At 73.1% G+C, this 55859-nt stretch carries 52 protein-coding genes, 5 tRNA genes and 1 other RNA gene (2 of these 58 running past the window's edge); 24 read left to right on the top strand and 34 right to left on the bottom strand.

Annotated elements, in window-relative coordinates; all coding sequences use genetic code 11:
* The 3 genes from AC54T2_RS05750 to AC54T2_RS05740 all read left to right on the top strand — a co-directional run.
* A protein-coding gene (locus AC54T2_RS05750; RefSeq protein WP_489975520.1) for a metallophosphoesterase crosses the window boundary here: on the top strand, positions 1 to 797 show its 3' portion. Its footprint begins 139 nt before the window's first position; only the last 797 of its 936 coding nucleotides appear in the window; its start codon lies off the left edge, out of view; the stop codon is at positions 795 to 797.
* A gap of 26 nt (positions 798 to 823) precedes the next feature.
* A complete protein-coding gene (locus AC54T2_RS05745) occupies positions 824 to 1456 on the top strand; it encodes a dihydrofolate reductase family protein (protein ID WP_496665733.1) in 633 nt (210 codons plus the stop codon).
* A gap of 92 nt (positions 1457 to 1548) precedes the next feature.
* A tRNA-Pro gene (locus AC54T2_RS05740) sits at positions 1549 to 1622 on the top strand.
* A gap of 61 nt (positions 1623 to 1683) precedes the next feature.
* Here the strand turns inward: AC54T2_RS05740 and AC54T2_RS05735 are convergent.
* The 7 genes from AC54T2_RS05735 to ffs all read right to left on the bottom strand — a co-directional run bounded on the left by AC54T2_RS05735 (position 1684) and on the right by ffs (position 8084).
* Positions 1684 to 2733 carry an aspartate-semialdehyde dehydrogenase gene (locus AC54T2_RS05735; RefSeq protein ID WP_496665732.1) on the bottom strand — a complete coding sequence of 350 codons (1050 nt, stop codon included), beginning with the start codon at positions 2731 to 2733 and terminating at the stop codon, positions 1684 to 1686.
* Positions 2730 to 4028: an aspartate kinase gene (locus AC54T2_RS05730; protein ID WP_496665731.1), complete on the bottom strand. Its 1299-nt coding sequence runs from the start codon at positions 4026 to 4028 to the stop codon at positions 2730 to 2732. Before AC54T2_RS05730 ends, AC54T2_RS05735 begins: the two co-directional genes overlap by 4 nt.
* Before the next feature lie 91 nt (positions 4029 to 4119).
* Positions 4120 to 4701 (bottom strand): DUF5063 domain-containing protein, encoded by a 582-nt coding sequence (locus AC54T2_RS05725; RefSeq protein ID WP_489975516.1) that lies wholly within the window; start codon positions 4699 to 4701, stop codon positions 4120 to 4122.
* Entirely contained in the window at positions 4698 to 5294 is a 597-nt protein-coding gene (gene recR / locus AC54T2_RS05720; protein ID WP_186339912.1) for a recombination mediator RecR, read from the bottom strand. Before recR ends, AC54T2_RS05725 begins: the two co-directional genes overlap by 4 nt.
* 10 nt (positions 5295 to 5304) lie before the next feature.
* A complete protein-coding gene (locus AC54T2_RS05715; protein WP_186339911.1) occupies positions 5305 to 5682 on the bottom strand; it encodes a YbaB/EbfC family nucleoid-associated protein in 378 nt (125 codons plus the stop codon).
* A gap of 46 nt (positions 5683 to 5728) precedes the next feature.
* Positions 5729 to 7879: a DNA polymerase III subunit gamma and tau gene (locus tag AC54T2_RS05710; protein WP_496665730.1), complete on the bottom strand. Its 2151-nt coding sequence runs from the start codon at positions 7877 to 7879 to the stop codon at positions 5729 to 5731.
* Between the two features lie 114 nt (positions 7880 to 7993).
* Positions 7994 to 8084, bottom strand: an RNA gene (gene ffs, locus AC54T2_RS05705) — signal recognition particle sRNA small type.
* 94 nt (positions 8085 to 8178) lie between these two features.
* Between ffs and AC54T2_RS05700 the strand changes: the two genes are divergently transcribed.
* A tRNA-Ser gene (locus AC54T2_RS05700) sits at positions 8179 to 8264 on the top strand.
* Positions 8265 to 8331: 67 nt separating this feature from the next.
* Here AC54T2_RS05700 and AC54T2_RS05695 read toward each other — a convergent pair.
* The 8 genes from AC54T2_RS05695 to AC54T2_RS05660 all read right to left on the bottom strand — a co-directional run bounded on the left by AC54T2_RS05695 (position 8332) and on the right by AC54T2_RS05660 (position 17104).
* The gene (locus AC54T2_RS05695; RefSeq protein WP_496665729.1) at positions 8332 to 9633 is read right to left on the bottom strand and encodes a UDP-N-acetyl glucosamine 2-epimerase; all 1302 of its coding nucleotides are present in this window, start codon (positions 9631 to 9633) and stop codon (positions 8332 to 8334) included.
* 38 nt (positions 9634 to 9671) lie between these two features.
* Entirely contained in the window at positions 9672 to 10739 is a 1068-nt protein-coding gene (locus tag AC54T2_RS05690) for a sugar phosphate nucleotidyltransferase (RefSeq protein WP_186339908.1), read from the bottom strand.
* A 34-nt stretch (positions 10740 to 10773) separates the two neighbouring features.
* Positions 10774 to 12018, bottom strand: coding sequence for a S8 family serine peptidase (locus AC54T2_RS05685; protein WP_496665728.1), 1245 nt, complete (start codon positions 12016 to 12018; stop codon positions 10774 to 10776).
* A complete protein-coding gene (locus tag AC54T2_RS05680; RefSeq protein ID WP_186339906.1) occupies positions 12018 to 13436 on the bottom strand; it encodes a type VII secretion protein EccB in 1419 nt (472 codons plus the stop codon). The genes AC54T2_RS05685 and AC54T2_RS05680 overlap by 1 nt, the downstream gene beginning before the upstream one ends.
* Positions 13437 to 13439: 3 nt before the next feature.
* On the bottom strand, positions 13440 to 14822 hold the full coding sequence (eccD, locus tag AC54T2_RS05675) for a type VII secretion integral membrane protein EccD (RefSeq protein WP_186339905.1): 1383 nt from the start codon (positions 14820 to 14822) through the stop codon (positions 13440 to 13442).
* 150 nt (positions 14823 to 14972) lie between these two features.
* Positions 14973 to 15263: a WXG100 family type VII secretion target gene (locus tag AC54T2_RS05670; protein ID WP_186339904.1), complete on the bottom strand. Its 291-nt coding sequence runs from the start codon at positions 15261 to 15263 to the stop codon at positions 14973 to 14975.
* 36 nt (positions 15264 to 15299) lie between these two features.
* Positions 15300 to 15611 carry a WXG100 family type VII secretion target gene (locus AC54T2_RS05665; protein ID WP_186339903.1) on the bottom strand — a complete coding sequence of 104 codons (312 nt, stop codon included), beginning with the start codon at positions 15609 to 15611 and terminating at the stop codon, positions 15300 to 15302.
* Between the two features lie 170 nt (positions 15612 to 15781).
* Positions 15782 to 17104, bottom strand: a complete 1323-nt coding sequence (locus AC54T2_RS05660; RefSeq protein ID WP_496665727.1) for a hypothetical protein — start codon at positions 17102 to 17104, stop codon at positions 15782 to 15784.
* A 163-nt stretch (positions 17105 to 17267) separates the two neighbouring features.
* Between AC54T2_RS05660 and eccCa the strand changes: the two genes are divergently transcribed.
* A complete protein-coding gene (gene eccCa, locus AC54T2_RS05655; protein ID WP_496665726.1) occupies positions 17268 to 21266 on the top strand; it encodes a type VII secretion protein EccCa in 3999 nt (1332 codons plus the stop codon).
* A 401-nt stretch (positions 21267 to 21667) separates the two neighbouring features.
* Here the strand turns inward: eccCa and AC54T2_RS05650 are convergent, their stop codons facing one another.
* Positions 21668 to 23275 (bottom strand): helicase HerA-like domain-containing protein, encoded by a 1608-nt coding sequence (locus tag AC54T2_RS05650; protein WP_496665725.1) that lies wholly within the window; start codon positions 23273 to 23275, stop codon positions 21668 to 21670.
* A 68-nt stretch (positions 23276 to 23343) separates the two neighbouring features.
* Here AC54T2_RS05650 and AC54T2_RS05645 point away from each other — a divergent pair, with 68 nt between their 5' ends.
* Both AC54T2_RS05645 and AC54T2_RS05640 read left to right on the top strand, forming a co-directional pair.
* Entirely contained in the window at positions 23344 to 23643 is a 300-nt protein-coding gene (locus AC54T2_RS05645) for a type II toxin-antitoxin system VapB family antitoxin (protein WP_489975509.1), read from the top strand.
* Positions 23640 to 24143 (top strand): LytR C-terminal domain-containing protein, encoded by a 504-nt coding sequence (locus AC54T2_RS05640; RefSeq protein ID WP_186339899.1) that lies wholly within the window; start codon positions 23640 to 23642, stop codon positions 24141 to 24143. The genes AC54T2_RS05645 and AC54T2_RS05640 overlap by 4 nt, the downstream gene beginning before the upstream one ends.
* Positions 24144 to 24158: 15 nt before the next feature.
* On the opposite strand, the gene AC54T2_RS05635 is transcribed toward AC54T2_RS05640, so the two are convergent.
* On the bottom strand, positions 24159 to 25676 hold the full coding sequence (locus AC54T2_RS05635; protein WP_496665724.1) for a potassium/proton antiporter: 1518 nt from the start codon (positions 25674 to 25676) through the stop codon (positions 24159 to 24161).
* A gap of 190 nt (positions 25677 to 25866) precedes the next feature.
* Here AC54T2_RS05635 and AC54T2_RS05630 point away from each other — a divergent pair, with 190 nt between their 5' ends.
* The 3 genes from AC54T2_RS05630 to AC54T2_RS05620 are packed head-to-tail and all read left to right on the top strand — an operon-like array spanning position 25867 to position 28563.
* Complete coding sequence (locus AC54T2_RS05630; protein WP_186339897.1) at positions 25867 to 26292, top strand: hypothetical protein; 426 nt, start codon at positions 25867 to 25869, stop codon at positions 26290 to 26292.
* Position 26293: 1 nt separating this feature from the next.
* Positions 26294 to 27241 (top strand): hypothetical protein, encoded by a 948-nt coding sequence (locus tag AC54T2_RS05625; RefSeq protein WP_186339896.1) that lies wholly within the window; start codon positions 26294 to 26296, stop codon positions 27239 to 27241.
* On the top strand, positions 27238 to 28563 hold the full coding sequence (locus AC54T2_RS05620; RefSeq protein WP_496665723.1) for a hypothetical protein: 1326 nt from the start codon (positions 27238 to 27240) through the stop codon (positions 28561 to 28563). The genes AC54T2_RS05625 and AC54T2_RS05620 overlap by 4 nt, the downstream gene beginning before the upstream one ends.
* Positions 28564 to 28566: 3 nt before the next feature.
* Here AC54T2_RS05620 and AC54T2_RS05615 read toward each other — a convergent pair whose 3' ends face one another.
* The 3 genes from AC54T2_RS05615 to AC54T2_RS05605 form a co-directional block, all read right to left on the bottom strand.
* Positions 28567 to 29979 (bottom strand): VWA domain-containing protein, encoded by a 1413-nt coding sequence (locus AC54T2_RS05615; protein WP_489975508.1) that lies wholly within the window; start codon positions 29977 to 29979, stop codon positions 28567 to 28569.
* A complete protein-coding gene (locus AC54T2_RS05610; RefSeq protein ID WP_186339893.1) occupies positions 29976 to 30845 on the bottom strand; it encodes an AAA family ATPase in 870 nt (289 codons plus the stop codon). The genes AC54T2_RS05615 and AC54T2_RS05610 overlap by 4 nt, the downstream gene beginning before the upstream one ends.
* 141 nt (positions 30846 to 30986) lie before the next feature.
* Positions 30987 to 31074, bottom strand: a tRNA-Ser gene (locus AC54T2_RS05605).
* Between the two features lie 125 nt (positions 31075 to 31199).
* Between AC54T2_RS05605 and AC54T2_RS05600 the strand changes: the two genes are divergently transcribed.
* From AC54T2_RS05600 to AC54T2_RS05590, 3 genes are all read left to right on the top strand, one after another.
* Positions 31200 to 31661, top strand: coding sequence for a hypothetical protein (locus tag AC54T2_RS05600; RefSeq protein WP_496665722.1), 462 nt, complete (start codon positions 31200 to 31202; stop codon positions 31659 to 31661).
* A gap of 64 nt (positions 31662 to 31725) precedes the next feature.
* A tRNA-Ser gene (locus AC54T2_RS05595) sits at positions 31726 to 31816 on the top strand.
* Between the two features lie 170 nt (positions 31817 to 31986).
* Positions 31987 to 32115, top strand: coding sequence for a hypothetical protein (locus AC54T2_RS05590; protein ID WP_260988510.1), 129 nt, complete (start codon positions 31987 to 31989; stop codon positions 32113 to 32115).
* A gap of 171 nt (positions 32116 to 32286) precedes the next feature.
* Here AC54T2_RS05590 and AC54T2_RS05585 read toward each other — a convergent pair whose 3' ends face one another.
* The 6 genes from AC54T2_RS05585 to AC54T2_RS05560 all read right to left on the bottom strand — a co-directional run bounded on the left by AC54T2_RS05585 (position 32287) and on the right by AC54T2_RS05560 (position 41301).
* Positions 32287 to 33297, bottom strand: a complete 1011-nt coding sequence (locus AC54T2_RS05585; protein ID WP_186339891.1) for a TrmB family transcriptional regulator — start codon at positions 33295 to 33297, stop codon at positions 32287 to 32289.
* 142 nt (positions 33298 to 33439) lie between these two features.
* Positions 33440 to 35299: a phosphoenolpyruvate carboxykinase (GTP) gene (locus AC54T2_RS05580; RefSeq protein ID WP_186339890.1), complete on the bottom strand. Its 1860-nt coding sequence runs from the start codon at positions 35297 to 35299 to the stop codon at positions 33440 to 33442.
* A gap of 180 nt (positions 35300 to 35479) precedes the next feature.
* A complete protein-coding gene (locus AC54T2_RS05575; protein ID WP_186339889.1) occupies positions 35480 to 35686 on the bottom strand; it encodes a hypothetical protein in 207 nt (68 codons plus the stop codon).
* The gene (locus tag AC54T2_RS05570; RefSeq protein ID WP_496665721.1) at positions 35683 to 37116 is read right to left on the bottom strand and encodes a glycosyltransferase family 2 protein; all 1434 of its coding nucleotides are present in this window, start codon (positions 37114 to 37116) and stop codon (positions 35683 to 35685) included. The genes AC54T2_RS05575 and AC54T2_RS05570 overlap by 4 nt, the downstream gene beginning before the upstream one ends.
* Before the next feature lie 20 nt (positions 37117 to 37136).
* On the bottom strand, positions 37137 to 39389 hold the full coding sequence (locus AC54T2_RS05565) for a putative bifunctional diguanylate cyclase/phosphodiesterase (RefSeq protein WP_496665720.1): 2253 nt from the start codon (positions 39387 to 39389) through the stop codon (positions 37137 to 37139).
* A 73-nt stretch (positions 39390 to 39462) separates the two neighbouring features.
* Positions 39463 to 41301 carry a phosphoenolpyruvate carboxykinase (GTP) gene (locus AC54T2_RS05560; RefSeq protein ID WP_186339887.1) on the bottom strand — a complete coding sequence of 613 codons (1839 nt, stop codon included), beginning with the start codon at positions 41299 to 41301 and terminating at the stop codon, positions 39463 to 39465.
* 171 nt (positions 41302 to 41472) lie between these two features.
* Between AC54T2_RS05560 and AC54T2_RS05555 the strand changes: the two genes are divergently transcribed.
* Positions 41473 to 41545, top strand: a tRNA-Arg gene (locus AC54T2_RS05555).
* Positions 41546 to 41647: 102 nt separating this feature from the next.
* On the opposite strand, the gene AC54T2_RS05550 is transcribed toward AC54T2_RS05555, so the two are convergent.
* Entirely contained in the window at positions 41648 to 42100 is a 453-nt protein-coding gene (locus AC54T2_RS05550) for an SRPBCC family protein (RefSeq protein WP_489975503.1), read from the bottom strand.
* A gap of 79 nt (positions 42101 to 42179) precedes the next feature.
* Here AC54T2_RS05550 and AC54T2_RS05545 point away from each other — a divergent pair, with 79 nt between their 5' ends.
* The gene (locus tag AC54T2_RS05545; RefSeq protein WP_496665719.1) at positions 42180 to 42530 is read left to right on the top strand and encodes a DoxX family protein; all 351 of its coding nucleotides are present in this window, start codon (positions 42180 to 42182) and stop codon (positions 42528 to 42530) included.
* Here AC54T2_RS05545 and AC54T2_RS05540 read toward each other — a convergent pair.
* The gene (locus AC54T2_RS05540; RefSeq protein WP_206054470.1) at positions 42512 to 43126 is read right to left on the bottom strand and encodes a TetR/AcrR family transcriptional regulator; all 615 of its coding nucleotides are present in this window, start codon (positions 43124 to 43126) and stop codon (positions 42512 to 42514) included. The genes AC54T2_RS05545 and AC54T2_RS05540 overlap by 19 nt on opposite strands.
* Before the next feature lie 44 nt (positions 43127 to 43170).
* Entirely contained in the window at positions 43171 to 43761 is a 591-nt protein-coding gene (locus tag AC54T2_RS05535; RefSeq protein ID WP_186339885.1) for a DUF2867 domain-containing protein, read from the bottom strand.
* A 132-nt stretch (positions 43762 to 43893) separates the two neighbouring features.
* On the opposite strand from AC54T2_RS05535, the gene AC54T2_RS05530 reads away from it, so the two are divergent.
* Both AC54T2_RS05530 and AC54T2_RS05525 read left to right on the top strand, forming a co-directional pair.
* Positions 43894 to 44718: an amidohydrolase family protein gene (locus AC54T2_RS05530; protein WP_222129347.1), complete on the top strand. Its 825-nt coding sequence runs from the start codon at positions 43894 to 43896 to the stop codon at positions 44716 to 44718.
* A gap of 20 nt (positions 44719 to 44738) precedes the next feature.
* A complete protein-coding gene (locus AC54T2_RS05525; RefSeq protein ID WP_496665718.1) occupies positions 44739 to 45305 on the top strand; it encodes a hemerythrin domain-containing protein in 567 nt (188 codons plus the stop codon).
* Positions 45306 to 45322: 17 nt separating this feature from the next.
* Here AC54T2_RS05525 and AC54T2_RS05520 read toward each other — a convergent pair whose 3' ends face one another.
* Positions 45323 to 45682, bottom strand: coding sequence for a winged helix-turn-helix transcriptional regulator (locus AC54T2_RS05520; RefSeq protein ID WP_206054468.1), 360 nt, complete (start codon positions 45680 to 45682; stop codon positions 45323 to 45325).
* A gap of 63 nt (positions 45683 to 45745) precedes the next feature.
* Between AC54T2_RS05520 and AC54T2_RS05515 the strand changes: the two genes are divergently transcribed.
* The 3 genes from AC54T2_RS05515 to AC54T2_RS05505 are packed head-to-tail and all read left to right on the top strand — an operon-like array spanning position 45746 to position 49703.
* Positions 45746 to 48007 carry an LLM class flavin-dependent oxidoreductase gene (locus AC54T2_RS05515; protein ID WP_496665717.1) on the top strand — a complete coding sequence of 754 codons (2262 nt, stop codon included), beginning with the start codon at positions 45746 to 45748 and terminating at the stop codon, positions 48005 to 48007.
* The gene (locus AC54T2_RS05510; protein ID WP_496665716.1) at positions 48004 to 48831 is read left to right on the top strand and encodes a nucleoside hydrolase; all 828 of its coding nucleotides are present in this window, start codon (positions 48004 to 48006) and stop codon (positions 48829 to 48831) included. Before AC54T2_RS05515 ends, AC54T2_RS05510 begins: the two co-directional genes overlap by 4 nt.
* Positions 48832 to 48881: 50 nt before the next feature.
* Positions 48882 to 49703 carry an alpha/beta hydrolase family protein gene (locus AC54T2_RS05505; protein ID WP_496665715.1) on the top strand — a complete coding sequence of 274 codons (822 nt, stop codon included), beginning with the start codon at positions 48882 to 48884 and terminating at the stop codon, positions 49701 to 49703.
* Between the two features lie 4 nt (positions 49704 to 49707).
* Here AC54T2_RS05505 and AC54T2_RS05500 read toward each other — a convergent pair whose 3' ends face one another.
* From AC54T2_RS05500 to AC54T2_RS05485, 4 genes are all read right to left on the bottom strand, one after another.
* The gene (locus AC54T2_RS05500; RefSeq protein WP_186339880.1) at positions 49708 to 50190 is read right to left on the bottom strand and encodes a MarR family winged helix-turn-helix transcriptional regulator; all 483 of its coding nucleotides are present in this window, start codon (positions 50188 to 50190) and stop codon (positions 49708 to 49710) included.
* A gap of 22 nt (positions 50191 to 50212) precedes the next feature.
* The gene (locus AC54T2_RS05495) at positions 50213 to 51337 is read right to left on the bottom strand and encodes an SGNH/GDSL hydrolase family protein (protein ID WP_489975496.1); all 1125 of its coding nucleotides are present in this window, start codon (positions 51335 to 51337) and stop codon (positions 50213 to 50215) included.
* Entirely contained in the window at positions 51334 to 51912 is a 579-nt protein-coding gene (locus AC54T2_RS05490; RefSeq protein ID WP_186339878.1) for a TetR/AcrR family transcriptional regulator, read from the bottom strand. The genes AC54T2_RS05495 and AC54T2_RS05490 overlap by 4 nt, the downstream gene beginning before the upstream one ends.
* A gap of 64 nt (positions 51913 to 51976) precedes the next feature.
* Positions 51977 to 52576, bottom strand: a complete 600-nt coding sequence (locus AC54T2_RS05485; protein ID WP_186339877.1) for a Dps family protein — start codon at positions 52574 to 52576, stop codon at positions 51977 to 51979.
* Positions 52577 to 52690: 114 nt separating this feature from the next.
* On the opposite strand from AC54T2_RS05485, the gene AC54T2_RS05480 reads away from it, so the two are divergent.
* The 4 genes from AC54T2_RS05480 to recC form a co-directional block, all read left to right on the top strand.
* On the top strand, positions 52691 to 52975 hold the full coding sequence (locus AC54T2_RS05480) for a DUF7218 family protein (protein WP_186339876.1): 285 nt from the start codon (positions 52691 to 52693) through the stop codon (positions 52973 to 52975).
* 452 nt (positions 52976 to 53427) lie between these two features.
* The gene (locus tag AC54T2_RS05475; RefSeq protein ID WP_186339875.1) at positions 53428 to 53601 is read left to right on the top strand and encodes a CsbD family protein; all 174 of its coding nucleotides are present in this window, start codon (positions 53428 to 53430) and stop codon (positions 53599 to 53601) included.
* Between the two features lie 88 nt (positions 53602 to 53689).
* A complete protein-coding gene (locus AC54T2_RS05470; protein WP_260988509.1) occupies positions 53690 to 53818 on the top strand; it encodes a hypothetical protein in 129 nt (42 codons plus the stop codon).
* A gap of 61 nt (positions 53819 to 53879) precedes the next feature.
* Positions 53880 to 55859: the 5' portion of an exodeoxyribonuclease V subunit gamma gene (gene recC, locus AC54T2_RS05465; RefSeq protein ID WP_496665714.1), read on the top strand. The gene runs 1410 nt beyond the window's last position; 1980 of the gene's 3390 nt are visible here — the first part of the coding sequence; it begins with the start codon at positions 53880 to 53882; its stop codon lies beyond the right edge, outside the window.

Here is a 55859-nt window from a genome sequence, read left to right as displayed (position 1 = left end):
CCCCGCTGAGGGTGCTGCACCTCAGCGACATCCACATGGCGCCCGACCAGCGGGCCAAGCAGGAATGGCTGCGCGGGCTGGCCGCGCTCGAGCCCGACCTGGTGATCGACACCGGCGACAACCTCGCCCACATGCGCGCCGTGCCGGTGGTCGCCGACGCCCTGGCCGGGCTGCTGGAGGTGCCGGGCGCCTACGTGCTCGGCTCCAACGACTACTACGCGCCCGGCTTCCGCAACCCCTTCGGCTACCTGCTGCCCGACACCGGCAAGCGCAACACCTCGGTGCCCCAGCTGCCGTGGCCCGAGCTCAAGGAGCACTTCGACAAGGCCGGCTGGCTCGACCTCACCAACGGCTTCGGCACGCTCACGGTGCGCGGCACCACGATCGCGTTCGCCGGCGTCGACGACCCGCACCTGGCCTACGACGACCTCGAGCGGGTCGCCGGGCAGGCCGACCCGACGGCCGACCTGCGCCTGGCCGTCGCCCACGCGCCCTACCTGCGGGTGCTCGACCAGTTCGCCGCCGACGGCTACGACGCGATCATCGCCGGGCACACCCATGGCGGCCAGGTGTGCCTGCCCACCATCGCCGGCCGCGGCCGGGCCCTCACGACCAACTGCGACCTCGAGCCCGCGCGCGCCCGCGGGCTGCACCGCCACCCCGCCGACTCCGCTCCCGGTGACTCGGGATCCGCCTGGCTGCACGTCTCGGCCGGTCTCGGCACCAACCCCTACGTGCGCCTCCGGGTGGCCTGCCGCCCGGAGGCCACGCTGCTGACGCTGGTGCCGGCAGCCTGACCATCGCCTCTCGTGAAGGAGTCACCATGCCGCTCGTCCGGGTCCACAACTTCTCCATCTCCCTCGACGGCTTCGGCTCCGGCGAGCCGCAGTCCCTGGAGTCCCCCTTCGGCCACGCCGGGGAGCGGCTCCACCAGTGGATGTTCGCCACCAGCTTCTGGGACCGGGAGGGCGGCGGGCGCGGCGTCGACGCCGTCTTCGCCGCCCGCCACGAGGAGGGCATCGGCGCGGAGATCATGGGCGCCAACAAGTTCGGCCCACCCGGGTGGCAGGACGACCCCGACTGGCGCGGGTGGTGGGGGGACGACCCGCCGTTCCACACCCCGACCTACGTCCTCACGCACCGGACGAGGCCGCCGCTGGAGATGGAGGGCGGCACCACCTTCCACTTCCTCGACGCCTCCCCCGCCGACGCGCTCGCCGTCGCGCGCGAGGCGGCCGGCGGCCTCGACGTACGCCTCGGCGGCGGTGCGACGGTGGTGCGAGAGTTCGTGGCCGCCGATCTCGTCGACCACCTGCACCTCGTCGTCGTGCCGATCGTCCTCGGTCGCGGCAGCTGGCTGTGGGGCGGGCTGGCCGGCCTCGAGGACCGCTTCGACACCGAGGCCGTGTCCTCGCCCAGCGGCGTCGTCCACCTGACGCTGACCCGCCGCCGCTGACGGTGCCCGCGGGCCGGGGCGATTTCAGACGGCCCCTCCTGCTCCGGTATGCTCGCCCGCGTTGCCCGGACAGACTTTCGTGGTCCGGGCGGCGGGCTGTGGCGCAGCTTGGTAGCGCGCCTCGTTCGGGACGAGGAGGCCGCAGGTTCAAATCCTGTCAGCCCGACACACCGAGATCCCGGACCCCTCAGGGGTCCGGGATCTCGTCGTTCACCGGCCGGGTGGGCTCAGCGGGCGGCGGCGATGAGCTCGGCGATCTGCACGGTGTTGAGCGCGGCGCCCTTGCGCAGGTTGTCGTTGCTGATGAAGAGCGCGAGGCCGCGGTCGTCGGGGACGCCCGGGTCCTGCCGCAGCCGTCCGACGTACGACGGGTCGCGGCCGGCCGCCTTGAGCGGGGTCGGCACCTCCTCGAGCGCCACCCCCTCGGCCGAGGCGAGGATCTCGCGGGCGCGGGCGGGGGTCATCGGCCGCTCGAACTCGGCGTTGACCGCGAGCGAGTGGCCGGTGAAGACCGGGACGCGGACGCAGAGGCCGGAGACCAGGAGGTCGGGCAGGCCGAGGATCTTGCGCGACTCGTTGCGGAGCTTCTGCTCCTCGTCGGTCTCGTTGAGCCCGTCGTCGACGATCGAGCCCGCCATCGGCAGCACGTTGTAGGCGATGGGCTCGACGTAGGTCGTCGGCTCGGGGAACGAGATCGCGGAGCCGTCGTAGGCCAGCTCCCGGGCCTTGTCGCCCGCCGCAGCCACGCCGTCGGCCAGCTCGTCGACGCCGGCCACCCCGGAGCCGGAGACGGCCTGGTAGGTGGAGACGATGAGGCGGGTCAGGCCGGCCTCGTCGTGCAGCGCCTTGAGGATCGGCATCGCTGCCATCGTCGTGCAGTTGGGGTTGGCGATGATGCCGCGCCCGGCCTCGATGACGCCGGCCATCGCGTCGGGGTTGACCTCCGAGACGACCAGCGGGATCTCGGGGTCCTTGCGGAACGCCGAGGAGTTGTCGACGACGATCACTCCCGCGTCCACGAACCTCGGCACCAGCGCCCGCGAGGTGGTGGCGCCGGCGGAGAACAGCGCGATGTCGAGCCCGGTGGGGTCGGCGCTCGCCGCGTCCTCGACGGTGATGTCGCGATCACCGAACGGGAGCACCGTGCCGGCGGAGCGCGAGGAGGCGAAGAAGCGGACCTGGTCGGCCGGGAAGTCGCGCTCGAGCAGGATCTGGCGCATCGCCACGCCCACCTGGCCCGTCGCACCGACGATGCCGATGTTGACCTTGTCGCTCATCGCCCGGTGCCTCCGTAGACCACGGCCTCGACCTCGTCGGCGTCGAGGTCGAACGCCGTGTGCGTCGCGCGGACCGCGTCGTCGACGGCCGACTCGTCCACGATGACCGAGATCCGGATCTCGGAGGTGGAGATCATCTCGATGTTGACCCCCGCCGAGGCGAGCGCGGCGAAGAACTTGGAGGTGATGCCGGGGTGGGAGCGCATTCCGGCACCGATCAGCGAGACCTTGCCGATCTTGTCGTCGTAGAGCAGCTTGTCGTAGCCCACCTCCGCCTGGATCCGCGCGAGCGCGGTCATCGCGACCTGTCCGTCACTACGGGGCAGCGTGAAGGAGATGTCGGTGAGGCTGGTCGCCGCGGCGGAGACGTTCTGCACGATCATGTCGAGGTTGACCTGCGCGTCGGCGAGCGCCTCGAAGATCCGGGCGGCCTCGCCCACCTTGTCGGGGACCCCGACGACGGTGATCTTGGCCTCGCTGCGGTCGTGGGCGACGCCGGCGATGATGGGCTGTTCCATGGTGACTCCCTCGCTGGGTCCGGCTGGTCCGGGGTCGAGCTGCGGGTCGTCGACGACCCAGGTGCCTTCGAGCTGGCTGAACGACGACCGCACGTGGATCGGGATGCCGTAGCGGCGGCCGTACTCCACGCACCGCAGGTGCAGGATCTTCGCCCCGCAGGCGGCCAGCTCGAGCATCTCCTCGTAGGACACCTTGCTGAGCTTGCGTGCGGTGGGCACGATGCGCGGGTCGGCGGTGAAGACGCCGTCGACGTCGGTGTAGATCTCGCACACGTCGGCGTCGAGCGCCGCTGCCAGCGCCACCGCGGTGGTGTCGGTGCCGCCACGACCGAGCGTGGTGATCTCCTTGGTGTCGGCCGAGACACCCTGGAAGCCGGCGACGATCACGATGTGGCCCTCCCCGATCGCCTGGGTGATCCGGCCGGGCGTGACGTCGATGATCTTGGCCCTGCCGTGCACCGAGTCGGTGATCACGCCCGCCTGCGAGCCGGTGAACGACCGGGCGGTGTAGCCGAGGTCGCTGATCGCCATCGCCACCAGGGCCATGGAGATCCGCTCGCCGGCGGTCAGCAGCATGTCCATCTCGCGCGCCGGCGGCAGCGGCGAGACGCCGTGGGCCAGGTCGAGCAGGTCGTCGGTCGTGTCGCCCATGGCGGAGACGGCGACGACGACGTCGTGCCCGGCCTTCTTGATGTCCACGATGCGTCGGGCGACGCGCTTGATGGCGTCGGCGTCGGCGAGCGAGGAGCCGCCGTACTTCTGCACGACAATGCCCACGGTTGGTCCTCGGGATCGGTGTGCGGCCGTCGACGGCCGCGGTGCTCTGGCGTGCCTGCCGGCGCCGTTGCCGCCAGGCCATCCCCAGATTCTACGGCTGGGCGGTCGGCGCGCTCCCGAGCATCTCATCCGCGACGGCGACGACCTCGGCCTCGGCCTCGAAGTCGGTGTCGAAGCGGTCGTGGGCGACGACGGTCAGCAGCGCGCTGAGGGCGGCGCCGGCGAGGGTGCCCCAGCTGTTGACGTAGGAGAACTGCCACCACCACAGCGCCTCGTCGACGTCGCCGGCACGGAAGTGGCGCAGGCCGTTCTCGAGGTCGATCGCGATCGAGGCGAGGTCGTCGGAGAGGCGGCTCTGCACCACCTCGGGGACGTAGGGGTCGAAGACGAACGCGTAGTCGTCGACGCCCTCCAGCATCTCCGCGAGCCGCAGCCGCAGGTCGTCGATGTCGGCCTCGGGGCCGACGTCGGGCTGGTACTGCTCGCGGGGCGTGAAGTCGGTCTGGGCGCCCATCCGCGCGCCGGCCAGGAGCACCTGGCTGATCTCGAGGAGCAGCAGCGACACGGCCTCGGCCCCGTTGCCCTCCCGCGCGATGGCGCGGAGCGAGAGCAGGAAGCTCTCCACGGAGTCGGCGATCTGCTCGCCGAAGCGGATCTCGTCGGTCTCGGTCATTCGGCTGATCTCCTTCCGGCGAACGCTCGCCCGAGCGTCACCTCGTCGGCGTACTCCAGGTCGCCGCCCACTGGCAGTCCACTCGCCAGACGCGTGACGCGCAACCCCATCGGCAGGAGGAGGCGCGTGAGGTAGGTGGCGGTGGCCTCGCCCTCGAGGTTGGGGTCGGTGGCGAGGATGACCTCGGTGACCGCGCCGTCGGCCAGGCGCGGCATCAGCTCCTTGACGTGGAGCTGGTCGGGGCCGATGCCGTCGATCGGCGAGATCGCCCCGCCGAGCACGTGGTAGCGGCCGCGGAACTCGCGGGTGCGCTCGATCGCCACGACGTCCTTGTACTCCTCCACGACGCACAGCACGCTCGGGTCGCGCCGCTCGTCGCGGCAGATCCGACACCGCTCGTCCTCGCTGACGTTGAAGCAGGTCGAGCAGAACTTCACCCGCGCCTTGACCTCGATCAGCACGTCGGCGAGGCGGCGCACGTCGGTGGGCTCGGCCTGGAGCAGGTGGAACGCGATGCGCTGCGCGCTCTTGGGGCCGACGCCCGGCAGCCGGCCGAGCTCGTCGATCAGGTCCTGGACGACACCTTCGTACAAGAGGGACGCCTCAGCCCAGGCCGGGGATGCCGGGCATGCCGCCGCCCCCGCCGAGGCCCTCGGTCAGCGGGCCCAGGGAGTCGCTGGCGAGCGCCTCGGACTTGGCCCGCGCGTCGCGGTAGGCGGCGACGATGAGGTCGGAGAGGTCGGACAGGTCGTCGGGGTCACTGCCGTCGAACTCACCGGAGCGGATCGTCACGCCGACCAGCTCGCCAACGCCGTTGGCGGTGACCGTGACGGCGCCGCCGGCGACGGTGCCCTCGACGGTCTGCCGGGCGAGGTCGGCCTGCGCCTCCTCGAGCTGCTGCTGCATCTGCTGCGCCTGCTGGAGCAGGGCGTTCATGTCGAAGCCGCCGCCGCCGAGGGCGTCGAAGGGGTTCTGGGTCATCTGGTCTCCCGCACAGGGTTGGGTGGAGCTGGGATCGGGTGGTCGGTCAGTCGTTCTTGATCTCTTCGATCAGCCGGGCGCCGAGCGTCTGGCTGAGCAGCGACTCGGTGTCGATGGCCGCGGAGTCGGCGTCGGGGTCGTCGGGGTCGACGTCGTCGTCGGCGGAGCGGACCGGCGCCGCGGGCTCCGCGGGGCTGCCGGAGCGGGCGGCCTCGAGCGCCTCGCGGGCGGGCGCGGCGGACACCGGGGGCAGGGCGGCGGGCGCCGCAGGGCTGGCGGGTGTCGCGGAGCCGCTCACCCAGTCGGGCGGCCCGCTGGGGGCCTCCTGGGCCGGGGCGGACGACGGGCGGGAGTCGGTGGCCGCCTGGCGGACCACCGGGGCCTCGGCGGCAGCGCCCGAGGGGTCGACGATCGACTCGACGCGCCAGTCCATGCCGACGACGTCGATCGCGGCCTGCCGCAGGATCTCGTCGCAGCCGCCGTTGACGAACGAGTCGCGGGCCCCGGCGTTGGCGAAGCCGACGGTGAGTCGGACACCGTCGACGTCGACGACATGGGCGTGCTGCGAGAGCACCATCCACGCGAGACGGCGACGGTTCTTGGTCTGCTCGAGGATGTCGGGCCACAGCCGGCGTACGTCGACGAGGCTGAGGCCGCCGCGTGGTCCGGCCGGCTGCTCGGCGACCGGGGCGTCGGGCCCGGCGCCTGCCGCGGGCACCGGCGCGGGCTCGGCGACGACGGGCGGTGCCTGCGCGGCCGGGGTCGCGTCCACCGACCCAGGAGCGGAGCTCGGCATCGAGGTCGGGATCGGCGGGGGCGGCGGCGGGCCCTCGTCGCGGACCGGCACCGGGGAGGATGCCGGGGCCGGCGCCTGGGCGGGCGGCTGGGCGGGCGCCTGGGCGGGCGGCTGGGCAGGCGGCTGGGCAGGCGGCTGGGCGGGCGCGGCCGGCTGGTCGGGGCGGGGCGGGGCAGCCGAGGGAGCCGCGACCGCCGGGGCGGCGGACGGGCCGGACGGCGCCGGGGCGCCGGCGACGTCCATGCGCCGCTCCAGGCGCTCCAGGCGCGCCATCACGCCGTCGGAGGTGTGGTCGGCGCCGGGCAGCAGCACGCGGGCGCAGAGCAGCTCGAGGAGCAGGCGGGGCGCGGTCGCGCCGCGCATCTCGGTGAGGCCGGCGGCGACGATGTCGGCGGCCCGGCTGAGCTCGATGGCGCCGAAGCGCGCGGCCTGCGCGACGAGGCGCTCGCCCGCGTCCTCGGGGACGTCGATGAGCCCGGTGGCCGGGGCGTCGGGCACGGCGGTGACGATGACCAGGTCGCGCAGCCGGCGGAGCAGGTCCTCGGTGAAGCGGCGCGGGTCCTGCCCGGTCTCGACCACCTTGTCGACCACGGAGAACACGGCGGCGCCGTCGCGGGTGGCGAACGCCTCGACCACCTCGTCCAGCAGCGTGTCCGGGGTGAAGCCGAGCAGGTCGGTCGCGAGCTTGTGGGTCACCCCGCCCGGACCGGCCCCGCCCAGCAGCTGGTCGAGCACCGACAGCGTGTCGCGGGCCGACCCGGCGCCGGCGCGCACGACGAGCGGCAGCGCGGCGGGCTCGATCGACACCCCCTCCTCGGCGGCGAGCTGGGACAGGTAGTCGCTCAGCAGGCGCGGCGGGATCAGCCGGAAGGGGTAGTGGTGGGTGCGCGAGCGGATCGTCGGCAGCACCTTGTCGGGCTCGGTCGTGGCGAAGATGAACCGCAGGTGGGGCGGCGGCTCCTCGACGAGCTTGAGCAGGGCGTTGAAGCCCTGCGTGGTGACCATGTGGGCCTCGTCGATGATGTAGACCTTGTAGCGGTCGCGCACCGGCGCGAAGAACGCCTTCTCGCGCAGGTCGCGGGCGTCGTCGACGCCGCCGTGGGAGGCCGCGTCGATCTCGATCACGTCGATGGAGCCCGGACCCCCGCGGGCGAGGTCGCGGCAGCTGTCGCACTCGCCGCACGGGTCGGCGATCGGCGCCTGAGCGCAGTTGAGCGCGCGGGCCAGGATGCGAGCGGAGGTGGTCTTGCCGCAGCCGCGGGGCCCGGAGAAGAGGTAGGCGTGGTTGACGCGGTTGGCCGCCAGCGCGGCCCGCAACGGCTCGGTCACGTGGTCCTGCCCGATGACCTCCTGGAAGGTCTCGGGCCGGTAGCGGCGATAGAGCGCGAGCGGTGACTCCACGTCGTGAACCCTAACCGTGCCCACCCACAGTGCGCACAGGCCGGGACCACCGCGGGAGATGCGCGGGAGCGGCGAGGGACAGGTGCCGCGTCACGGGCGGGGCGCCGGACATGGAAAGGCCCCCCACGCACCCGCTAGAGCTCACTTACCCTTGCTGCCTTCCGGCCCTGGGGGAATTGGGCGAGATGGCGCCGCGTGGGGGGTTGCCGGAAGTCTAGGGGAGCCCGTGACGGGCACCCAAACCCAGGGTGCGGCAGGCGATTTCACCGGCCACCGGACCGACCGGTACTCTCCTCGGCGGAGGTATCGCCTAGTGGCCTATGGCGCTCGCTTGGAAAGCGGGTTGGGTTAATAGCCCTCGGGGGTTCGAATCCCCCTACCTCCGCCGACACGCAGGGCCCCGCACCGGATGGTGCGGGGCCCTGCGTCGTGTGCGGGGGCGTACGCCCGGCTCAGCGCACCTGGGCTTTGAGGCCGTAGCGCCACTCCTCGGAGATCAGCAGGCTCCCCTCGTCGAGGCGCCGCTCGACCGCGTCGACGAGCATCGCGGACGCCTTCTCCGGGTAGACCCGGTCCCACGACAGCTCGTCGCGGTGCTCGAAGACGTTGTGGATGACCGCGGTCATCAGGTCCTTGTCGACGGGCGGGGCGAGGAAGTTGCTGCCGGCGAGGAACGTCTCGGACCGGTCGGAGCCGAACCGCAGGGTCACGCAGGGCACCTCGAGGACGTTGGCCTCCTCCACGATGCTGCCGGAGTCGGTGACGATGACGGCGCACATCGACATCGCGGCGACGACGTCGAGGTAGCTGTCCCACACCGGGGTGGAGATCAGCGCGTCGCCGTACCTCGCCTCGAGGTCCTCGAGCCACTGGCGGCGGCCGAAGTTGTCGATCGCGGCCTCGGTGCCGAGCAGCCGGATGAAGAGGACGTGGTGGCCCTGCTCGAGGAGCGCCTCCATGGCGTCCATCAGCAGGGTGAAGCGGTCGCGGTTGGTGGTGTTCTCGCGGCGGTGGACGCAGAAGCGCAGGAACGACCCGTCGCCCATCTGCGGGAACCTCTGCAGCACCTGGTTCTTGTCGCTGCCGGCGACGGCCTGCGCGAGCGCGTCGACGACCGAGTTGCCGACCACGTCGATCGCGGCGGGGGCGAAGCCCTCCTCCACCAGGAACTCCCGGTTGAGCTCGACGGGGGCGGCGTGGAGGTCGGAGCCGGCGTCCGCGACCCGGGTGTTGAACTGCTCCGGGGACGGCTCGCGGCTGCCCTTGGCCCAGCTGGCGCGGTCGACCGACTGCTCGCGGAACGACGCCCAGTCGAGGTCGGCGCCCTGCTCGAGCCAGCCCTTCAGCACCTCCGGCTTCGGCGAGAGCGTGCGGAGCCCCGCCTCGACGTGCACCAGCGCCTGGCGCTCGCCGAAGGTGGCCAGCGCTCCGGCCATGGCGGTCGTGGTGTCGCCGTGCACGTAGGTGATGGGGAAGCCGCCGCGCTCGGAGAAGCCGCGGAGGTACTGGGCGAGCTTGGCGGTGATGCCGGAGACGAGGTCGTTGACGCCGCCGCGCACCTCGAGGTTGATGTCCTCGCGCACGCCGAACTCGTCGAGCATCGACTGGGACAGGTTGTGGTCGTAGTGCTGGCCGGTGTGGCAGAGCACGACGTCGTGGCCGCGCTCGCGCAGCTCGTGGTAGATCGGCGCCTGCTTGATGATGTCGGGCTTGGTGCCGACGACGACGATGTGCTGGCTGTTCTCGTGGGACATGGGTTCCTTCGGGTGGTGCGTGAGGTGGGGAGGCGCGCTCAGAGGAGGTCCTCGCGGGTGCTGGCCGCGAGGAGGGAGCGGAGCCGTTCGAGGATGCCGATGTCGAGGGCCTTCTGCCGGTCGAGGACGTAGACGGCGTCCTCGTGGGTCACGACGATCAGGCCGCGGGCGCCGAGCGTGACGACCGGTCGGCCGTCCATGCTGGCGACGAGGGTGTCCTCGGCGTCGAGCTGGAGCGCGGGGCCGATCGAGGTGACCCGCTGGTCGTGCAGCACCCGCTCGAGCCGGGTCCAGGTGCCGACGTCGGTCCACCCGAGCTGGCGGGGGACGACCAGGCACTCCATGCCGGCCCACATCAGCGGGTAGATCTCGTGCCCGCCGATCGCCGCGCCGCGGTAGGCCTTGTCGGCCGTGGCGCCGCGGGCGAACCGCTCGATGGCCTCGAAGATGAGTGGCAGGGCGGTGCGGTAGGCCTCGCACGCGCGCCCCACGCGTACGCCGTAGCAGGCGGTGTTCCAGTAGAGGTTGCCCGTCTCGGTGAGCTCGGCGACGACGTCCTCGTCGGGCTTCTCGTGGAACGAGTCGATCACCTGCACGGCGTCGTCGCCGCCCTTGGTGTGGATGTAGCCGAGTCCGGCGTCGAAGCGGGTGGGCTCGGCGCCCAGCACGACCATCGACCCGGGGGTGGTGACCAGCTGGTCGAGCATGTCGCGGGAGGCGGCGTTGAAGGCCTCCTCCTCGGTGATCAGGTGGTCGGAGGGCGCGATGAGTGCCGGCGCGTTGCCGTACTTGTGCGACAGCGTCGCGATGCTGAGCGCGAACGCCGTCGCGGGCCCGGCCGGGTCCTCCTCGAGGATCAGGTTGTCCGGGGGGACGGGACCGAGCGTCGCCAGGGCGGCCTCGGCGAAGCGGGCGCGGGTCGAGACGTGGATGCGGCTCGGGTCGACGATCTCGCTGAGCCGCTCGATCGTGCCGGTGAGCAGCGGGCGGTCGCGCACGACGGGCTGGAACTGCTTCGGGGCGCGGTCCCGGCTGATCGGCCACAGGCGCGAGCCTTGGCCGCCGGCCAGGATGACGGCGACGGGCTCGTCCGTGGTCTCAGGCATGGCCCGATTCCATCATGGGTCGGGGTGTCGTGGGTCACCGCCGCAGCAGCGGGCGCAGCATCGAGGCGAGGGCGAGCAGCGACCCCGCGACCAGGCCCGACCACAGCAGGATCGCGCGGGGCGTGCCGAAGAGGTCGACGCGCCGGGGCGCCGGCGGCGCCTGGGCGTCGGCGCGGACCTCCTGGACGGTGGTCTCGACCTTGCCCTTGCGCCCCGGCCGGATCTCCCGGGTGAGCGCGTCGTGCGCCTGCACCACGCCCGCGCCCGTCCATGGGCTCGAGGCGTCGTCCCGTGCCGCGCCGGCGCCCTCGGCGGTGGCCTGGAGCCGGGCGACGAGCTGCTGCGGCGTGTCGCGGGGGAACCGCTCGGCGAGCAGCGCCAGGACGCCGCTGACCTCGGCCGTCGCCCACGAGGTGGCGACCTCGCCCACGACGCAGGCCTGGCCGGTGGCGTTGGCGGAGAGCGCGCCCACGGTGGGGGCCGCGACGTCGGTGTCGGCGTTGGGCACGACGTAGGCGCTGGGGTTCTCGTCGCCGGGTGGGGTGGCGCTGACAGCGAGCACGCCGGGGTAGTCGGCGGGGTAGACCTCCGCATCGTTGCCCGGGGTGCCGGCGAACCCGTCGGGGGTGCTCGACGCGGCGTTGCCCGCGGCCGCGACCACCACCACGTCGAGGGCCACCAGGCGCGCGACGGCCGCCTCCAGCGCCGGGTCGGACTGGCGGACGGCGAGGGAGATGTTGACGATGTCGAACCGCTGCTGCGGTTGGGCCGAGATGACGGCCTCGATGCCGGCGACGATGCCGGCCGAGGTCAGCGGCCGCTCGCCCTGCGTGGTGTCGGCGTCCTCGGCGTCGTAGACCTTGACGTCGTAGACCTGCGCGTCGGGAGCGACCCCCTGCGGCCCGGCGATCAGCCCGCCGACGATCGTGCCGTGGCCCGACAGCAGCGCATTGGGAGAGACCCCCGGGACGGCCACGCCGCCGACGACGTCGAGTCCCTCGACGCCCATCACGCCGCTGTCGATCACGGCGACCTTGACGCCCCGGCCGGTGGCGAGCTCCTGCGCCTGCTCGACGTGCATCCGGTCGAACGCCGCGTTGGCCTTGGCGTGGGTGTCGGCGAGCCGCTCGGACTGGGGCAGCTCGGCGACGCTGCAGGGGGCGTCGTGGTCGGCAGCGGCCGGCGTCGCGCCGAGCGGCACGACCGCCGCGGCGAGCAGGCCCGCGGCGAGCACCGTGCGCGGCGACGGGCGGCGACGACCCGGCGACGGGGCAGCCATCAGCCGGCGTCCGCGGACGCGTCGTCGGCCGGCGGGGCGTCCTCGGGGACCCGGCGTGCGCTGTTGGTCGACAGCGGGACACCGGACTCGAAGAACTCCAGCCACGCGCTCGGCACCAGTGGCGGGTCGACGTCGCCGTAGCCGAGGAAGTCGGGCACCTCGGGGCCGACGAGGGCGTACTTCGCGCCCTTCGGGTCGATGACGTAGGGGGTGCCGGACTCGGCGGCCTCGCCGGAGCCGGAGAGGACGTAGGCGCCCGCGCTCGGCTCGACGTCGACCGCGTGGCGTCGCGGCCGGACGCCCGAGGGGTCCGCGGCGCCGGTCGGGTTGGTGGCGAGGCTGAAGGTGGCGCCGGCACGCGCGTCGGGGTGCAGCACGGCGCACAGCGCGCCGTTGGTGATCGGCTGCGGGACCTCGCTGGGCCACTCCGCCGGGGTCTTCGGGTCGCCGAACGACGCGGACAGGTCGTCGGCGAGCTCCTGCGTGCCGGTGCCGACGACGTCGTAGACGAGCGCGTCGAAGTCGCTGAGCCGCTCGGGCTTCTCGTCGCCGAGGAGGTAGTAGGCGCCGCTGCTCGAGCGCAGCAGGTCACCGATGCGGTAGCGGGAGAGGTCGGTGCCGGTGCTGCCGTAGGGCACCCGCTCGCCGGCGCGGGTGACTCCGAACGACTTCTGCTCGAGCGGGTCGCCCAGGCGGAAGAGGTTGAGCCAGTCGGCGTCGACCTCGGTGGCGGAGGCGCCGAACCCGAGCCGTACGCCCAGCGTCGAGGACTCGGTCTCGTCGGCCGGCATGGGCAGGCGGTAGGCGCTGCCCTGCTCGCTGCCGACCGGCGGCGCGGTGGCGATGAGCCAGGTGGTGCCTTCGCTGCGCACCAGGAAGGCCGACCCGGTCAGGTCCTCGACCGTGGGCGTGCGCTGCACCGCGAGCTTGATGCCGACGCCTGCGCCGGTGCACGCGGTCCAGTCGTCGTCGACCAGCTCGTCGGCGGACGGCAGGCTGGCGGGGGCCGCGTCGATGCCGAGGTCCTCGCCGAGCTGCACCGTGCGGATGTACTTGTCGCGCACCGTGAAGGGCGTCAGCTTGGCCTCGCCCAGCAGCAGCTGGGCGGAGACGTAGTTGGGCACCCGCTGGAGCAGGGGGTCGTCACCGCCGCGGAGGACGACGTACTGCTCGCCGGTGTCCTTGGAGATGACGAAGCTTCCCTCGTCGAGCCACTGGGCGGGCGGGCGGCCGAGCAGGAAGCCGGCGATGGCCGCACCGGCCAGCAGGAGCACCGACAGGGCGACGCCGCCGATGAGCACGCGGCCGGGACGCACCGGCTCGACCTCCCGGCCGCCCGGGGCGCCGGAGACGAAGGCGGTGACCAGCCGGCGGCGGCTGAAGGCGTGCGCCTCGACGAGATCCTTCTTGGTCGCCATCGATCAGCCCGCCACCGCGGACACGAAGCCGGCTGCCAGGACCATCAGCGGCAGCAGCGCGAGCAGCGTCATCGTCTCGACGATGTCGCCCATCCGGCCGCGGCGCACCGACGGCGAGGCGGGCACGAGCGTCAGCGCGAGCAGCGCCGCGCCGACGCCGGCCAGGGCGAGGGCGGCGCCGGCCCGCCAGCCGTCGTGGATCAGCAGCATCGACACCGCCACCGAGACCAGGCCGAGGATGCCCGAGGCGAGGCCGGCCAGCACCTCGGCCCCGGTGCGGTACTGGCGGGTGCGGAACATGACGGCCAGGCAGCACACCGCCGCCAGGATCGTGCCGTAGGCACCGCTGCCGACGGCGAAGGGCGCCAGCAGCACCAGCAGCGTGCCCACCGTCGCGGACACCGCGAGGAGGATCTCGTGGCCGACGCGGGCGTCGTCGGCGACCTCCTCGGGGTCGATCTCGTCGGGGTCGGCGGTGATGTCGTGCAGCGAGTAGAGCTGGTCGACCTTGGTGCCGGTGACGCCGAGCGCGAGCCACGGGAAGATGCTGCCGGCGAGGACGACGAGGGTGAGCAGGACGATGAAGACGGTGGCGGGCTCCAGCGAGAACACCCGCACGAGCAGGGAGCCGGCGACCAGCACCGCACCCACCACGACGGCCGGGATCACGAGAGCGCGACCGCCCTCGAGGCCCACGACGGCCACCAGGCCGACGGCCAGCACGCCCAGCCCGGCGTAGAGCAGGGGGTCGGTGAAGAACGCGTCGGGAAGGGGCCAGCGCCACGACGGCAGGTCACCGGGCGCGAGCAGCAGGCCGGCGACCGCGGCGTAGAGCGCGGCGAGCAGCGAGACGACGACGCCGGCCTCGGGCTCGCCCTGCGCGCGGGTCAGGACGATGCCGCCCACCACGAGCAGGCCCGCGATGACGCCGGCCGCGACGCCGCCGAGCAGGCTCTCGCCCTGGAGGAGCAGGGCCAGCGCGCCGAGGCCGAGCAGGATGGCGGCCGCGCCGAGGGCCGTGCGGCGCCCGGCCGCGGGCTCCCACGGCCGGAGCTCGTTCTCGACGACGTCGGCCATCGCCTCGACCACGTCGTCGTAGACCCGGGGCGCCTTGTCGTCGACGCCGGCGGTGACGGTGAGCAGGCCGCCGTCCTCGATGCCCTGCATCGTGAGGCCGGCGTTGTCGGCGAGGATCCGGCCCTCCTGCGTCACCAGGCGGTAGCCGCCGTAGACGGTGGACGCGTCGAGGAGGCCGACGGAGCGGGCGAGCTCCGGCACCAGCTCGGCGACCGGGATCGCGCCCGGCAGCACGAGGTCGACGCGTCGAGATCCCGAGGCGATGGTCACGCGGACCAGGCCCGACGCGACCGAGGACCCCTGACTCATTGGTGATTCCCCCCTGAACAGTGCTTCACCTGCGCTCCGCCCGGCCGGGCGGGGCGCTGAACCGGGAGCAGCCTAGGCGAAAGCGGCTCCCGAAATGCCGGAGGCCGGTCATCCCGCAGGGACGACCGGCCTCGGACGAGGTGCGTGCGCTCAGAAGCGGTTGGCGCCCCGGGCGTCGGCGGCCTTGTACTCGGCGTTGGACGCGTCGACACCCTGGCTGGCCTGCTGGAGCAGGAGGGTCATCTCCGTCATGGCCTGGTCCCACTTGGCCTTGGCCTGGTCGTAGGCCATCTTGGCGTTACCGTTCCAGTCCGACTTGAGGGGGTTGAGCTCGGTCTCGAGCTGGTCGAGGCGGGCCTCGATGTCCTTGGCCGCCTTCATCACGTCGGCCGCACCGGCGTCGAGGCTGCCGTGCTGGACCTTGATTCCGTCGAAAGTCATGTCGATCTCCTAGATCTGCGCAGTCAGGTGTCGGCGTCAGCCGAGACGGCCCTGGAGGTTGGTGTGGGTGGCGGACTGGGCCTCGTCGGTGGAGACGTTGTCGCGCTCGGTCTCCTTCATGGAGGCCGCGAGCTGGTCGAGGGCCTTGAGGATGGTCTCCTGCTTCTGGTCCCAGGCGATCATGAGGTTGTTGAACGCGGAGGCACCCTGGCCGCCCCATCCACCCATCATCGTCTGGATGTTTCCGGACAGGACGCCACACTTGTTCTTGACGTCGGCGCGGGCCTGGTCGACGAAGTCAGCACCCTTGGAGAGCGCCTTCTCTGTCTGGCCGTACATCTCGCTCATTGAAGATCCTTCTCCCTCGGCGGTCCGACCGACCGAGTGTCTTGTTGGTGATCCACTGGACTGGTGATCCGGTGCTCGGGGAGACGTCCCGGCCCCCCGCGCTGATCCTGCATCTACCCGGGCGGATTCGGCCTAAACCTGAATCCACCGAACGTCGTCGGAGCGCCCCCTCAGGAGGTCAGCTCCCAGAGCCGCCGGAACACGCCGGCCGCGACCACGGCGGCGGCGAACGCGAAGCTGCCGCACAGCGACTCGGCGACCTCGGCGCGACGCGACCACCAGACCGAGCGCCAGCCGCGCCCGGTCGCCACTGCGGCGGCGAGGGCGACAACGCCGAGCGCGACGGTGACGTAGAAGAACGTGTCGACGTGCCCGGCGCCCGGGCCCGTGGCGAGGTGGACCCCCAGGGCGACGAGGGCGGCGAGCCCGGCGAGGCGCAGGAGCGCACGCGCAGCGGCGTGCCGGTAGGACCGGGCCGCGAGGAGCAGCGAGCAGCCGGCGAAGAGGACCAGGCAGCGCGCGCCGATGAGGTCGAGGTCGATGGTGGCGCGCTGCAGCAGCAGGGGGCTCGCCACGAGCATCGTCACCAGGATCGCGGCGGACGCGCCGGTGACGATGCGTGAGGCGCGGTGCACCAGCCGCTCCATGGCGCCGGCCGCGACGACCGCGCGGCCGCGCCGCCCCGCGCGCTGGCTGTCGCGGGCCGACCAAGCCGTCACGGCGAGGCGGTCGAGGTCGAGCAGCGCCTCGTCGGGCACGTCGACCGCGAGCGAGGGCGCGAAGCGCGCGGCCATCATCGACCCGAACACCAGCAGCGTCCAGGCGACCCGCGCGTCCCACCCGAGCATCGCCGGCACGGCGCAGCAGGCGAAGACGGCGAGCCCGGCGACGATCCAGACCGTGCTGACCTCGTCCGCGTCGTGGGACAGCGCGCGGCCGATCCCGGCCACGACGGCCGCCGCCATGGCGGAGGTGCCGAGGATCGCGGGGAGCAGGTGCAGACCGGGCTCGTGGAGCGCGGCGAAGGCCGCCGCGGCGGCGAAGGCGGGGGCGGCGGCGGCCCGCTGGCGCGCGTGGCGACCGACCGGCAGCACGCCGGCGAGCGAGCACGCCAGCAGCACGCCGACGACGACGGTGCGCGCGACGTCGTCGCCCGAGCGGGCGGCGTACCAGGCGGCCAGGACCGCGACCAGGGCGGCGAGCCAGGCGACCATCGAGGCGAGCTCCGGGCTCTCCGGCGCGTTCTTGGCGGCCTGGAGAAGCGTCACCCGGCGGGGCCGGTGGACGCCGGCGGTCGCCACCAGCACGTCGCCGGGCTCGATCCCGGCCTCGCTCAGGGGGGCCGCCGCGTTGAGGCGCTCGCCGAGCGCGGTCTGCAGCAGCGGGATGCCGGGCACCTCGGCCTGCTTGGCGTACTCACGGGCCACGTCGACCGAGGTGGCGCCCGCGGGCACGACCAGGTCGAGCACGCCGGCAGGGCCGTGGATGCTCACGGCAATGGTCGCTCCAGCAGTGCTGGACATCGCGACGTCCGACACGGATTCCCCCTTCGCATGCCTCGGGCGGGCGCTCGTCGGGTGAAGGGTAGTCGCGGGCCGCTCCGCAGCACACCTATCATCGTCGCGACTTCAACGGGTGAGGCACGGGGGGACGCGAGTGAGCACGACATTGCGAGGTGGCCAGCGGCTCGACGAGCCCGAGATGCCGGGCGGCCAGATCGTCCTGCAGCCACCGCCGGAGCTGCAGGACGGCGAGGGCGCGGGCGGCGTGCTGATGAACGCCATCCCGATGCTGGGCAGCCTGGGCTCGATCGTGCTCGTCGCCACGATGGGCGGCGCCAACAAGAGCCGCAGCTTCCTCGCGGCCGGCATGTTCCTCTTCGCCACCCTCGGCTTCATCATCGTGCAGATCGACCGGCAGCGGAAGCAGCGCGCCCAGCAGGTCACCGGATCGCGCACGGAGTACCTGCGCTACCTCAGCAACATCCGCAAGGTCGCGCGCGAGGCGGCCGACCAGCAGCGCCGCGCGCTCAACTGGCACCACCCCGAGCCGTCGGCGCTGCCCGCGCTGGCCGAGGACCGCACCCGGCTGTGGGAGCACACCGCCTCCGACGACAACTTCCTGCACGTGCGCTACGGGCTGTGCTCGCAGCCGCTGTCGCTGGAGCTGGTGCCGCCGGAGAGCGCGCCGGTCGACCAGGTCGACCCGGCCGCCGCGTCCGCGCTGCACCGCCTGCTGGTGGTCCACCGACTCCAGCCCAACCTGCCCGCCTCGATCGACCTGCGCGCCTTCGACCGGATCGAGCTGTGCGGCGGCGCCGAGGAGGTGCGCTCGACGGCGCGGGCGATGATCTGCTCGGCGACCGCGTTCCAGAACCCCGACCAGCTGATCGTGGCGGTGCTCAGCTCGGAGCAGAACCTCACCCACTGGGACTGGGTGAAGTGGCTGCCCCACGCCCAGAGCACCCGCGAGGTCGACGCGGTCGGGCCGATGCGCCTGGTCTCCACCTCGCTCGACGACCTGGGCAACCTGCTCCCGCCCGACCTGAGCGACCGGCCCCGCTTCGGCGCCGACGAGCGTCCCGCCACGCCGCACATCCTGCTGGTCATCGACGGCGGCCACCTGCCCCCCGGCAACCACATCGTGCCGCCCGACGGGCTGCACGGCGTCACCCTGCTCGACCTGCCGAGCCGGTGGGACGAGCTCGAGGACTCCACCCGGCTGCGGCTGGAGTTCGTCGACGCCCCCGACGAGCTCGGCAAGCGCCCGGTGCGGGCGCTGCGGCTGCGCGGCGAGCCCGTCCGGGCCCTGGCCGACCAGTGCGACATCGCGACCGCGGAGGCGTTCGCCCGGCGGATCGCGCCCCTCAAGACCGCCAGCGCCGAGTCGTCGTCGTCCGGCGGCGCCGTCGACATCACCTCGACGACCCCCGACCACATGGACCTGCTGGGCCTCGGCGACATCTTCACCTACGACCCGGCCACCGCCTGGCGGCCGCGGCCGGCCCGCGACCGGCTGCGCGTGCCGATCGGCATCGGCGACTCCGGCGGCCTGATCCACCTCGACATCAAGGAGTCCGCCCAGCAGGGCATGGGCCCCCACGGCCTGGTGATCGGCGCCACCGGCTCCGGCAAGTCGGAGTTCCTGCGCACCCTCGTGCTCGGGCTGGTGATGACCCACTCGTCCGAGCAGCTCAACCTCGTGCTCGTCGACTTCAAGGGCGGTGCGACGTTCGCCGGCATGGCCGACATGCCGCACGTCTCGGCCGTCATCACCAACCTCGCCAACGAGCTGACCCTCGTCGACCGCATGCAGGACGCCCTGTCCGGCGAGATGACCCGTCGCCAGGAGCTGCTGCGCGACGCCGGCAACTACGCCTCCGTGCGCGACTACGAGAAGGCGCGCGCCAACGGCGAGCCCCTCGAGCCGATGCCGTCGCTGTTCATCGTGGTCGACGAGTTCTCCGAGATGCTCTCGGCCAAGCCGGAGTTCATCGACCTGTTCGTCGCGATCGGCCGCCTCGGCCGCTCGCTGGGCCTGCACCTGCTGCTCGCCTCGCAGCGGCTCGAGGAGGGCCGCCTGCGCGGGCTGGAGTCGCACCTGTCCTACCGCGTCGGCCTGCGCACGTTCTCCGCCGGCGAGTCGCGGGCGGTCCTCGGCGTGCCCGACGCCTACGAGCTCCCCGCCGTCCCCGGTCTGGGCTACCTCAAGCCCGACCAGTCGACGCTGCTGCGGTTCAAGGCGGCGTACGTCTCGGGTCCGCCGTCGAGCCGCACCCGCGTGACCCGCGACGAGGGCGGCGCGATCCGCGGCATCCTGCCGTTCACGATCTCGGAGGTGCAGGCGCTCGAGCCGACCACCGACGAGGTGGCCGAGGTGGCACCGCAGCCGCAGCAGCAGGGCGAGCAGCCCTCGCTTCTCGACGTCGCGGTGCAGCGGATGATCGGCAAGGGGCCGGCCGCGCACCAGGTGTGGCTGCCGCCGCTCGACGTGCCCGACACCCTCGACGAGCTCATGCCCGACCTCGTCGAGAGCCCCGACCTGGGCCTCACGTCGCCGCAGTGGCGCAACGTGCCCGGCCTGGTGATCCCGCTCGGCACCGTCGACCGCCCGCGCGAGCAGCGGCGCGACACGATGACGCTCAACCTCACCGGCGCGGCCGGCCACGTCGCCGTCGTCGGCGGGCCGCGGTCGGGCAAGAGCACGATGCTGCGCAGCATCGTCACGAGCATGGCGCTGGTGACCACGCCGCTGGAGTCGCAGTTCTTCGTGCTCGACTTCGGTGGCGGCACGTTCGCGCCGCTGGCCCGGCTCCCCCACGTCAGCGGCGTCGCCACCCGCTCCGAGCCCGACGTCGTACGCCGCGTGATGGCCGAGGTCGAGGGCATCGTCGACCGTCGCGAGGGCTACTTCCGCGAGAACGGCATCGACTCGATCGAGACCTACCGCTCGCGGCGCACGCAGGGCCGCGCCGACGACGGGTGGGGCGACGTCTTCCTCGTGATCGACGGCTGGAGCACGCTGCGCGCCGAGTTCGACGACCTCGAGATGGAGATCCAGCAGCTCGCCGCGCGCGGCCTCACGTTCGGCCTCCACATCGTCACCGCCTCCACCCGCTGGGCCGACTACCGCGCGGCGATGCGCGACGTCTTCGGCTCCAAGCTCGAGCTGCGCCTCGGCGACCCGCTCGACTCCGAGATCGACCGCAAGGTGGCCGCCCTGGTCCCGGTCGGACGACCCGGCCGCGGCCTCGTGCCGTCCAAGCTGCACTTCCTCGGCGCGCTCCCGCGCATCGACGGCGACGGCAGCGCCGACACCCTCGGCGACGGCGTGGACGACCTCATCGACCGGGTCGCCGCCGCGTGGAAGGGCCCGCAGGGTCCCAAGCTGCGGCTGCTGCCGGAGCTGGTCACGCTCGAGGCGGTCCGCGAGGACGCCGTACGCCGCCAGCTGCCCGCCAAGCACATCCTGCTCGGCATCAACGAGAAGGAGCTCGCGCCGATCGGGCTCGACGTCGACGCCGAGCCCCACATGCTGGTCTTCGGCGACGGGCAGTCGGGCAAGAGCGCGCTGCTGCGGGCGTACGTCCACGAGGTCATGCGCACGCGCACGCCCAAGGAGGCGCAGATCGTGCTCGTCGACTACCGCCGCTCGATGCTCGGCGAGGTGCCCGACGAGTACCTGCTCAACTACCTGACGTCGGCCACCCAGGCGACGCCGACGCTCAAGGACATCGCGAGCTACCTCGAGGGCCGCATCCCCGGCCCCGACGTGACGCCCGAGCAGCTGCGCAACCGGTCGTGGTGGACCGGCGCGGAGGTCTTCGTGGTGGTCGACGACTACGACCTGGTCGCGACCGCGCAGTCCTCGCCGGTCTCCACCCTGCAGCCGCTGATGGCGCAGGCGCGCGACGTCGGCCTGCACGTCGTCGTGGCCCGGCGCACCGGTGGCGCGTCCCGCGCGCTCTACGAGCCCGTCATCCAGTCGCTGCGCGACCTGGCGATGCCCGGCGTGATGCTCTCCGGACCCCGCGACGAGGGCGTGCTGATCGGCAACCTGCGACCCCAGCCCGCCCCCGAGGGCCGCGCCCGCGTCGTCACCCGCGACGGCGGCACCCAGACCGCCCAGCTCGCCTGGCTCGACCCGACGATGTGACCGGGGGCGGGGGCGGGGGGCGGCGGGGGCGCCCCCGGCTCAAGCGGACTCGTCCCCGCTCAACACGTCGGATCCGGCGTGTCCAGCGGGGACGAGGGTGTCCCAGCTGCCGCCCGGAGCGCACCGGAGGTTCCATGGCGCACCTGAGCCGGGGGCACCCCCGGCTTGAGCGGACTCGTCCCCGCTCAACAGGTCGGATCCGGCGTGTCCAGCGGGGACGAGGGTGTACCAGCTGCCGCCCGGGGTACACCGGAGGTCCCTGGCGCCACGCCCGGGGCACCGGGTGTTGCCGAGGGTCAGCCGAAGGTGCCCTCACAGGGGACCGGGCCGGCCGCCCGCGGACGTCCTGTGGAGGCACGCGTCAGTACGTACGACCTCCCGCAACGCCCAGAAGGCGAGCGTCAGCGGCGGCCGCTCTTGAACATCCCCCGGGCGATCTCCCGGGCGGCGGTGCTCATGAAGTCCTTGAACACCTTGGACCTCACGACGCTCTCGACCATGCCGTCCGGCTCGGGCGCGGGGCGCCGGGACGACGACGGAGACTTCGACGGAGACGGAGGCTTCGCCTTCTCGCGCACCCGGGCGTTCTTCTGCTCGCGCGCCATCTCCTGCACCCGCGCGTCCTCCCCGGCCTTGCGGGCCCCCTCCTCGAGCTTCGCGGCCAGCAGCTCGCGAGCGGACTCGCGGTCGATCGTCTCGCCGTACCTCGCGGTGAGCGGCGACGCAGCGACCGCTGCCTCCATCTCGGTGGCCGGGGCGGGGTCCATCAGCGACTCCGGGGCCCGCAGCCGGGTCCAGGCGACGGGCGTGGGGGCGCCGCGCTCGTTCATCACCGTCACCACGGCCTCGCCGATCCCCAGCGAGGTGATGACCTTGCCGAGGTCGTCGTAGGCGCTGTCGGGGTAGGTGTTGACGGTGGCCCTGAGCGCCTTGGCGTCGTTGGGGGTGTGCGCCCGGAGCTGGTGCTGGATGCGGGAGCCGAGCTGACCGAGCACCTCGTCAGGCACGTCGGTGGGTGACTGCGTCACGAAGAAGACGCCGACGCCCTTCGACCGGATCAGTCGCACGGTCTGCGCGACCTGGTCGAGGAACGCCTCGGAGGCGTCGTCGAAGAGCAGGTGGGCCTCGTCGAAGAAGAAGACGAGCTTGGGCTTGTCGAGGTCACCCTCCTCCGGCAGGTCGTGGAAGAGGTCGGCGAGCAGCCACATCAGGAACGTCGAGAACAGCGCGGGCCGGTCCTGGAGGCGGGGCAGCTCGAGCAGGCTGACGATGCCGCGACCGTCCTCTGCGGTGCGCAGGAGCTCCTTGGTGTCGAGCTCGGGCTCGCCGAAGAAGACGTCGGCGCCCTGGGCCTCGAACGCGACGAGCTCGCGCAGGATGACGCCGGCCGTCTGCGGCGACACGCCGCCGATCGCCTTGAGCTCGGCCCTCCCGCCCGCGTCGCCGGTGAGGTAGTGCAGCACGGCGCGCAGGTCGGCGAGGTCGAGCAGCGGCAGCCCCTGCTTGTCGCAGTAGTAGAAGACCAGGCCGAGCGACGACTCCTGGGTCTCGTTGAGGCCGAGCACCTTGGCGAGCAGGGTCGGCCCGAACGCGCTCATCGTGACCCGGACGGGCACGCCGGTGCCCTGCCCGCCGATCGCGTAGAACTCCGTCGGGAAGGCGGTCGCCGTCCAGTCCTGGCCGACGCTGGCCGTGCGCGCGGTGAGCTTGTCGCTCGGCTCTCCCGGCACGCTGATGCCGGACAGGTCGCCCTTGATGTCGGCGGCGAAGACGGGTACGCCGTGGGCGCTGAGCTGCTCGGCGAGCAGCTGGAGGGTCTTGGTCTTGCCGGTGCCGGTCGCACCGGCGACGAGGCCGTGGCGGTTGAGCATCGCCAGTGGGATGCGGATCCGGACGTCGCTGAGGTCGTCGGCGCCGAGCATCAGGCCGCCCAGCTCGAGCGCGGGCCCCTCGAAGGCGTAGCCCGGCGCCACCGCCTGCGAGATCGGGTCGCCGGCGGTCTGCGTCATGGGCCGAGCCTAGTCAGCGGGGCGGTCGACGACGAGGCCCTCGTGCGGGCCGTCGTTATGATCACGCCGTGATCTTCAAGCGGGTGGGCGACGGCCGGCCCTACCCCGACCACGGTCTCGACTCGCGCGGGTGGGCCGACCTGCCGCCGCGCCAGGTGCGCCTGGACGAGCTCGTGACCACCAAGGACACCCTGCGCCTCGACGCCCTCCTCGACGAGGACTCGACCTTCTACGGCGACCTGTTCGCCCACGTCGTGCAGTGGAAGGGCGACCTCTACCTCGAGGACGGCCTGCACCGCGCCCTGCGCGCCGCGCTGCAGCAGCGCAGCGTGCTGCACGCCCGCGTCCATCTGGCAGGTGAGGAGTGAGCGGCGCGGCGAGGTCGGCGCTCACGCTGACCGGCCTCGCGGTGCTGGTGCTCGCCGCGGCCGCCTGGGGGTGGAGCGCCTTCACCGCGCCGCTGCCCCGCGACGAGCCGGTCGCGATCTGCGAGGACACGACGGTCACCGCCGGGTCCGAGGTGCGGCGCGACCAGGTCGTCGTCAGCGTCTTCAACGGCAGCAAGCGCAGCGGGCTGGCCGGTGCCACGGGCGCCCAGCTCGCCGAGCGCGGATTCGTCGAGGGCACCGTCGGCGACTCGCCGCTCCCCGCGGCGACCACGCAGATCTGGTCCTCCGAACCGACCAACCCGGCCGTGGTGCTGGTGCAGCGGCAGTTCAAGCGGGCGCAGGTCGTCGAGGGCGACGCGCTCGGTCCCGGCGTCGTCGTGGTCGTGGGCGAGAAGTTCCGGTCGTTGAAGAAGAAGCAGGTCGAGTCGGTGGTCGCCGAGACCGACGCGACCTACTGCCGGGCCACCGGCTCGGAGTGAGGCGGGCCGCCGCGCCTACTCACGTTCGGGGCGCGCCGGGTCGCCGACCCACTGGGCCAGGCGCCCGTTGTCGGAGACCTGCCGCAGTCGCGCCTCCGTGGTCTCGCGGAGCTTGCGCGGGGTGACGACCAGCAGGTCGTCGCCGTGGCGCAGGACGGTGCGCCGCTCGGGCACGAGCACCTCGCCCGCGCGGACCACCAGCGAGACGGAGGCCCCCTGCGGCAGCCGCAGCTCACCCACCTCGACGCCGTGCATCCTCGAGGCCGGGGCGATGGTTACCTGCAGCAGGTCGGCCGCGACCCGGTCGAGCGGGGCGGCCTCCACGTCGAGGCCGCGTGGCTCGGAGCGCCGGGCGACCCCGAGCGTGCGCGCCACCCACGGCAGGGTCGGGCCGGTCAGCACGGTGTAGACGACCACCATCACGAAGACGATGTCGAAGAGGTGCTCCGCGCCGTCCACGCCCTCCGACAGTGGGATCGTGGCGAGCACGATCGGCACCGCGCCGCGCAGGCCGGCCCACGACAGGAACGCCAGGTCGCGCGGCGCCATCGGCTGCACCACGCTGCTCACGAGCACCGACAGCGGCCGGGCCACCAGGGTGAGCACGACCCCGGTCACCAGCGCCTGCACGACGGTCTCGAGGTCGATGCGCCCGGGCGAGAGCAGGAGGCCGAGCATGACGAAGAGCCCGATCTGGGCCAGCCAGGCGACGCCCTCGGAGAACGACCGCGTCGCCACGCGGTGGGGCAGCTCGCTGTTGCCGAGGATCAGCGCGGCGACGTAGATCGCGGCGAAGCCCGAGGCGTGCAGCGCCGACGCGGCGCCGTAGGCCGCGAACGCCAGGCACAGGACGGCGAGGGGGTAGAGGCCGGAGGACGGCAGCGCCGCCCGACGCATCACCCAGGCCCCGGCCACGCCCACGGCGACCCCGATCACTCCGCCCGCGACCAGCTCGAAGACGATGAGCCCGCTGGTCTCGAGCAGGCCGGCCTCCCCCACGGCGCCGGTGGAGATGATGCCGACGAGCACGACGGTCGGGGCGTCGTTGAGCCCGGACTCCGCCTCGAGCGCGCCGGTGAGCCGTCTGGGCAGCGGCAGGGCGCGGAGCACGGAGAACACGGCAGCGGCGTCGGTGGGCGAGCAGATGGCCCCGAGCAGGATCGCGAGCTCCCACGGCAGGCCGAGGAGGTAGTGGGTGCCCACGGCGACGACCGCGACCGACACGGCGACGCCGACCGTCGCCAGCGACAGGCCCAGGCCCACGCTCGAGCGCATCTGGCGCCAGTCGGTGGTCAGGCCGCCCTCGGCCAGGATGACGGCCAGCGCGCCGAAGCCGAGGGCGTGGGCCAGCTGAGCGTCCTCGAACACGATGCCGAACGGGCCGCCCTCGCCGAGCAGCACGCCGATGAACAGGTAGATCAGCAGCGACGGCAGCCCGGCGCGCGCAGAGAGCCGTACCGCGAGGATGGCCGCCAGCGTCACCACGGCGCCGACCAGCACGAACTCGTCGAGCTGGTGGACGTCGAAGGTCATGCACACCTCTGGTGGCTCGTGATGCAGGGCGGTCCGGATCCTATCCGCCACGGAGCACCTCGACGCCCCGTTCGAGGCCCGCAACGGCCCGCCACCAGACTCCCTCACTACGGCACAATGCCCGGTGGGGACGCCACGTTTGACGAACGCCGGGCCGGGGTAGGCGTCCCCGGACGAGAGGGAGTGATCGATGTACGGCGACACGGCCGCGGGCCGCAAGCGCGTCGCGCAGCTGCGCGAGCAGGGGGGCGACATCCGCGCGCTGGCCACCCGTCTCGTCTCGCAGTCCGAGGCCGTGCCGTGGCACGGCAAGGCCGCCGAGGCGATGCGTGAGCGGATCAAGGAGCGCGCCGCGCACCTGCGCACCGCAGCCGCCCACCATGAGACGGCCGCCGACTCGCTCGCCCGGCACCTCGCTGAGGTCGACACGCACAAGGAGGCGATCGACGTACGCGCGCACAAGGCCACCAGCCTCGTCGAGGACGCCCGCACGCGTGCCGCCCACGCCGAGGCGCGCGACACGGCCACCGACGAGTCCGACGCCGCCCTGCTCTCGTTCGACCCTCCGCCCGCTGGTCACAAGGACTGGCTGACCGTGACGCTGCCGGGACTCTGACATGGTCACCATCGACCTCACCGCGCCTCCCCCGCCGCCGACCAGCTTCCTCGACGCGACGGCCAGACGGCTCGCCCTCACGCTGCCCGAGCTCCGTCTCGTCGCCGAGCTCGCCGGGGGCGCCCCGCTGCCCTTCGACCTGCCCGACGACGCCGCCGGACCCGACGTCCCGGGCTCGCTGTCCGGGCGGCTCGGCCAGAGCCGTGGCTCGGTCGAGGACGCCGCCTACACCGACGCCGTCCGCACGCTCCACGACCCGGACGACACGCTGCGCCGCCGCGGCCTGCTCGGCGCCGGCGGCGCCGACCCGGGCGTCCTGGGCGCGGTCGGCCTCCTGGCGACCCCGCGCCTGGCCCTCGACATCGACGTCGCCGCCGGCGCCACCCAGGTCAAGGCGTGGCACCGCCAGTCCGGGGGTGCCGTCGCGAGCCTGTCGACGTGCGACGGCATCGTCTTCGAGCTGGCCTGGTTCCCCGTCGACCAGTGGACGGCCGAGCTCGCCCGCGTCACCGCGCCGCCCGAGGAGCTGGCGCTGGGTGTCTCCCACGTGCCCGCGCGCCTCGACGTCCCCTACGCGCTCGCCGACTCCGTCGGGGAGGCGCTCCGCTCCGGTCGCGCCGACCTGGTGCCGGTGCTCGTCGGGCACTCCGACGGGATCGTCCTGGCCGACGGCGAGGAGCTCGGCGACGCCGAGGCCGCTGCCGCGGTGTCGGCCGTGCACACCGAGAGCCGGGGCCGCATGCGGATCCTGGCCGCCGAGGTCTCCGACCGCGCGACCACGTCCGTCGGGGTCGTGTCGTGGGTGCTGCTGCGCGACGGCTGGCACTCGCTGACCCCCCGCCACGACGACGTCGCCCGCGTCGCCGTCGTGCGGGTCGACCCCGACGACCTGGCCACCGAGCTGGCGCCCGTCCTGGCCCAGGTCGTCACCCCGGAGGACGATCGATGAACGACCTCGACATCCCGCGCACCCACGACCACGAGCCCGCCGACTCCTCCGCGTCGGTCGCAGCCGACAAGTACGACCAGATGCTGGCCCTGGCCGACCTGTTCGACAGCTCCGGCAACGAGATGCGCACCCGCGCGCGCCTCGGCGCCGAGATCCTCGGCGACGACGACGTGGTCGACACCGGCGAGCTCTCGCCGGCCACGTGGGCCGAGGCCGAGGAGGACATCCGCGCCGCCACCACCGGCAAGCACGGCCTGCTGACCCGCTCGGTCGAGCTCGACGCCGACGCGCTCGTCGTCCGCGCCACCGTGCTCACCTACCGGTGGATCGACGAGCTGCAGGAGGCGGCCTACAAGACCCTGGGCTCGATCGCCGGACGCGCCATCGGCTACCTCGCGCCCGAGGTCGCGCTCGGAGGCGCGATCGTGAGCGCCGGCCTCATCGAGACCGAGACGATGGACCGCGACGGCGTGACCGCCTACCTCAGCGAGCTCGCCGAGAACAACCCCGACCTGATGGAGCACCTCTCCGGCGGCGGCGGCCTGCTCGACGGGCTGCACATGCGCTCGCTCCTCACCGCGGGGGTGCTCGCCTCCGACCAGGGCGCCCACGCCGCCCGGGGCGGCCTCCGCGCGATCGGCATCGACCCGTTCCCGACCGACGCCGTGTCCGCGTTCCGCGACTCGGCGGGCTCGTTCGTCGAGGCCGAGACACCGCCGGCGGAGGTGGAGACCAGCGCCGGCAGCGCGCCCCGCTCGCTCGAGGAGCTGATGGCCACCCTGCTCGCCGAGGACCGCCGCATCAGCGTGCAGCGCGTCGGCACCGGGCGCTACATCGCCTACCTCCCCGGCTCGCTGGCCCACGACTCCGGCCGGCTGCGGCTCGTCGGGGCCGACCCCACCACGTCCGTCAGCCAGGTCGTGCGGGCCATCGAGGAGGCCCTCACCGACGACGACGCCCGGGTGATGCTCGTCGGGTCGGCGTCCGGCGGCACGATCGCCGCGGAGATCGCCGCAAGCGCCCGCTCGTCGCGCTTCGTCGTCGACCAGGTCGTCACCGCCGGCGCCCCGTCGGCGCAGGTGCCCCGGATCCCCGAGGCGACCCGCGTGCTGTCGCTGGAGGACCGCTCCGACCCGGTCGTGCTGCTCGGCTCGCTGATCAACGCCGCCACGGCCAACCGGCTCACGGTCGTCTTCGACGCCGACGGCGCCGAGGGCACCCAGCTCTACGTCGCCGGCGCGCGCGCGGCCGACAGCGCCGAGCACCCCGAGCTGAGGGCCGAGATCAGCCGGATGCACGAGCTCGGGTTCCTCACCGGCTGAGCGTCAGACGATGCGGTGCACGAACTCGCCGAGCTGGGCGAGGTTGCGGCACTCCACCATCGGCACGATCTCGCCGTAGCGGTCGGCCGCGCTGTCGCCCGTGCCCCAGTGGCGCGGGTGCTCGGGGTTGAGCCACCAGGCGTGCCGCGCGCGGCCGGCGAGGTCGGCGAGCACCGGCACGGCCAGGTCGCTGTAGTTGGACCGGCCGTCGCCGAGGACGAGGAGCGAGGACCGCGGTCCCACGGCGTCGGGGTGGTCCTCGGCGAAGCGGGTCAGCGCGCGGCCGTAGTTGGTGCGTCCCCACAGGGCCGCGTGGGAGATCCGGCCCGACAGCGACTCCATCACCTCCACGACGTCCGCGCCCGGCCGGAAGCTGTCGCTGACCTCGACGACGTCGTCGACGAAGGTGAAGGCGCGCACCCCGCTGAACGCCTCCCGCAGCGCGAACACCAGCATCAGGGTGAACTGCGCGAAGCTGGCGACCGAGCCGCTGACGTCGCAGAGCACGACCAGCTCGGTGCGGTGGGGGCGTCGCGGGCGGTGGTGGGTGGTCAGCGGCACCCCGCCGGTCGCGATCGAGGCCCGCACCGTGCGGCGTACGTCGAGGGGACCGCGCCGCCGGGCGTGCTGCTCCTTGGTGAGCCGGGCCGCCAGCCGACGGGCCAGGGGATAGATCTCGCGGCGCATCTCCTCCAGGTCGCTGCGCCGCGCGGCGGTGAAGTCGAGCCGGTCGATCGTCGGCCGCACGGTCGCGTCGACGACGTGCCCGGGTCCCTTCTCCTCGGCGATGCGCCGGCGGGCGTCACCCTCGACCATCCGCGTGAAGTCGCCGATCCGCCGCCCGGCCGTGCGCTGGGCCTGCTGCTCGTCGAGGCCGCCGTCCAGCAGGCCCTGCACCAGGCGGTCCATCAGCTCGGCGGGCGAGACCCGCTGGAGCGAGGTGTAGGCCGACCAGCTCGACAGCCCGGGTCCGCGCCCGGGCATCGCACCGAAGCGGGCCACCGCCTCGACGGCCAGGCCCTGCAGCGCCTCGCGGACGCCCGCGGCCAGGGCGTCGGCCAGCGCCTCGCGGAAGCGCTCGAGGTCGGGCCCGGTGTCCCGCGGGCCGACGGCCGCCTCGGGGCGCGCCTCCAGCCCTGCCTCCAGGCCCGCCTCGATGCCGGGCTCCGGCTCGTCGGCGGCCACGCCGTCGCCGACCAGCCGCGGGTAGTAGATGTCGAAGACCGCGTCGAAGGTGACCCGCTGCGGCTGCCGCTTCACCAGCGTCGCGGCGTACGCCGCCCTGACGGTCTCGCGGTCGTGCCAGTGCACCTTCTCGAGCGCGCGGATCGCGTCGAGGCCCTCGGCCAGCGACACCGACAGGCCCGCCGAGCGCAGCGCCTCCACGAAGCCGATGTGGGTGTCGAGCAGGCTCATCTCGTGGCGAGCCTCAGCTCCCGGGCCGCGCGCTGCTGGTCCGAGGCGTGCTTGAGCACGACCCCCAGCGTGCGGGCGACGGTGGCCTCGTCGAGATCGCCCACCTGGAGCGCCACCAAGGTCCGCGCCCAGTCGACGGACTCCGCGATGGACGGCGCCTTCTTGAGCTCGAGCTCGCGCAGCCGCACCACGACGTCGACGAGCTGGGCGACGACCCGCTCGTCGAGGTGCGGCACCTGGCTGGTGACGATCGAGCGCTCCCGCTCCGCGTCGGGATAGTCGAGGTGGAGGAAGAGGCAGCGCCGCTTCACCGCCTCGGACAGCTCGCGGCTGGCGTTGGAGGTCAGCACCACGAACGGGCGGCGCGTCGCGGAGACCGTGCCCAGCTCGGGGATGGTGACCTGGAAGTCGCTCAGCACCTCCAGCAGCAGGCCCTCGACCTCGATGTCGGTCTTGTCGACCTCGTCGACCAGCAGCACCGTCGGCTCCTCGCGCCGGATGGCGCCGAGCAGCGGCCGGGTCAGCAGGAACTCCTCGGTGAAGATGTCGTCGTGGGTCTCGCTCCACGCCCGGTCGCCACCGCTCGCCTGGATCCGGAGCAGCTGCTTCTTGTAGTTCCACTCGTAGAGCGCCCGCGCCTCGTCGAGGCCCTCGTAGCACTGCAGCCGCACCAGCTCGGCGCCGCTCGCCCGGGCCACCGCCTTGGCCAGCTCGGTCTTGCCGACACCCGCCGGCCCCTCGACGAGCACCGGCTTCTCCAGCGCGCCCGCGAGGTAGGCCGTCAGCGCCGTCGCCTCGTCGGTCAGGTAGCCGGCCGCACGGAGTCGCGTCGCGGCGTCCTCGGGGGACTCGAACCAGGTCGTCACGGGGCGAGCGTAGCCATGAGCGCAGCGCTCGCCGCGCTCACGGTGCTCCCGTTCGAGATGCCTCTGCCTCGCTCCGCTTCGGCTTGGCAGCCGCCGGACCCGGCCACGCCCCCTCGGCCGGCGCCTCGCTCCGCTTCGGCTTGGCAGAGGGGGCGGGATTCGAACCCGCGGTAGGTCTCCCTACGACCGCTTTCAAGGCGGTTCCGATCGGCCGCTCCGGCACCCCTCCTCGTCCGGCGCCGGGGCGCCGCACACCGCGCGACTCTACCCAACGACCGACGCTCCCCGCCGGTCCCGGGCCAGCCCGGGACCCGAGCGTCCACACCCGTTCGGCGGCGTGATGAAATCGTGGGCGTGACGACCGAGACCGCCACCGTCCACCGCCTCGCCCCCGCCGTCGCTGCGCGGCTCCTCGGGATCGTGCTGTGCGCCGTCGCCGTGCTCATCCTGGGCAGCACGCTGGCGATCGCCGTGCTCGACCTGCACACCATCTTCCTGCTGGTGCCCGTGGTGCTCACGATCGTCGTCCTGGTGGCCGCGTGGTGGTGGTGGCGCACGAAGGGCTGGGTGGTCCGGATGACACCCGAGGGCTACCGCGTGCAGTGGGTGCGCGGGGTCGGCGCCGCGTCCGCACGGTGGAAGGACGTCGAGGACGCCGTCACCACGACTCTTGCCGACGCCCCGGTGGTGGTGCTGCGCCTGCGCGACGGGCGGACGACCACCATCCCCGTCGAGATGCTCGCCGTCGACCGCGAGGCCTTCGTGCGCGAGGTCCAGCAGCACCTCCAGCGTGGGCACGGCCTGCGCAAACTGTGACCTGATTCGGCGCGGACGCGCCCGGCCTTGTAACCTTCAGTGCGCTCGGCCGGTGGTCGGGCATGGAGGCGTCGCCTAGTCCGGTCTATGGCGCCCGCCTGCTAAGCGGGTTTGGGGCTAAAACCCCATCGAGGGTTCAAATCCCTCCGCCTCCGCAGTGCCCGGTCCCCTCCCTCGGGAGGGGGCCGGAGCCGCGCCCTCACCCGGTGCATTGCAGGATCCTGCAATGCACAGACCTGCAGTCTGATCCAGTTACGAGTCACCACCGGCTGGTGGAGAATGAGCATGTCATCCCCTGTGACACGAGCAACGAGGTGAAGAGTTCATGACCCCTGTACGCCGTATTGCCGCCGCAGCCCTCGTGGCCGTGCTCGGACTCGGAATCGCGGGAGTCACCGTGGCGCCGGCCCACGCCCTCGACATCACGTGGGGCAAGGCCAAGCCCCCGCGCTGAGGACTCAGCGTGCCATGATGGGCACGCAGTGAAGAGCTGAGCACGGACCCTCTCAACCCCCCACGAGTCCAGGTCCGACGGCCTCCCCCACAGGCCAGCCTCAGCTGTCGAGGGCAGCAACCTCCGGTTGCTGCCCTCGACTCATCAGGGGGCGTCCGGGGCCTGCAGGTCCTAGGTCGCGGCGCCCGTCTCGTCGGTCTCCCGGCCGGAGATGCCCCGCTTGCCCATCTCGTAGCCGAGCTGGAACCGCGTCTCGACCTCGAACTCGTTCTTCAGGTCCGCGACGTAGCCGGCGTAGGTCCGCGGGCTGACGCCGAGCCGCTTGGCGCCGGCGGGGTCGGCGCGGCCCTCCAGGAGCATCCGGATGGTCATCGCGCGCTGCTCGGTGGCGATGTCGCGCATCAGCGAGGTCTCGCTGCTGGTGAAGGGGCGGGCGCGCTCCCAGTGGCGCTCGAACATGTCGACGAGGTAGCCCACGAGTGAGCGGTCGCTGATCACCATGGCCGCGTCCAGGCCCTCGTGGCTGGGGATGATCGCCGTGCGCCGGTCGACCACGATCAGCCGGTTGAAGAACTCGTCGAGCGTGCGCACCTCGGCGCCCGCGGCCGTCACCGTCGCGACGTACTTGCGGGTGTCGGCGCCACGCCGTGCCGCGTGCTGGTAGAGCGTGCGGATCGTGACGCCGCGCTCGAGCGCGGCGATCTCGTGGGCGACGGACTCGTTGAGCTGCTTGATCCCGCGGCGGTACTGCGGCTGCGCGGTGAGCACCTCGTCCTGGGCTTCACCGACGAGCGAGGTGAGGAAGGTGCCGATCGTGGCGAGGCCGCGGATCTCGGCGAACGGGCCACCGACGGCGCTCGGCGATCGACGCCACGCCTGGGAGAGCGCGCTGAAGGCCTGGGCCCAGTGCGCCGACTCCGCGATGAGCTCGGCACCCTGCTGACCGAGGGGCGCCACGACCTGTGCCTGGACCGCGGCAGGGTCGACCGCGCGCCAGTGCGCGTCGTCCTCCGACCTCGCCACGAGCCCGATCTCGACGAGGATGCCGAAGGCCTCGTGCAGCTCGCCGCCCGGGACGATGCGCTCGTCGGACGCGCTGATGCTGCCGGAGGTGACGATCTCGCCGTAGAGCGGGGCGGCGTGGTGCTCGAACACGCTGCGCTCGTGCTGGCCCAAGGGCATGGCTCACCTCCCGCTTCCCCGACCGGTTGGGAGGATCGTGCCACACCGCCCCCAAGGCTCGTGCTCGAGAGCACGGGACCACACGCGACCGACCCGCCCCCGCGCAGGCAGGGGCGGGTCGGTCGTGGTCGTCCGGCGTGGCTCAGGCGTCGAGGCGCGCCTTGAGGGTGTCGAGCTCGCTCCAGAGGACGGCCGGCAGGTCGTCGCCGAACTTCTCGAACCACTCCTCGATCTGCGGGATCTCGGCCTTCCACTCCTCCGCGTCGACCGCGAGGGCCTGCGCGAGCTGCTCCTCGGTCAGGTCGAGCCCGTCGACGTCGAGCGAGCCCGGTGCGGGCACGTGGCCGATCGGCGTCTCGACCGCCGCGGCCTGGCCGTCGATGCGCTCGATGACCCACTTCAGCACGCGGCTGTTCTCGCCGAAGCCGGGCCACAGGAAGCCGCCCTCGTCGTCGCGACGGAACCAGTTGACGTAGAAGATCCTGGGCAGCTTGGCGGCGTCGTTGTCCTTGCCGATGCCGACCCAGTGACCGAAGTAGTCACCGGCGTTGTAGCCGATGAAGGGCAGCATCGCCATCGGGTCGCGGCGCACCACGCCGACCGCTCCCACGGCCGCGGCGGTGGTCTCGGAGGAGAGCGTCGCGCCCATGAACGTGCCGTGGTTCCAGTCGCGGGCCTCGGTCACCAACGGGATGGTGGTCTTGCGGCGACCGCCGAAGAGGATCGCGTCGATCGGCACGCCGCGCGGGTCGTCGTACTCGTCGGCGAGGATCGAGCACTGCTTGATCGGGGTGCAGTAGCGGCTGTTGGCGTGGCTGGAGAGCTCGCCGGTCTGCTCCGCGAGCTCGGGCGTCCAGTGCTCGCCCTTCCAGCTGGTGGCCTCGGCCGGGGTGTTCTCCAGGCCCTCCCACCACACGTTGCCGTCGGGGGTCAGCGCGACGTTGGTGAACACGGAGTTGCCCTTGCGGATGGTGTCCATCGCGTGGGGGTTGGTGTGCTCGTTGGTGCCGGGGGCCACGCCGAAGAAGCCGAACTCCGGGTTGACCGCCCACAGTCGGCCGTCCTCGCCGATGCGCATCCAGGCGATGTCGTCGCCGATGGCCTCGACCTTCCAGCCGGGGATCGTGGGCTTGAGCATGGCGAGGTTGGTCTTGCCGCACGCGCTCGGGAAGGCGGCGGCGACGTACTTGGTCACGCCCTGCGGCGAGGTCAGCTTGAGGATGAGCATGTGCTCGGCCAGCCAGCCCTCGTCGCGCGCCATCACCGACGCGATGCGCAGCGCGTAGCACTTCTTGCCGAGCAGGGCGTTGCCGCCGTAGCCCGAGCCGAAGCTCCAGATCATCCGCTCCTCGGGGAACTGGACGATGTACTTGGTGTCGTTGCACGGCCACGCGACGTCGGCCTGGCCGGCGTCGAGCGGCATGCCGACGGAGTGGAGGGCGGGCACCCACTGCGGGTCCTGGCCGGCCTCGTCGAGCTCCTCGATGCGCCGCAGCACGTCGGTGCCCATGCGGGCCATCACGCGCATCGACACGGTGACGTAGGCCGAGTCGGTGATCTCCACGCCGAACATCGGGTGCGCCGCCTCGAGGTGACCCATCACGAACGGGATGACGTACATCGTGCGACCGCGCATGCAGCCGGCGTAGAGCCCACGCATGAGCTCCTTCATCTGCTGCGGGTCCATCCAGTTGTTGGTCGGGCCGGCATCGCGCTCGTCGACCGAGCAGATGTAGGTGCGGTCCTCGACACGGGCCACGTCAGTGGGGTCGGAGGCGGCGTGGAACGAGTTGGGCATGACGTCGGGGTTGAGGCGGGTGAACGTGCCCGTCGCCTCGAGGGACGCGGTGAGCTGCTCCCACTCCTCGTCGGAGCCGGTGCACCAGTGGATGGCGTCGGGCCGGGTCAGCTCGGCGACCTCGTTGACCCAGGCGAGGATGCCTGCGTGCGTGGTCGGGGCGGATGGGCTCTCGGGCGTCTCGGTGTCGATCGTGGCGGTCATGACCGTTCCTCACAGCTTGCGTCGCAGGTGGTTCGCGCGGCCTCGTTGTCGGCGACTTGCTGGGGACGCTAACGCCCGTGATCAGGTCCACATATTGGATCGATCACAGACCTGTGACGTGGGTCTCGCTACCCGGGCGCATGGTTGCGGGTCCGGCGGAAACGCTTCGGGGCGCGGCGCTCAGATCGGGGCGTCGGGGTCGATGCTGCGCGTCTCGGCGCGCCGGTTGCGGGTGCCGAACCAGTCGCGGACGTAGACCTTGGGCAGGATCTTGGCCACCGCCAGGGTGAGGTAGACGATGGTGTTGATCGCGACGAACGCGGACAGCACGGCGATGAACTCCTCGCGCAGCGTGCTCTCCGGAAGGATGATCCCCCACACGATCATCGGCCGTCCTCCGTCCGCGCGCCGTGTCCGGGCTGCACCACATGCTTCCAGGTGGCCTGCCTGTCCAGGGACAGGTCCCACACGCCCTTGACGTAGACGACGTTGAGGAACATGGCGTAGACGAGCTCGGGGAACAGGCTCAGGCCGAGCAGCCTGGCCCGCCACCCACCGCGCCACACGGTGACCACCCGCTCGACGGTGAAGACCAGGCCGACGCCGATCCAGAAGGGGAACCAGACCCAGGTGTCGGTGGCGATGAGCATGAGGATGATGAGGGTGAGATAGCTGCCGAGGGCGATGACCCCGTAGCCGATGCCGAGCTGCTGGGCCCAGTAGCGGAACGTCGAGGGACGCAGCCCGTAGGCGCCGAGGTTCTCCAGGGCCCCGCGCTGCCAGCGCAGCCGCTGCGCCCACAGGGCGCGCCACGTCGGCATCACCTCGGTGACCACCGTGCACTCGGCCGGCGAGATCATCAGTGCGCCCAACGACTTCAGCGCGATGGTCAGCTCGTTGTCCTCGGTGAGCGCGACGGTGTCGTAGACGTCGCCCGGGATGCCGGGCAGGTTGCGCCCGCGCTCCTCGGCGACGGCCTTCAGCGCCCGGGCGCGGAAGACGGACGCGGTGCCGGTGAGGACGAACACCCGGCCCCGGCGACGCTTGAGGTCGCGCTGGTAGCGGGTGTACTCGTTGCGCTGGAACTGCCCGATCAGTCCTGCCCCCTCCTCGCCGTAGAACAGCCCGCCGACCGCCATCAGGGCACGGTCGTCGCTGAGGCGTCGTACGGCCCCCGCGAGGAAGCCCGCGTCGAGGGTGGTGTCGGCGTCCATGACCATCACGCAGTCGTTGTCGCCCATCCCGGGCAGCACCCGGGCCAGCGCCTGGTTGAGCCCGCCGGCCTTCTTCTTGGTGTTGGCGACGGTCTCGAGGACCTCGACGCCCGCCTCGCGCGCGAGCGGCACGGTGCGGTCGGTGCAGTTGTCGGCCACGACGATGATGCGCTCGGGCGGGTGCGACTGCGCGCGCAGCGAGGCGAGCGTCTCGGCGATGCACCCCTCCTCGTTGTGGGCGGGGATGAGCACCGTGATCGTCACCGGGCCGGCGTACACGCCGCGGGTCTCGGCCATCACGACCTTGGGGGCCAGCGGCATCCGGCCGGGGTCGTCGCTGCGCCGCGCGTGCGTGGCGATGCGGCGCTCGAACAGCGCGACGCCCGCGGCGAGCAGCAACGCCACGCCGACCGCCGCCAGCAGCACCCGCGGCGGAGGCGCCGCGGTGTCGTAGAAGACCTGCCACACGCCGAGCACCACGCCCTCCTCGGGCGCCTCACCCGCCTCGGGGTCGCCGGCCGCCACCGCGAGCCAGAGCAGCAGGGCGCCGAGGGAGGCGGTGCCGATGATGGCCAGCCCCACGGACCGCTGGACCCATTGCATCTGTCGAAGCCTCCTCTGCCTCAGTCGCCGTCGCCGAGGCCCGCGACGCCTGCGACGCCCGGGGTGAGCGCCGCGGCGGAGGAGAGGTGGGTGGCGACGAAGTCGTCGAACGGCACCGGCCGCCCGATGAGGTAGCCCTGGGCGAAGTCGACCCCCTCCTCGCGGCAGATCTCGAGGATGCGCGGCTCGGAGACGAACTCGGCGACGGTGCGCTTGCCCAGGTCGCGGGCGATGCCGACGATCGAGCGCATGATGGTGCGGTCGACGGGCGACTCGTGCACGTGGGCGACGAACTCGCCGTCGATCTTCACGTAGTCGAAGAGCAGGTGCTTGAGGTAGTAGAACGACCCGAAGCCGGCGCCGAAGTCGTCGAGGGCGAACGCGCACCCGAGGTCGGTCATCCGCGTGGCGAAGTCTCGCGCGAGGGCCACGTCGGCCACCGCGGCGGTCTCGGTGATCTCCAGGATCAGCGCCGACGGGTCGACGCCGTGCGTCGGGAGCCCGTCGACGATGGCCCGCTCGATCTCGGGGTTGCCGATCGAGTGGCCGGACAGGTTGACCTCGAACTGGAAGTCGGGCCGGTGGTCGCGCCGCATCCGGCCCAGCAGCTCGAGACTGTGGTCGACCACCCAGGCGTCGACCTGGGGCATCAGTCCCACGCGCTCGGCGATGTAGACGAACCGCGACGGCGGGACGAGCTCGCCGTCGTCGTCGCGCAGCCGCAGCAGCACCTCGGCGGAGGTGATCCGCCCGGTGGCCATGTCCATGATGGGCTGGAGGTGGAGCTCGAACCGGTTCTCGATGAGCGCCTGCTCGACGCGGCTCACCCAGTGCAGCCGGGCGGCCGTGCGCGGCCCGCGCGCGTCGCCCTCGGACAGCACGACGGCCTGGTTGCGGCCGGCGTCCTTGGCGTCGTACATCGTCATGTCGGCGAGCGCGAGGACGTCTGCCGCATGCTCGGCGGCGGCGCGGAACGTCACCGCGCCGACACTGGCCGTGACGCGGCGGGCCACGCCGTCGAGGGTGGCGGCGTGGTGGGCGATGCGCTCGACGACGAGCTCGGCCACCCGTGCGGCGTCGGCCTGGTCGCCGTCGGTGAGCAGGATCGCGAACTCGTCGCCGCCGACCCGCGCCACGACGTCGGTGCTGCGGATGGAGCGGCGCAGCAGCCCGGCGATCGTGACGAGGAGCTGGTCGCCGGCGTTGTGCCCGAGCGTGTCGTTGACCTGCTTGAAGTTGTCGAGGTCGAGCAGCAGGAGCGCGCCGGTGGGTCCGTGGCGCTGGCAGCGGTCCAGGTGCCGCTCGAGCTCGCTCTCCAAGCGCCGCCGGTTGGCGAGGCCGGTGAGCACGTCGTGGTCGGCGAGGTGGGCCAGGCGGTCGAGGTAGCGACGACGGTCGGAGATGTCGACGACGTTGATCATCACGATCTCGCCCATCTGCGGGTCGCCGACCACGGTGCTGCTGAGGGAGGCGCTGACGTCGTGGCCGCCGGAGTCGCGCAGGTTGCACTCCGACTGCAGGGAATCGCCGCGATAGCTCGACACCCGGTCGAGGTGGTCCTGGACGCGACCCTCACCCGGGGTCTCGAAGTCCGCGAAGCGATGGCCGACCATGTCGGGCGGGTCGAGGCCCACCAGGACGGCCATCGAGATGTTGACCCGGATGATCGTGCCGTCGGGGTCGAGGAGGGCGACGCCGTGCGGGGCGTCGTCGAAGAGCCGCTCGACCCGGTCGTTGGACACCTGGACGCGGCGGCTCTGCCGCTCGAGGTCGCGCACGATGCGTTGCAGGACGGGGGCGATGACCACCGCGACCGTGGCCCACAGCACCGCGCGGCGCCAGTCGCCGAGCGCGTAGCCCGGCGGCCCGATGAGCGCGATCGGCACGACGACGGTGAGCACGGCCAGCAGGCTCGCGACCCACAGCTGGGTGCGGCTTCCGGTGATGGCCAGCCAGAGGATCGGCAGCAGCAGCAGGACCGTCGTGCCGGAGGACGACCCCCCGTCGCTGGCCCCCGCGGCGTCGTTGACGAGGGCGGCGAAGGGGAACAGCAGGTAGGCCGCGACCGGGTCGAGCCACGAGCGCGTGCTGCGGCGCTGGCCCAGCGCGTAGACCACGACGACCAGCACCAGGCACAGCACCGCGAGCCCGACCACCCACCACGGACGCTCGTAGGGCGGCAGGAGCACGGTCACGAGGCCGGCGACAGCCACGATGCCGAACGGCGCGGCGATCGCAGGCCCACCTCTCCTCAGGTCGGTGAGGGATGACACGGGTGCAGCGCCCCGCACGAAGCGACGTCGCACCGCCCCATCGTACTGGGGGCGTGCGACGTCGCGCGCGGGTTCAGTCGGTCTCGTCGAGGTCCGCCGCGACGCGGCGGTGGGCCTCCCAGATCTCCTCGGGCATCCGCTCGAACTGCGCGAGGTGCTCCTCGCGGAAGCCCATCTCCTGCTGCCAGCGCTCCTTGTCGATGCTCAGGATGCGCTCGAGGTCCTCCGCCGGCACGTCCATGCCCGAGAGGTCGAGCTCCTCCTCGGTCGGCAGGATGCCCACGGCCGTGCGGCGTCCCTCCACCTCGCCGTTCTTGAGCTGGAGCAGCCAGAGCAGCGGGCGCAGGTTGTCGCGGTAGCCGGGCCAGAGGAAGTGACCGTCCTGCGGGTCCTTCTGGAACCAGTTGACGTGGGCGAAGATCGGCTGCTCCTTCGCGGCGCCCACGATGTCGAGGTAGTGGCGCGCGTAGTCGCCCTCGCCGTAGGCCATGAAGGGGCGGTTGGACATCGGGTCGTAGCGCAGCTGGCCGTCGACGCCCTCCGCCGCGAACGTCGCCTCGGCGCCCAGGGTGAGGCCGTCGTAGACGCCTTCGGCGAGGTCGGTGATCGCGCGGATCAGCGGCTCGCGGTCGCTCGTGCGGCCGCCGAAGATGATCGCGTCGATCGGCACGCCGGGCGGGGCGTCGTAGTCGGGGGCGATGTTGGGGACGTTGTCGAGCGTGGTGGTGAAGCGGCTGTTGGGGTGCGCCCAGGGCGCGGTGTCGTTGCTCTTGCGGTCGGCCAGCGGGGAGCCGGTCCAGTCGAGCCAGCCGCGCACGTCCGACGGCGGCTTGGGGGTCTTGCCCTCCCACCACACCTCGCCCGTCGACGGGTTGTAGGCGACGTTGGTGAAGATCGCCTTCGAGCCCTCGTCGACGGAGTGCAGGGCGTTGGGGTTGGTGGTCTCGTTGGTGTCCTTGGCGACGCCGAACACGCCGTACTCGGGGTTCATGCCCATCAGGCGGCCGGACTCCTCGTCGACCCACAGCCACGCGATGTCGTCGCCGTAGAACGCCACGTGGTAGCGATCGCCGAGCGCGTCGGGGGCCGCCATCATCGCGAGGTTGGTCTTGCCCGAGGCGCTCGGGAAGCCGCCGCAGACGTGGTAGGTGCGGCCCGTCTGCTTGTCGTGGATGCCGATGAGCATGTACTGCTCGGCGAGGAACTTCCGGCTCGCCCAGCCGTCGTACGCCCCCTGCCGCAGGCCGTGGGCGATCTTGCCCAGCAGCGCGTTGCCGCCGTAGGAAGACCCGAAGTGCAGGATCGTGCGCTCGTCGGCGACGGTGACGAAGTAGCGCTGGTCGTCGGGGGTGCCCTGACCGAGGTGCTCGAGGTCGCCGGTCACGTGGACGGCGCGGACGAACGAGTCGGGGTCGTCGAGGTCGTTGACGAACTGCACGCCGACGCGGGCCATGCGGATCATGTGGAGCGCGACCGTGCGCGTGTCGGTGAGCTCGACGCCCGCCGCCCAGCGCTCGAGCGGGTTGCCGGCGGGGGCCATCAGGTAGGGGATGACGTACATCGTCCTGCCCGTCGACGCCCCGCGCATCCGCTCGCGCAGCAGCGGCTTCATCTCCGAGGCGGGGCGCCAGTTGTTGTAGACGCCGCGGTCCTTCTCGTCGTTGGTCGCGACGATGGTGCGCTCCTCCGAGCGGGCGGTGTCCTTGTAGTAGCTGCGGGAGTAGTAGCGGCCCTCGCCCGCCGGCTGCAGCTCACCGGCCGCGAGGGACTCCTCGATCAGCCGGGCGTCGTCGGAGGCGTTGACCACCTCGACGCGCTCCGCCCCGGTGAGCTCGGCGTACTCCCTCACGAACTCGCGAACCTTCGGGTTGGTCAACCCGGCCTCGTCCATCACTGCCTCGAGATCTGTCATGGCGCTCCCTCTCGTCGTGCGGCGGTGCGTCGCCGCGATGCGGGTTGCTTGGCACCCTAGGGCACCGCCGCCTCGCCCGATCCGTCCTCCCGGGGGTGCTGATTTCGCCGCTTCGGACTGCGTCGGCTATCCTCGACCAGTCGTCGCGAGCCCGCCGGTTCGCGCAGACGGGCGCCTGTAGCTCAACGGATAGAGCATCTGACTACGGATCAGAAGGTTTGGGGTTCGAATCCCTACAGGCGCGCAAGACATGGATCGCCCCTGAGCTGCGGAGACGCGGGACAGGGGCGATCGTGCGTTGGTGCGAGGCGGTCCCGACCCGCACCGGCTCGCCAGGGACGCCAGGTCAGCGGCCGGCGGTCGCCTCACACCGCGCCTTCAGGCCTTCCGCCTCCAGGTCGACGTACCTCGCGGTCCTCCGCAGGGTCAGCGCTCCGATCAGGGACGCCAGCGGACCGGTGTGGCGGATGCCGAGGCGCACAGCAGTCCGCGACCCGTCGTCGATCGGCTCGACCCAGTGGTCGCCGTAGGTGGTGACGCCGGACTTCGTCGCGACCCATCGGAAGTGTCGTCCCGGGGTGAGCTCATCCACGGTCCACACCATCGCGGGCATGCGCGGTTGCTCGATCTCGACCGCGAGGCCGAGCCCCACCCCCGCCCCGGTGGCGGTCCCCTCGACGATCCGCGCGCTCGTCATGGACGCGGTCCACTCCGGCATCCGCTCGACGTCGGCCAGCACCCGCCAGACGTCGTCGCTCGGTGCGTCGATCACGACTCTTCTGCTGCACTCCGTGGCCATTGCACCCACCGTCCCTTCCTGGACTCCGCGATCGCGGTGTGTACCATATGGTACATCGTCCTCGTCGAAGGTGCCTCCCATGTATCCAGATCCCTCCTGGCCCGTCATCGCCCTGGCGGCACTCCAGGTGGTCGACGGCCTGCTGTGCGTCAAGCCGGTCGCGTTCATCGCCGCGTGCTTCGACGACGTCGGGTTCCCGACGCGCTGGCGCTGGGTCTTCCCGGTGGTCAAGCTCGCCGCGGCCGCGGGACTGCTGGTGGGCCTTGTCGTGCCCTACCTGGCAGCGGCGGCCACGGCCGGCCTGGTCGTGTACTTCGTCCTCGCCATCTGCGCCCACCTCAGGGCGCGGGACCTCGGCCGCAACCTCTTCGTCAACGCGACGGGGATGCTCGCCGTGTGCCTCGGGGTGCTCTACGCCTCGTTCGCCTGAGCCTTGTCACGGAGCAGGGCGGCGTAGAAGTCCAGGTAGCGCTCGTGCGCCCTCGCCACCGCCTCCGTGTCTCCGGTGGCGAGCAGGTCCAGCAGCAGTCCGCGGACCACCGCGATGCCGAGACGCGCGTCGACCGGCGCGTGCTCCGCGTCCCCGGTCGCGGCGGCGAACATGCCGGTCAGGGGCTCCATCCACTCCTCGACGGAGCTCTTGGGCAGCTCTGCCGCCGCGCCGGACCCCTGCAGGCCGGCGGCGTAGAGCTGGAAGAACAACCTCTCGTGCGGGGCGACCGAGGGGCTCGACAATGAGCGCCACATCGCGCGTGCGGCGGCGATGGGGTCCGGGTGGATGGAGGCGAGCTCGACCCGCCGCTCACGCTGGAGGCGTTCGACCTCCTCGACGACCGCCACGAGCAGGCCGTCGAACGAACCGAAGTGGTAGATGAGCATCCGGTGGCTGGTGCCGACCTCTTCGGCCAGACGCCTCAGCGTCCAACCCCCGCTCCCCTCGCGGGCCATGAGCTCGATCGTGGCGTCGAGCAGCCGACGCCGCGGGTCGGTGGGCCCCGCAGAGTCCCCACTGCTCCGCTCCGACACACCCGCAACCCTAGACGACGGCGCGGCTCCGGACGTTGAGCCGGTCACGACGCCGGCTCGGTCCGCGACTCGCGCCACCGCCTCTCGATCCCGTTGAGGAGTGCGGGGTAGACGACCCGGTGACGCAACGGCCTGATGAGCGCCATGTAGGCGCGCCCGAGGCGGCCGTTGGGACGCACGAGGACCGCCATCTGGCCGCGATGACCGCCGCGGCCGTCCGCCACCCAGCCGAGGTGCATCACCGTGTGGACGGTGCGGTTGGCCATCTCGGCGGCCCACTCGTCCCCGGTCTCGTAGAGCGTCACGAACGGTACGCCCGGGAGGTCGCTGCGCGGTGCCCGGACGAGGTCGGCGGGCAGGCGGCCGCGCAGCGATGCCACCCGGTCGCCGAGCCCCGACTCCGGCCGGTCCCACCCGAGGAGCTGGCCGATCCGCCAGCGGGCAGCCCAGAGCACCTGGACGATGCGCGGCGCACTGGCGGGGAAGTCGTCCTCGACGAAGGCCGCGACGAGGGAGCCGAACTCGTCGCCGGCCCCGTTGGTCTCGATGGCCCAGACGTCCTCCAGGGTGAAGTCCCGGGTGGCGTCGTGGATGCGCCACGGCTGGTCGACATGGGCCTGTCGCGGCAGTCTCATGAGGTGCTCTCCGTTCGTCGGGTGCCCTGCGGCGGGACACGGATGCGTACCACATGGTACAACCACGTATGTACCATATGGTACGTCCGCGGGTCGAGCGCAGGCCGCGGCGAGTCGTCCGAGGAGGACCCGGTGGGAGCAGTCGACGTATGGGCACAGCAGGTCACACCGCGCATGGCCGAGCAGCCGTGGATGGCGAGCCTGCTCCGCTGGACGCGCCAGGACAGCCGCGACATCGTCGTCCCGGTGGAGCGGACGGTCGCGACCATGGACGAGGCCGACGTCGACATCGCGCTCCTGTCCGCCTGGCACGGCCCGACCGGTGCGCTGATCAGCAACGACGAGGTGCTCGATGCGGTGAGCACGCGGCCGGACCGGTTCCGCGCCCTCATCAGCGTCGACCTGCACCGGCCCTCCGATGCGGTGAGCACCATCCGGGAGCTGGCGAGCGACGACGCGGTCGTGGGGGTGCGGGTGGTCCCGTGGCTCTGGGACCTGCCACCGGACGACCGGCTCTACTACCCCGTCCATGCAGCATGCGTCGAGACGGGCCTGCCCTTCTGCACCCAGATCGGCCACACCGGGCCGCTCAGGTCCTCGGAGACCGGACGCCCCATCCCCCACCTCGAGCGCGTGCTGCTCGACTTCCCCGAGCTCGTGGTCGTCGGTGGTCACGTGGGCTTCCCGTGGCTCGACGAGGTGACGTCGCTGGTCCTCAAGTTCCCCAACTTCTACGTCGACTCGTCCGCGTACGCCGTCCATCGCCTGCCGACCGCCTTCGTCGACCTGGCGGCGGGAGTGGGCCGCGGGCGCGTCATGTTCGGCACCAACCACCCCATGCTGAGCGCTGCTCGCGCGCTGGAGGGACTGCCCCACCTCGGGTGGGGCGACGACGTGGTCGCGGCGTTCCTCAGCACGACGGCCCGCCGGGTGTTCGACCTGCCCGACCCGCGCTGAGCTGCGCCTAGGATCGACGGGTGCCGCCCATCGACGACGAGTCCCGTCCGCGCGTGGCGGGCTCGGTCGAGCTGACGCCCCAGCAGCGCGTGGGCGGTGACCACCTGCGGATGATCCACGACCACTTCCGCGCCCAGCTGGCAGCCCTGAGCCGCGCCGTGGAGGGCGTACGGGACGGGGCGGGCGACGGGGCGGGCCAGATCGAAGCGGAGGACCTCGCGGCGGTGCGCGCAGGGGTCCACGGCCTCGCGCCGGCACTGACCGCCCAGCAGGTCGCCGGGATGTGCGGGCAGGTCTGCCGCTTCCTGACGATGCACCACTCGATCGAGGACCAGAGCCTGTTCCCCGCCGTCGCGACCCTGGAGAGGTACCGCCCCGTCGCCGTGCGGCTGGGCGAGGAGCACCTGGTCGTCCACGCCCACCTCGAACGGGTCGACGACCTGGCCGTGGCCGTCGCGTCCGACCCGGCCCGGGTCGAGGAGATGCTGGCCGCGGTCACCGACCTCCGGACCGACCTCGAGTCGCACTTCGCCTACGAGGAGGCCGAGATGGCCGAGCCGCTGGGACTGCTGGGGCTCCTCGTCTAGCTGCCCCCGGGCGCCGCTCACCCCGTCGTGCGGGACTCCTGGTGCCCCCAGCGGAGCTGGTAGGCCATCAGCGGCTGGAGGGCGGCGAGCAGGTCGCGTCCGCGCGGGGTGAGCCGGTAGCGCACCTGGACGGGGGTCGACGGCACGACCTCGCGCTCGACGAGGTCGTGGGCCTCGAGCTCGCGCAGGCGGGCGGTGAGGAGGCGGGCGGAGAGCCCGTCGACCGCGGCCTCGATCTCGCCGAACCGGGTCGCACCGCGACCGAGGGCGAGCATGATCGCTCCGGTCCAGCGGCGCCCGACGAACTCCAGGATCGGGGTCGCCTCGCGGCAGGTGGCGTCGTCGATCAGGTCGCGGGGGGCGAGGGTCCGGGTCACTTACCCATCGTAACCCGCTTACCCCAGGTTGTCCCGGTGGCGTCGAGGACGGATCTTTGGGGCATGCCCGACTACGGCCACCCCCTTCGCTTCGGCACCTTCCTGACCCCCACGGCCGCGACGCCGCAACGACCCGTCGACCTCACGCTGGTCAGCGAGGACCTCGGCTACGACCTCGCGACCTTCCAGGACCACCCCTACCAGCCGTCGTTCCTCGACACGTGGACGCTGATGTCGTACGCGGCGGCTCGCACCGAGCGGATCCACCTCTCGGGCAACGTGCTCAACCTGCCGCTGCGGCAGCCGGCGGTGCTCGCCAAGTCGGTGGCCAGCCTCGACCTGCTCAGCGGCGGCCGGGTGGCGCTCGGGCTGGGCGCCGGCGGGTTCTGGGACGCGATCGAGGCCTACGGCGGCACCCGGCTCACCCCCGGCGAGGCGGTCGACGCCCTGGCCGAGGCCATCGAGATCATCCGTGGCGTCTGGGACACCGGCGACCGCTCGGTGCTCGCGATCCCCGGCTCCCACCACCGGGTCCACGGCGCGAAGCGCGGCCCGGCGCCGTCGCACCGGGTGCCGATCTGGCTCGGCGCCCTCAAGCCCCGGATGCTGCGGCTGATCGGGCGCTCCGCCGACGGCTGGCTGCCCTCGCTGGCCTACCTGCAGCCCGGCGACCTCCGGCGCGGCATGGCCACCATCGACGAGGCGGCCCGCAAGGCCGGCCGCGACCCGGCCGAGGTGACCCGCCTGCTCAACGTCGGCCCCGACCTGGGCGCCGACGACCTCGTGCGCCTCGCCGTCGAGGACGGGGTCAGCACCTTCATCGTGACGGGCGACGACGAGGGCGGCCTGCGCCGCTTCGCCGGCCTCTTCGACGAGGTCCGCGAGCGGGTCGCCGAGGCGCGCAGCGCCAGCGGCACGACGGTGCGGACGACCGTGCGCGGTCCGGCGGCGCTCGCGCGGCGGCTGCCCGGCATCGCGTACGACGACCTCCCCGACACCCTGGCCGAGCGGGCCGTCGAGCCGGGTGACGCGGCCTACGCCCGCTACCGCTCGGCCTACCTGCGGGGCGGCGCGCCGGGCCTGGTGCTGCGACCGCGCACCGTGGCGGAGGTGCAGGAGGCGGTCGCCGTCGCGAGCGAGCACCGCGACCTGCCCCTCGGCATCCTCAGCGCAGGGCACGGGATCTCGGGCCGCTCGCTCAACCACGGCGGGCTCGTCGTCGACGTGAGCGCGCTCGACTCCATCGAGGTGCTCGACCCGGAGGCCGGCACGGTGCGGATCGGGCCGGGCGCCCGGTGGGCCGGCGTCGCCCGGGCGCTGGCCCCGCACGGCCTGGCGATCAGCAGCGGCGACTACGGCGGCGTGGGGGTCGGCGGGCTGGCGACCGCGGGCGGCATCGGCTGGTTCGCCCGCTCGCACGGCCTCACCATCGACCACCTGAACGCCGTCGAGCTGGTGCTGGCCGACGGCCGGGTGGTCCGGGCGACGGCAGAGGAGGAGCCCGACCTGTTCTGGGCGGTGCGCGGCGCCGGGGCCAACTTCGGCATCGCCACCTCCTTCGACTTCACCGCCGCCCGCGTGGGCACCATCGCCTTCGCCCAGCTCGCCTTCGACGCGAGCGACACCGCGACGTTCCTCGAGCGGTGGGGCCGCGCGATCGAGGAGGCCGACCGCAGCGTCACCGGTCAGGTCGTCCTCGGCCGGCGGCGCGGTGGGCAGCGGATCGCCCAGGCGATGCTCGTCGTCGAGTCCGACGACCCCGAGACCGTCGTCGCACGGCTGCAGCCGGTGGCCGAGGTGGCGCCGCTCGTGCAGCAGGACGTCGCCCTGACGACCTACGACCAGGTGATGGGGCTGTTCGGCAGCGACGAGCCGCAGCAGGGCCAGGGCGAGCCGCACACCCACTCCGGCCTGGCCGACCACCTCACCCCCGAGCTCGCCGCGGAGGTCGCCGCCCTGCTCGACGGCGGGGCGTCCTACTTCTTCTCCCTCCGTGCGGTCGGAGGTGCGGTCAGCGACGTGCCGAGCCACGCCACGGCGTACGCCGGGCGCAGCGCGGGCTTCTCGCTGTCGGCGTTCGGGGCCGACGGCCGCTTCGACGACGCCTGGGAGCGGCTGGTGCCGCACCTGTCCGGCAGCTACCTCAGCTTCGAGACCGGCACCGGACCGGTCTGGCTCGAGCGGGCCTTCCCGCCGGCCCACCTCGCCCGGCTGCGCGAGCTCAAGGCCAGGTTCGACCCCACGGGCCTGTTCCGCGACAACTTCTTCATCCCTCCGACCGTCGCCACGGCCGCCGACCTCGCCTCTGAGGGCCCGGCCGCGTGAGGCGGGTCGTCCTCGACGTCGACACCGGGATCGACGACGCCCTCGCGCTCCTCTACGCCGTCGTCAGCCCGGTCCTGGAGCTCTGCGGGGTCACCACCGTGGTCGGCAACGTCCCGGCCGAGGTGGCCGCCCGCAACTCCGCGGCGGTCCTGGGCCACGCGGGCGCCCGCGAGGTGCCCGTGGCGCTCGGCGCCACGACCACGCTCTCCGGCGCCGGGGCGCGGGAGGGCGCGAGCAACCACGGCCCCGACGGGCTCGGCGGGGTCCGGCTGGCGTCGGCGCGCCAGTCGGCGTACGCCGACCCCGTGGCCGTGCTGCGCACCGCGGCCGACGGCGGCCCGGTCACCCTCGCCGGCCTGGCACCCCAGACCAACCTGGCCTCGCTCGCCCACCTCGCCGACGACCTGGTGCTCGTCGCGGGCGAGCTCGCGGTCGAGGAGCCGCCCGAGCTCAACGCCGCCCACGACCCCGACGCCACCGCCCGCGTCCTGGCGAGCGAGCGACCCACGACGCTCTACGTCGCGGACGTGTTCGAGCAGGTCGCGGTGGCGCCGGGCGACGTCGAGCGCCTCCGGTCCTCCGCCCGCCCGGCCGCGGCCCTGGCGGGCGCGCTGCTGGCCGTGCGCCGCGCCCACCTCGTCGGCGACGCCGGCGCGCTCGTCCTCCTCACCCACCCGCACCTGTTCCGCGTCGAGCCGCGACGGATGGGGCAGGTGGGCGCCCACCTCACCGAGGCCCGTGACGGCCGCGTGCTGCCGGTGGCGGTGGAGGTGGACGCCCCGGCGGTGGCACGGACGTTCGTCGAGGCGCTGCTCGCGCACTGAGGAGGCACGGCGCTCTGGCGCATGTACTTCGAATGCGAAACACTGTGGGCATGTCGAGCCGTCTCGGTCCCCGTCTGCGCAGGTCGGTGCGGCTCGCCCTGGTGGCGGCGCTGCTGGGCGCGGGAGCGTCGGCCTGTGCCGACGATCCGGACCCCGCGGACGCCCCGCAGCCGTCGACCGCGGAGGTCACCTCCCTGGCGGATCGCTGCCTCAGCGCCTACCCGGACGGCGTGCCGGTCGAGCGCGTCGTGCTGGAGGGGGACGGCACGGACATCGTCGGGGCCATCGTGGGCGACTCCCCGGCGACGACGGCGGTCGTGCTGCTCCCGCAGATCGGCCAGGCGGGCCTGTGCGGATGGCTGCCCTATGCCGCCGTCATGGCGCGTGCCGGGATCACGTCGTTGCCCATGGACCCCTGCGGCTACGGCGAGTCCGCGTGTGACGACGTGCCGATCGAGACCCAGGTCGAGCTCGCGATCGACCACCTGCGTGACCTCGGGGCGGACCGCGTCGTGCTGATGGGCGCCTCGATGGGCGGGTCGCAGACGGTGCGAGCGGTGGGTGCGGGCGCCGAGATCGACAGCTGGGTCGACCTCTCCGGCCCCAGCGCCTGGGAGGGCGAGTGGCTGCTGGACGTGGCCGCGGACGTCGACGCGCGCGGCCTCGTGGTCCGGGCGCGCAGCGACGGCGACCCCGGCGAGTTCGCGCGAGCCCGACGGCTGGCGGCGCGCACGGGCGCGACGTTCGTCGAGGCGCCCTCGGGGCACGGGTGGGACATGCTGCTCGACGTCGACCGCCGTCCCACCCGGGTGGGGCGGGCCGTGCTGGGGTTCGTCTGCTCCGGCCGGCCCGAGGCGTGTGGCGACCAGTAGCGCGTCAGCGGTGCCAGGTCGCGGACACGTCGTCCAGCCCGTGGGCGATGCGTCCCAGCGCCGCCCGGAGCTCGTCCCGCGCGGCCGCACCCCCGACCGACCGGTCGAGGCGGCGTACGACGTCGGCCACGATCGCCTCGCACGCCGTCCGCTTGGCCTCGCCCGCCGGGGTCAGCGTGAGGGTGACCGAGCGTCCGTCGCTCTCCGACCTCGTGCGCCTCAGGTGGCCCCGACGCTCCAGGAGGTTGAGGTAGCCCGTGAGGGTGCCCGGCGACAGCGAGAGCCGCTCGGCGAGGCGGCCGGGGGTGTCCGCTCCGCGGTGCACCTGGCCGTAGACGGCGTAGTGGGCGGGCGCGACCCCCTCGCGCAGGAGCGCGGTCTTCAGGAGCGCTCCGATGCGCTGGTCCAGCACGAAGAGGTCCAGCAGCAGGTTGCTGCCCGGCTCGTCGAGCACGGGCGGGGGCGGGTCCGAGGAACGCCGTGGCATGGCGGCACCCTACGGCGGGCCGCTACCACTCGCCCAACGCGGCGAACCGCTCCCCGATGAGCCGGTGCGTCTGCGAGTCGGGGTGCAGGTTGTCGGGCAGCGGCAGCCGCTCGGCGTCCGCCGGGCCGTAGAGCGCGAGGCCGTCGACGTACGCCAGGTGCGGGTCGGCGCGCCGCTCGACCACCTCGGCGAGCACCTCGCGCACGACCTCCAGGGTCAGCGCGCCCCGCCCGACCGCCTCGGGGTCGCCGGTGGCGACGAAGGCGACCCGCCCCTCGGCCAGCGCCTCCATGTCCGGGCCCGTCGGGCCGGGCGTCGCCTCGTGGATCCCGCAGTGGACGGGTGAGACCAGCCGGATCGGCGTACGCGGGTGGCCGTCGCGGATCGTGTCGAGCCAGCCGTGCAGCGCCGGACCGAGCGCACGGCGGCGCAGCAGGTCGGTGTTGACGAGGTTGATGCCGATCTTGAGGCTGATCACGTCGGCCGGGGTGTCGCGGAGGGTGCGGGCGACGAACGGGTCGAGCAGCGCGCTGCCGCCGAGCCCGAGGTTGACCAGGTCGAGGCCCGCGAGACGGGCGGCCACCACGGGCCAGGGCTCGGTGGGGTGGGTCGCGACCGAGCCGTGGCTGATCGAGCTGCCGTGGTGCACCCAGCGCGGCCGCTTCTGCACGAGCGGCGCGAGCGGGCCGTCGGCCCGAAGGTCGATGAGCTCGGTCTGCTCGTCGTGCGGGAGCCAGACCTCGACGTGGCGCTCCCCCGCGGCGTCGGGCGCGGGCAGGTCGATCACCAGGGTGACCGGCTCGCCGGCGGTGAGCGTGCTGGCACCGGTCATCATGTCGACGTCGAGCACGTTGCCACCGGGCGCCTGCACCCGCTGCACCAGCTCGCCGTCGACCAGCACGTCGTACCAGCCGTCGGGCCGGGCGGGCGCGCCGACGTAGCGCCGCTTGGTGGGCAGCACGTCGAGCTCGAGCCGGGTGGCCGCGGTGCGCAGCGCGAGGCGTACGCCGGCGGGCTGGGCCTCGACGAGGCGCAGCTGCGGGTCGTCGGTCTGACGGCGAGCCCACGCGGGCAGCCGGTGCGGCAGCAGGCCGCGCGCCGTCTGCTCGAGCTCGAGCGCGCCGGCGACGAGGGCGGGGTCGATCATCGTGCCTCCCAGGAGCGCAGCAGGGTGTCGAGCCCGTCGAGCACGCGCTCCCACGTGTCGTCGGACGTGGGGGCGCTCGCACCGCCGTGGCCGAAGGCGCCGGCGGCGTCGAGGGCGGCGTAGCCGTGGAAGGTCGCGCCGAGCAGGCGCACCGCGTGGGTCTCGTCGGCGGCCGACAGCGCGTAGCCGCGCAGGGCGGACCGGGTCAGCTCGGCGTGCCGCGGGCCGGCGCTGGCCGCGGCGGCCTCGGCGTCGAGCGGCAGCCGGGTGGCGGCGTAGCGCCCCGGGTGGGCCCGGGCGTAGTCGCGCCAGACGCCGCCGAGGGCGACCAGCGCCGACCGGCCGCCGACCCCGGCGAGCGCGGCCGCGACCGCGTCGGCGGTCTCCTCGAGGGCGAGCAGCGCCACCCGGACGCGGACGTCGTCGGCGCTGCGGACGTGGGTGTAGAGGCTCGGGGTCGCGATGCCGAAGCGCTGGGCGAGCGCCGCGAGGGTCACGCGATCGAGGCCGACCTCGTCGGCGAGCTCGGCGGCGGCCTCGGTGACGCGCCCGCTGGTCAACCCGGCTCGGGGCATGGTGCGGCCCCCTTCCTCATGCGGTGAGGCTCTCACCTTAGGGCATGAGGAAAGGGGCCCTTGATCAGCGGCTGCGGGTGGCCTTGCGCGCCGCGTCCACCTCGTCCTTGGCGCCCTCGCTGACGAGCGCGCCGCTCGCGCCCTGCAGGTGGGCCCGGATGAACCACTGGTACTGCTCGAGCTCGCCGGTCTGCCCGGTGAGGATGTCCTCGGTGACGGGGTCGTCCTCGACCGCCTCGATCGCCGCACGATGGTCGGCGATGATGCCGGTGTACACGAGGTCGAGGGCGGCGAGGTGCGCCGCGGTGTCGGCGCGGCCGAGGTCGTAGTCGTCCCACGAGCGGGCCGCGACGAGGGCGCCGGGCAGGCCGTTGGGCGGGACGCCCAGCGTCGACATCCGCTCGGCGAGCACGTCGACCATGGCGCGGACGCCGTCGATCTGCGGGTCGAGCATCTCGTGGACGCCGATGAAGTGCGGGCCCACGACGTTCCAGTGCGCGTGCTTGAGCGTGAGCGCGAGGTCGTTGAGGGCGTGCACCCGCATCTGCAGGGCGTCGGCGACGGCGTGGCCCGTCGCGGTGTCGAGGCCCGGGACGGTCAGCGGCGCGTCGGCGTCGCTGGTGACCTGGGACGGGGTGGCGGTACGTGTCGTCTTCTTGGTCATGTCCTCCAACCTAGGCCCGGCGCGCAAGCCCGTCGCGGGCGGGCACCGGCCTCGTCGGCCCCCTCCCCCGCTCGGGTGAGGAGCCGTCGCGGAGCCGGTGGCACCGTGGTCCGCATGGCCGAGAAGAAGACGACGACGAAGGATCCCGGACCGTCGGTCAAGGACGCGGAGGTCTACGAGGCCCTGCGCGACGACGGCGCCAGCAAGGAGAAGGCGGCCCGCATCGCCAACGCCTCGGCCGCCCGCGGCCGCTCGTCGGTCGGCGAGCGCGGCGGCGAGGCGACGGCCTACGAGGACCGCACGGTCGACGAGTTGCGCAGGCGCGCCGCCGAGCTCGACATCGAGGGCCGCTCGACGATGTCGAAGGCCGAGCTGATCGACGCGCTCCGCAACCACTGAGACCGACCCGGCGCTCGAGCCGGCACACGACGCGCCGACCGGACCATCGAACCGGCACACGACGCGCCGCCTCGGGGGCGAACTGTGGTCAGGATGCGCCGACTCGGCGGGAGATCACGGCGAAGATGCGCCCACTCGACTAACGGGGGTCGAGCTCGGCGAGGGCGCGGAGCCGCCTCGACGCCCTCCGCGCCGACGAGATCGCCCACACCCGACCGCCGGAGCAGCCGCGCCCCCAGGTCGGCCCCGCCGACGGCTCCGGCCCCGCACCCCTGCGCGCGTCGTCCTGACCTCCCTTCCGTCAGTCAGGGCGACGCCCCGGGCGGCCCCAGGGTGGGCCGGGTCGACGCCCGGCCCGGTCCACCCGGACGGGTGTCCTTGTCCGACCACCGCCGTGGCAGGTTGGAGGAAGGACCAGCTGGTCCCGCACCTACCTCAGAGGAGGAACGACGATGGGTCTGGACGACAAGTTCGACAACAAGTCCGACGAGCTCAAGGGCAAGGCAAAGGAGGCCACCGGCAAGGCCACCGACGACGAGAAGCTCGAGACCGAGGGCAAGACCGACCAGGCCGGCGCCAACCTCAAGCAGGCCGGCGAGAAGGTCAAGGACGCCTTCAAGGGCTGATCCGGCTGCACGGGCCATCCGCTCGCCGACCGGCGCGGCAGCCGCGTACGCCGCGCATGCCGCGCCGGTCGCTGGGTACGAGCGGGCCATGACCAACGACCCCGACAAGATCGATCCGTCGAAGCAGAGTGGCCGCCCCGTCATGCTCACCGGGGCCCTCGTGGGCCTCTTCCTCGCCCTCGCCCTGATGGTGGTCGTCTACCTGCTCGCCCGCTGACGCGCCCCCCCACCGCCCGCCTCCGCTGCGGGTGTCGGTCGGCGCTCATAGGGTGGCGCCCGTGACCCTGCACCTCCACACCGCCGAGCGCACCGACGCGCTGGCCGACGGCCTGGCGGACCTGCTGGTCACCCCGCTGCCCGATCCGTTCGCGCGCGAGGTCGTCGTCGTGCCGGCCCGCGGCATCGAGCGCTGGCTGACCCAGCGCCTCTCGCACCGCCTCGGCGTCGGCGCGCGCGGCGGCGACGGCGTGTGCGCGGGCGTCGAGTTCGTCACCCCGTCCTCCCTGGTGTCGATGCTGCTCGACCGCGACGCCGACGACCCGTGGAGCCCCGACCGCCTGGCCTGGCCCCTGCTCGAGGTGGTCGACGAGGCGATGGGCACTGCCGGGTTCGAGGACCTCACCCGCCACCTCGGCGCCGGCGATCCCGGCGACGAGCGCTCCGCACGCCGCTACGCGGTGGCCCGCCGCCTCGCCGGGCTCCTCTCCTCCTACGCCGTCCAGCGTCCGCAGCTGGTGCGCGACTGGAGGGCCGGACGCGACACCGACGGCGCGGGCGGGCCGCTCGACACCGACCTGCGGTGGCAGGCCGAGCTGTGGCGCCGGCTGCTCGCCCGCGTCGACGCGCCCCCACCCGACCTGCGCCACGAGACGACCCTGCGGCTGCTGCGCGACGGCGACGACGGGCTCGACCTGCCCGGCCGCCTCTCGCTGTTCGGCCACACCCGGATGCCGGTGACCGAGGTGGAGCTGCTGCGCGCCCTGGCCGGGCGCCGCGACGTCCACCTGTGGCTGCCGCAGCCCTCCCCCGCCCTCTGGGAGGCGCTTGCCTCGACGGCGGCGGCCGGGCCCGTGCCGCGGGCCGACGACCGGTCCGCCGACCTCGTCGCGCACCCGCTCCTCGCCTCGCTCGGCCGCGACACGCGCGAGCTGCGCCGCACGCTCGGCGAGCTCGATCCCGAGCAGCACCCGTCGGGCCACGCCGATCCCGCCACCCTGCTCGGCTGGCTGCAGTCCGACCTGCGGGCCAACCGGCTGGCCGACGCGGGCACCCGCGCCGGGCGCGTACGGGCGCGCACCGACCTGTCCGTGCAGGTGCACGCGTGCCACGGCACCGCCCGACAGGTCGACGTGCTGCGCGAGGTCCTGGTCGGGCTGCTCCAGGACGACCCGACGCTCGAGCCGCGCGACATCCTCGTGATGTGCCCCGACATCGAGACCTACGCCCCGCTCATCTCGGCGGGCTTCGGCCTCGCCGACGTGGCCCACGAGGACGTCGGGCACCCGGCGCACCGCCTGCGGGTGCGCCTCGCCGACCGGTCCCCCGGCGCGACCAACCCGCTCCTCGGGGTCGCCGCCGACCTCGTCGAGCTGGCCGCCGGCCGGATGACGGCCACCGCCGTGCTCGACCTCGCCGCTACCGAGCCGGTCCGGGCCCGCTTCGGCCTCACCGACGACCATCTCGAGCGGATCGCGCGATGGGTCGACCAGGCAGCCATCCGGTGGGGCTACGACCGCGACCACCGCGCCGGCTTCGGCCTCGACCTCGACGCCAACACCTGGCTCGCCGGCCTGCAGCGGGTCCTGCTGGGCGCGGCGATGTCCGGGGAGGGGCACCGGTCCGTGGGCGGCACGCTGCCGCTCGACGACGTCGGCGACGGCCACCTCGACCTCGTCGGCAGCTTCGTGGAGATGGTCGAGCGCCTCCACGCGTTCGTGCGGGAGGCCGCCGCCGCGACGACCGTCGGCGACTGGACGGGCGCGCTCGGACGGGCGGTGCACGGGCTCACCCTCAGCGGCACCGACGACGCCTGGCGGGTCGCGCAGTTCGACCGCGAGCTCGCCCGCATCGACGCCGGCGTCGGCGACCACGACACCCGCCTGCGCCACGCCGACGTACGCGCGCTGCTGCGCCACCGGCTGCGCGGGCGCGCGACGCGGAGCAACTTCCGCACCGGCACCCTGACGGTCTGCACGATGGTGCCGATGCGGTCGGTGCCGCACCGCGTGGTGTGCCTCGTCGGGCTCGACGACGGCGTC

It is taken from the genome of Nocardioides sp. Z35_8, assembly GCF_059621125.1.
The sequence above is the reverse complement of the archived record's forward strand: the minus strand, read 5'-3'. Positions and strand labels throughout refer to the sequence as shown.

Coding starts and splice junctions, on each gene's coding strand:
- AC54T2_RS05745 (WP_496665733.1), top strand. CDS start 824: ATGCCGCTCGTCCGGGTCCACAACTTCTCCATCTCCCTCGACGGCTTC.
- AC54T2_RS05735 (WP_496665732.1), bottom strand. CDS start 2,733: ATGAGCGACAAGGTCAACATCGGCATCGTCGGTGCGACGGGCCAGGTG.
- AC54T2_RS05725 (WP_489975516.1), bottom strand. CDS start 4,701: ATGACCGAGACCGACGAGATCCGCTTCGGCGAGCAGATCGCCGACTCC.
- AC54T2_RS05715 (WP_186339911.1), bottom strand. CDS start 5,682: ATGACCCAGAACCCCTTCGACGCCCTCGGCGGCGGCGGCTTCGACATG.
- AC54T2_RS05695 (WP_496665729.1), bottom strand. CDS start 9,633: ATGTCCCACGAGAACAGCCAGCACATCGTCGTCGTCGGCACCAAGCCC.
- AC54T2_RS05690 (WP_186339908.1), bottom strand. CDS start 10,739: ATGCCTGAGACCACGGACGAGCCCGTCGCCGTCATCCTGGCCGGCGGC.
- AC54T2_RS05685 (WP_496665728.1), bottom strand. CDS start 12,018: ATGGCTGCCCCGTCGCCGGGTCGTCGCCGCCCGTCGCCGCGCACGGTG.
- AC54T2_RS05680 (WP_186339906.1), bottom strand. CDS start 13,436: ATGGCGACCAAGAAGGATCTCGTCGAGGCGCACGCCTTCAGCCGCCGC.
- eccD (WP_186339905.1), bottom strand. CDS start 14,822: ATGAGTCAGGGGTCCTCGGTCGCGTCGGGCCTGGTCCGCGTGACCATC.
- AC54T2_RS05670 (WP_186339904.1), bottom strand. CDS start 15,263: ATGACTTTCGACGGAATCAAGGTCCAGCACGGCAGCCTCGACGCCGGT.
- AC54T2_RS05665 (WP_186339903.1), bottom strand. CDS start 15,611: ATGAGCGAGATGTACGGCCAGACAGAGAAGGCGCTCTCCAAGGGTGCT.
- AC54T2_RS05650 (WP_496665725.1), bottom strand. CDS start 23,275: ATGACGCAGACCGCCGGCGACCCGATCTCGCAGGCGGTGGCGCCGGGC.
- AC54T2_RS05635 (WP_496665724.1), bottom strand. CDS start 25,676: ATGACCTTCGACGTCCACCAGCTCGACGAGTTCGTGCTGGTCGGCGCC.
- AC54T2_RS05630 (WP_186339897.1), top strand. CDS start 25,867: ATGTACGGCGACACGGCCGCGGGCCGCAAGCGCGTCGCGCAGCTGCGC.
- AC54T2_RS05625 (WP_186339896.1), top strand. CDS start 26,294: ATGGTCACCATCGACCTCACCGCGCCTCCCCCGCCGCCGACCAGCTTC.
- AC54T2_RS05620 (WP_496665723.1), top strand. CDS start 27,238: ATGAACGACCTCGACATCCCGCGCACCCACGACCACGAGCCCGCCGAC.
- AC54T2_RS05615 (WP_489975508.1), bottom strand. CDS start 29,979: ATGAGCCTGCTCGACACCCACATCGGCTTCGTGGAGGCGCTGCGCTCG.
- AC54T2_RS05590 (WP_260988510.1), top strand. CDS start 31,987: ATGACCCCTGTACGCCGTATTGCCGCCGCAGCCCTCGTGGCCGTGCTC.
- AC54T2_RS05585 (WP_186339891.1), bottom strand. CDS start 33,297: ATGCCCTTGGGCCAGCACGAGCGCAGCGTGTTCGAGCACCACGCCGCC.
- AC54T2_RS05580 (WP_186339890.1), bottom strand. CDS start 35,299: ATGACCGCCACGATCGACACCGAGACGCCCGAGAGCCCATCCGCCCCG.
- AC54T2_RS05575 (WP_186339889.1), bottom strand. CDS start 35,686: ATGATCGTGTGGGGGATCATCCTTCCGGAGAGCACGCTGCGCGAGGAG.
- AC54T2_RS05570 (WP_496665721.1), bottom strand. CDS start 37,116: ATGCAATGGGTCCAGCGGTCCGTGGGGCTGGCCATCATCGGCACCGCC.
- AC54T2_RS05560 (WP_186339887.1), bottom strand. CDS start 41,301: ATGACAGATCTCGAGGCAGTGATGGACGAGGCCGGGTTGACCAACCCG.
- AC54T2_RS05550 (WP_489975503.1), bottom strand. CDS start 42,100: ATGGCCACGGAGTGCAGCAGAAGAGTCGTGATCGACGCACCGAGCGAC.
- AC54T2_RS05545 (WP_496665719.1), top strand. CDS start 42,180: ATGTATCCAGATCCCTCCTGGCCCGTCATCGCCCTGGCGGCACTCCAG.
- AC54T2_RS05535 (WP_186339885.1), bottom strand. CDS start 43,761: ATGAGACTGCCGCGACAGGCCCATGTCGACCAGCCGTGGCGCATCCAC.
- AC54T2_RS05515 (WP_496665717.1), top strand. CDS start 45,746: ATGCCCGACTACGGCCACCCCCTTCGCTTCGGCACCTTCCTGACCCCC.
- AC54T2_RS05505 (WP_496665715.1), top strand. CDS start 48,882: ATGTCGAGCCGTCTCGGTCCCCGTCTGCGCAGGTCGGTGCGGCTCGCC.
- AC54T2_RS05500 (WP_186339880.1), bottom strand. CDS start 50,190: ATGCCACGGCGTTCCTCGGACCCGCCCCCGCCCGTGCTCGACGAGCCG.
- AC54T2_RS05495 (WP_489975496.1), bottom strand. CDS start 51,337: ATGATCGACCCCGCCCTCGTCGCCGGCGCGCTCGAGCTCGAGCAGACG.
- AC54T2_RS05490 (WP_186339878.1), bottom strand. CDS start 51,912: ATGCCCCGAGCCGGGTTGACCAGCGGGCGCGTCACCGAGGCCGCCGCC.
- AC54T2_RS05485 (WP_186339877.1), bottom strand. CDS start 52,576: ATGACCAAGAAGACGACACGTACCGCCACCCCGTCCCAGGTCACCAGC.
- AC54T2_RS05480 (WP_186339876.1), top strand. CDS start 52,691: ATGGCCGAGAAGAAGACGACGACGAAGGATCCCGGACCGTCGGTCAAG.
- AC54T2_RS05475 (WP_186339875.1), top strand. CDS start 53,428: ATGGGTCTGGACGACAAGTTCGACAACAAGTCCGACGAGCTCAAGGGC.
- AC54T2_RS05470 (WP_260988509.1), top strand. CDS start 53,690: ATGACCAACGACCCCGACAAGATCGATCCGTCGAAGCAGAGTGGCCGC.